Source organism: Marinobacter sp. C7 (genome assembly GCF_022343555.1).
Lineage (GTDB): Bacteria > Pseudomonadota > Gammaproteobacteria > Pseudomonadales > Oleiphilaceae > Marinobacter.
The window spans coordinates 1,986,164-2,043,834 of record NZ_JAKQZH010000001.1 but is presented as its reverse complement, the minus strand read 5'-3'; the positions used below and the strand labels follow the sequence as shown (position 1 = coordinate 2,043,834).

51 protein-coding genes and 2 tRNA genes (1 of these 53 cut by a window edge) are annotated in these 57,671 nt (G+C 58.3%); 38 read left to right on the top strand and 15 right to left on the bottom strand.

Translation table 11 applies throughout. The features are described from left to right. Window positions 1-91: 91 nt before the first annotated feature. The 9 genes from MD273_RS09410 to MD273_RS09370 all read left to right on the top strand — a co-directional run bounded on the left by MD273_RS09410 (window position 92) and on the right by MD273_RS09370 (window position 6,571). Entirely contained in the window at window positions 92-1,186 is a 1,095-nt protein-coding gene (locus MD273_RS09410; RefSeq protein ID WP_239037476.1) for a DUF4238 domain-containing protein, read from the top strand. Window positions 1,187-1,283: 97 nt separating this feature from the next. Beyond that, on the top strand, window positions 1,284-1,634 hold the full coding sequence (locus MD273_RS09405) for a hypothetical protein (protein ID WP_239037475.1): 351 nt from the start codon (window positions 1,284-1,286) through the stop codon (window positions 1,632-1,634). Between the two features lie 59 nt (window positions 1,635-1,693). Next, on the top strand, window positions 1,694-2,395 hold the full coding sequence (locus MD273_RS09400) for an NAD(P)-dependent oxidoreductase (RefSeq protein WP_239037474.1): 702 nt from the start codon (window positions 1,694-1,696) through the stop codon (window positions 2,393-2,395). Between the two features lie 188 nt (window positions 2,396-2,583). Next, window positions 2,584-3,141 (top strand): GNAT family N-acetyltransferase, encoded by a 558-nt coding sequence (locus tag MD273_RS09395; protein ID WP_239037473.1) that lies wholly within the window; start codon window positions 2,584-2,586, stop codon window positions 3,139-3,141. A gap of 68 nt (window positions 3,142-3,209) precedes the next feature. Beyond that, window positions 3,210-3,914, top strand: a complete 705-nt coding sequence (locus MD273_RS09390) for a class I SAM-dependent methyltransferase (protein WP_239037472.1) — start codon at window positions 3,210-3,212, stop codon at window positions 3,912-3,914. 19 nt (window positions 3,915-3,933) lie between these two features. Continuing rightward, entirely contained in the window at window positions 3,934-4,893 is a 960-nt protein-coding gene (locus MD273_RS09385; RefSeq protein WP_239037471.1) for a M23 family metallopeptidase, read from the top strand. Between the two features lie 70 nt (window positions 4,894-4,963). Next, complete coding sequence (locus tag MD273_RS09380; protein WP_239037470.1) at window positions 4,964-5,395, top strand: acyl-CoA thioesterase; 432 nt, start codon at window positions 4,964-4,966, stop codon at window positions 5,393-5,395. A gap of 125 nt (window positions 5,396-5,520) precedes the next feature. After that, the gene (locus tag MD273_RS09375; protein ID WP_239037469.1) at window positions 5,521-6,168 is read left to right on the top strand and encodes a hypothetical protein; all 648 of its coding nucleotides are present in this window, start codon (window positions 5,521-5,523) and stop codon (window positions 6,166-6,168) included. 13 nt (window positions 6,169-6,181) lie between these two features. Beyond that, entirely contained in the window at window positions 6,182-6,571 is a 390-nt protein-coding gene (locus MD273_RS09370) for a septal ring lytic transglycosylase RlpA family protein (protein WP_239037468.1), read from the top strand. A 62-nt stretch (window positions 6,572-6,633) separates the two neighbouring features. Here MD273_RS09370 and MD273_RS09365 read toward each other — a convergent pair whose 3' ends face one another. After that, on the bottom strand, window positions 6,634-7,710 hold the full coding sequence (locus MD273_RS09365) for a TauD/TfdA dioxygenase family protein (RefSeq protein WP_239037467.1): 1,077 nt from the start codon (window positions 7,708-7,710) through the stop codon (window positions 6,634-6,636). 151 nt (window positions 7,711-7,861) lie between these two features. Here MD273_RS09365 and MD273_RS09360 point away from each other — a divergent pair, with 151 nt between their 5' ends. The 4 genes from MD273_RS09360 (at window position 7,862) to MD273_RS09345 (ending at window position 11,554) form a co-directional block, all read left to right on the top strand. Beyond that, window positions 7,862-8,581 (top strand): methyltransferase family protein, encoded by a 720-nt coding sequence (locus tag MD273_RS09360; RefSeq protein WP_239037466.1) that lies wholly within the window; start codon window positions 7,862-7,864, stop codon window positions 8,579-8,581. 13 nt (window positions 8,582-8,594) lie between these two features. Further along, window positions 8,595-10,244 carry a sulfatase-like hydrolase/transferase gene (locus MD273_RS09355; protein WP_239037465.1) on the top strand — a complete coding sequence of 550 codons (1,650 nt, stop codon included), beginning with the start codon at window positions 8,595-8,597 and terminating at the stop codon, window positions 10,242-10,244. Window positions 10,245-10,303: 59 nt separating this feature from the next. Next, the gene (locus tag MD273_RS09350; protein ID WP_239037464.1) at window positions 10,304-11,098 is read left to right on the top strand and encodes an alpha/beta fold hydrolase; all 795 of its coding nucleotides are present in this window, start codon (window positions 10,304-10,306) and stop codon (window positions 11,096-11,098) included. 72 nt (window positions 11,099-11,170) lie between these two features. Then, complete coding sequence (locus MD273_RS09345; RefSeq protein WP_239037463.1) at window positions 11,171-11,554, top strand: cupin domain-containing protein; 384 nt, start codon at window positions 11,171-11,173, stop codon at window positions 11,552-11,554. A 73-nt stretch (window positions 11,555-11,627) separates the two neighbouring features. Here MD273_RS09345 and MD273_RS09340 read toward each other — a convergent pair whose 3' ends face one another. Continuing rightward, window positions 11,628-13,730, bottom strand: a complete 2,103-nt coding sequence (locus tag MD273_RS09340; RefSeq protein WP_239037462.1) for a molybdopterin-dependent oxidoreductase — start codon at window positions 13,728-13,730, stop codon at window positions 11,628-11,630. A 178-nt stretch (window positions 13,731-13,908) separates the two neighbouring features. On the opposite strand from MD273_RS09340, the gene MD273_RS09335 reads away from it, so the two are divergent. The 3 genes from MD273_RS09335 (at window position 13,909) to yghU (ending at window position 17,137) form a co-directional block, all read left to right on the top strand. After that, a complete protein-coding gene (locus MD273_RS09335; protein WP_239037461.1) occupies window positions 13,909-15,009 on the top strand; it encodes a mandelate racemase/muconate lactonizing enzyme family protein in 1,101 nt (366 codons plus the stop codon). Window positions 15,010-15,051: 42 nt separating this feature from the next. Further along, window positions 15,052-16,167: a Glu/Leu/Phe/Val family dehydrogenase gene (locus MD273_RS09330; RefSeq protein WP_239037460.1), complete on the top strand. Its 1,116-nt coding sequence runs from the start codon at window positions 15,052-15,054 to the stop codon at window positions 16,165-16,167. Between the two features lie 91 nt (window positions 16,168-16,258). Then, entirely contained in the window at window positions 16,259-17,137 is an 879-nt protein-coding gene (gene yghU, locus MD273_RS09325; RefSeq protein WP_239037459.1) for a glutathione-dependent disulfide-bond oxidoreductase, read from the top strand. Window positions 17,138-17,207: 70 nt separating this feature from the next. Here yghU and MD273_RS09320 read toward each other — a convergent pair whose 3' ends face one another. Continuing rightward, a complete protein-coding gene (locus tag MD273_RS09320; protein WP_239037458.1) occupies window positions 17,208-17,894 on the bottom strand; it encodes a DUF2202 domain-containing protein in 687 nt (228 codons plus the stop codon). A gap of 288 nt (window positions 17,895-18,182) precedes the next feature. Here MD273_RS09320 and MD273_RS09315 point away from each other — a divergent pair, with 288 nt between their 5' ends. From MD273_RS09315 to MD273_RS09305, 3 genes are read left to right on the top strand one after another with little or no spacing between them, the layout of a single operon-like run. Continuing rightward, window positions 18,183-20,588 (top strand): AAA family ATPase, encoded by a 2,406-nt coding sequence (locus MD273_RS09315; RefSeq protein ID WP_239037457.1) that lies wholly within the window; start codon window positions 18,183-18,185, stop codon window positions 20,586-20,588. Further along, window positions 20,581-21,444: a universal stress protein gene (locus MD273_RS09310; protein WP_239037456.1), complete on the top strand. Its 864-nt coding sequence runs from the start codon at window positions 20,581-20,583 to the stop codon at window positions 21,442-21,444. Before MD273_RS09315 ends, MD273_RS09310 begins: the two co-directional genes overlap by 8 nt. Window positions 21,445-21,476: 32 nt before the next feature. Beyond that, window positions 21,477-22,202: a ZIP family metal transporter gene (locus MD273_RS09305; RefSeq protein WP_239037455.1), complete on the top strand. Its 726-nt coding sequence runs from the start codon at window positions 21,477-21,479 to the stop codon at window positions 22,200-22,202. Window positions 22,203-22,211: 9 nt separating this feature from the next. Here the strand turns inward: MD273_RS09305 and ftsH are convergent, their stop codons facing one another. Genes ftsH through ggt form a run of 3 tightly spaced genes read right to left on the bottom strand, consistent with a single transcriptional unit; the run spans window position 22,212 to window position 26,111 of the window. Continuing rightward, a complete protein-coding gene (gene ftsH, locus MD273_RS09300) occupies window positions 22,212-24,119 on the bottom strand; it encodes an ATP-dependent zinc metalloprotease FtsH (RefSeq protein ID WP_239037454.1) in 1,908 nt (635 codons plus the stop codon). After that, window positions 24,116-24,364, bottom strand: coding sequence for a YkoF family thiamine/hydroxymethylpyrimidine-binding protein (locus tag MD273_RS09295; protein WP_239037453.1), 249 nt, complete (start codon window positions 24,362-24,364; stop codon window positions 24,116-24,118). Before MD273_RS09295 ends, ftsH begins: the two co-directional genes overlap by 4 nt. Before the next feature lie 43 nt (window positions 24,365-24,407). Next, window positions 24,408-26,111, bottom strand: a complete 1,704-nt coding sequence (ggt, locus tag MD273_RS09290) for a gamma-glutamyltransferase (RefSeq protein WP_239037452.1) — start codon at window positions 26,109-26,111, stop codon at window positions 24,408-24,410. A 144-nt stretch (window positions 26,112-26,255) separates the two neighbouring features. Here ggt and purU point away from each other — a divergent pair, with 144 nt between their 5' ends. The 12 genes from purU to pyrF all read left to right on the top strand — a co-directional run bounded on the left by purU (window position 26,256) and on the right by pyrF (window position 40,552). Continuing rightward, on the top strand, window positions 26,256-27,110 hold the full coding sequence (purU, locus tag MD273_RS09285) for a formyltetrahydrofolate deformylase (RefSeq protein WP_239037451.1): 855 nt from the start codon (window positions 26,256-26,258) through the stop codon (window positions 27,108-27,110). 125 nt (window positions 27,111-27,235) lie between these two features. Then, the gene (gene gyrA / locus MD273_RS09280; protein ID WP_239037450.1) at window positions 27,236-29,803 is read left to right on the top strand and encodes a DNA gyrase subunit A; all 2,568 of its coding nucleotides are present in this window, start codon (window positions 27,236-27,238) and stop codon (window positions 29,801-29,803) included. Further along, window positions 29,800-30,882, top strand: coding sequence for a 3-phosphoserine/phosphohydroxythreonine transaminase (serC, locus tag MD273_RS09275; RefSeq protein WP_239037449.1), 1,083 nt, complete (start codon window positions 29,800-29,802; stop codon window positions 30,880-30,882). Before gyrA ends, serC begins: the two co-directional genes overlap by 4 nt. Window positions 30,883-30,884: 2 nt before the next feature. Continuing rightward, window positions 30,885-31,982: a prephenate dehydratase gene (gene pheA, locus MD273_RS09270; RefSeq protein WP_239037448.1), complete on the top strand. Its 1,098-nt coding sequence runs from the start codon at window positions 30,885-30,887 to the stop codon at window positions 31,980-31,982. Window positions 31,983-31,995: 13 nt separating this feature from the next. Next, window positions 31,996-33,120 carry a histidinol-phosphate transaminase gene (gene hisC / locus MD273_RS09265; protein WP_239037447.1) on the top strand — a complete coding sequence of 375 codons (1,125 nt, stop codon included), beginning with the start codon at window positions 31,996-31,998 and terminating at the stop codon, window positions 33,118-33,120. 1 nt (window position 33,121) lies between these two features. Continuing rightward, a complete protein-coding gene (locus MD273_RS09260; RefSeq protein WP_239037446.1) occupies window positions 33,122-35,350 on the top strand; it encodes a bifunctional prephenate dehydrogenase/3-phosphoshikimate 1-carboxyvinyltransferase in 2,229 nt (742 codons plus the stop codon). Beyond that, window positions 35,350-36,030 carry a (d)CMP kinase gene (cmk, locus tag MD273_RS09255; protein WP_239037637.1) on the top strand — a complete coding sequence of 227 codons (681 nt, stop codon included), beginning with the start codon at window positions 35,350-35,352 and terminating at the stop codon, window positions 36,028-36,030. The genes MD273_RS09260 and cmk overlap by 1 nt, the downstream gene beginning before the upstream one ends. A 130-nt stretch (window positions 36,031-36,160) precedes the next feature. Further along, the gene (gene rpsA, locus MD273_RS09250) at window positions 36,161-37,852 is read left to right on the top strand and encodes a 30S ribosomal protein S1 (RefSeq protein WP_239037445.1); all 1,692 of its coding nucleotides are present in this window, start codon (window positions 36,161-36,163) and stop codon (window positions 37,850-37,852) included. A 130-nt stretch (window positions 37,853-37,982) separates the two neighbouring features. Further along, the gene (locus tag MD273_RS09245) at window positions 37,983-38,279 is read left to right on the top strand and encodes an integration host factor subunit beta (protein WP_008938050.1); all 297 of its coding nucleotides are present in this window, start codon (window positions 37,983-37,985) and stop codon (window positions 38,277-38,279) included. A 58-nt stretch (window positions 38,280-38,337) separates the two neighbouring features. Beyond that, window positions 38,338-38,640, top strand: a complete 303-nt coding sequence (locus tag MD273_RS09240; protein WP_239037444.1) for a LapA family protein — start codon at window positions 38,338-38,340, stop codon at window positions 38,638-38,640. Further along, a complete protein-coding gene (lapB, locus tag MD273_RS09235) occupies window positions 38,640-39,809 on the top strand; it encodes a lipopolysaccharide assembly protein LapB (protein WP_239037443.1) in 1,170 nt (389 codons plus the stop codon). The genes MD273_RS09240 and lapB overlap by 1 nt, the downstream gene beginning before the upstream one ends. Window positions 39,810-39,841: 32 nt before the next feature. After that, complete coding sequence (gene pyrF / locus MD273_RS09230; protein WP_239037442.1) at window positions 39,842-40,552, top strand: orotidine-5'-phosphate decarboxylase; 711 nt, start codon at window positions 39,842-39,844, stop codon at window positions 40,550-40,552. Window positions 40,553-41,051: 499 nt separating this feature from the next. Here the strand turns inward: pyrF and MD273_RS09225 are convergent. Further along, window positions 41,052-41,127, bottom strand: a tRNA-Asn gene (locus tag MD273_RS09225). Window positions 41,128-41,197: 70 nt separating this feature from the next. Then, a complete protein-coding gene (locus tag MD273_RS09220; RefSeq protein ID WP_239037441.1) occupies window positions 41,198-42,382 on the bottom strand; it encodes a pyridoxal phosphate-dependent aminotransferase in 1,185 nt (394 codons plus the stop codon). A gap of 187 nt (window positions 42,383-42,569) precedes the next feature. On the opposite strand from MD273_RS09220, the gene uvrB reads away from it, so the two are divergent. Next, a complete protein-coding gene (gene uvrB, locus MD273_RS09215) occupies window positions 42,570-44,627 on the top strand; it encodes an excinuclease ABC subunit UvrB (protein WP_239037440.1) in 2,058 nt (685 codons plus the stop codon). Here uvrB and rimI read toward each other — a convergent pair whose 3' ends face one another. Beyond that, entirely contained in the window at window positions 44,628-45,746 is a 1,119-nt protein-coding gene (gene rimI, locus MD273_RS09210; RefSeq protein WP_239037439.1) for a ribosomal protein S18-alanine N-acetyltransferase, read from the bottom strand. Window positions 45,747-45,945: 199 nt separating this feature from the next. Here rimI and MD273_RS09205 point away from each other — a divergent pair, with 199 nt between their 5' ends. Beyond that, the gene (locus tag MD273_RS09205) at window positions 45,946-47,445 is read left to right on the top strand and encodes a RimK family ATP-grasp domain-containing protein (protein WP_239037438.1); all 1,500 of its coding nucleotides are present in this window, start codon (window positions 45,946-45,948) and stop codon (window positions 47,443-47,445) included. A 15-nt stretch (window positions 47,446-47,460) separates the two neighbouring features. Here the strand turns inward: MD273_RS09205 and MD273_RS09200 are convergent, their stop codons facing one another. Continuing rightward, on the bottom strand, window positions 47,461-48,621 hold the full coding sequence (locus MD273_RS09200; RefSeq protein ID WP_239037437.1) for a cation diffusion facilitator family transporter: 1,161 nt from the start codon (window positions 48,619-48,621) through the stop codon (window positions 47,461-47,463). Between the two features lie 408 nt (window positions 48,622-49,029). Here MD273_RS09200 and MD273_RS09195 point away from each other — a divergent pair, with 408 nt between their 5' ends. After that, window positions 49,030-50,058, top strand: a complete 1,029-nt coding sequence (locus MD273_RS09195) for a quinone-dependent dihydroorotate dehydrogenase (protein WP_239037436.1) — start codon at window positions 49,030-49,032, stop codon at window positions 50,056-50,058. Between the two features lie 161 nt (window positions 50,059-50,219). On the opposite strand, the gene rmf is transcribed toward MD273_RS09195, so the two are convergent. Further along, complete coding sequence (gene rmf, locus MD273_RS09190; protein ID WP_239037435.1) at window positions 50,220-50,432, bottom strand: ribosome modulation factor; 213 nt, start codon at window positions 50,430-50,432, stop codon at window positions 50,220-50,222. 320 nt (window positions 50,433-50,752) lie between these two features. Between rmf and rlmKL the strand changes: the two genes are divergently transcribed. Next, window positions 50,753-52,927: a bifunctional 23S rRNA (guanine(2069)-N(7))-methyltransferase RlmK/23S rRNA (guanine(2445)-N(2))-methyltransferase RlmL gene (gene rlmKL / locus MD273_RS09185; protein WP_239037434.1), complete on the top strand. Its 2,175-nt coding sequence runs from the start codon at window positions 50,753-50,755 to the stop codon at window positions 52,925-52,927. A 13-nt stretch (window positions 52,928-52,940) separates the two neighbouring features. Here the strand turns inward: rlmKL and MD273_RS09180 are convergent, their stop codons facing one another. Both MD273_RS09180 and MD273_RS09175 read right to left on the bottom strand, forming a co-directional pair. Further along, window positions 52,941-53,558, bottom strand: coding sequence for an outer membrane beta-barrel protein (locus tag MD273_RS09180; RefSeq protein ID WP_239037433.1), 618 nt, complete (start codon window positions 53,556-53,558; stop codon window positions 52,941-52,943). Window positions 53,559-53,764: 206 nt separating this feature from the next. Continuing rightward, window positions 53,765-54,247 carry a hypothetical protein gene (locus MD273_RS09175; RefSeq protein ID WP_239037432.1) on the bottom strand — a complete coding sequence of 161 codons (483 nt, stop codon included), beginning with the start codon at window positions 54,245-54,247 and terminating at the stop codon, window positions 53,765-53,767. Between the two features lie 116 nt (window positions 54,248-54,363). On the opposite strand from MD273_RS09175, the gene MD273_RS09170 reads away from it, so the two are divergent. After that, window positions 54,364-55,653, top strand: coding sequence for a M18 family aminopeptidase (locus MD273_RS09170; RefSeq protein ID WP_239037431.1), 1,290 nt, complete (start codon window positions 54,364-54,366; stop codon window positions 55,651-55,653). 51 nt (window positions 55,654-55,704) lie between these two features. Here the strand turns inward: MD273_RS09170 and MD273_RS09165 are convergent. Beyond that, a tRNA-Asn gene (locus MD273_RS09165) sits at window positions 55,705-55,780 on the bottom strand. Between the two features lie 169 nt (window positions 55,781-55,949). On the opposite strand from MD273_RS09165, the gene MD273_RS09160 reads away from it, so the two are divergent. Further along, a complete protein-coding gene (locus tag MD273_RS09160) occupies window positions 55,950-56,819 on the top strand; it encodes a YheT family hydrolase (RefSeq protein ID WP_239037430.1) in 870 nt (289 codons plus the stop codon). 14 nt (window positions 56,820-56,833) lie between these two features. On the opposite strand, the gene MD273_RS09155 is transcribed toward MD273_RS09160, so the two are convergent. Beyond that, entirely contained in the window at window positions 56,834-57,490 is a 657-nt protein-coding gene (locus tag MD273_RS09155) for an arylesterase (protein ID WP_239037429.1), read from the bottom strand. 63 nt (window positions 57,491-57,553) lie between these two features. On the opposite strand from MD273_RS09155, the gene MD273_RS09150 reads away from it, so the two are divergent. After that, a protein-coding gene (locus MD273_RS09150; RefSeq protein ID WP_239037636.1) for an ABC transporter ATP-binding protein crosses the window boundary here: on the top strand, window positions 57,554-57,671 show its start. Its footprint extends 602 nt past the window's final position; the window shows 118 of its 720 coding nt (coding positions 1-118); its start codon is at window positions 57,554-57,556; the stop codon falls past the right edge of the window.

Genomic DNA, 57,671 nt, shown 5'->3' with positions numbered 1-57,671 from the left:
GACGCCCTTTCCGTGGCTCCTTCGTCGCCACTCCAAGGTCGCCGCTGTGCTTCGGCGTTAAGCATTTTTGCAGAAGTACGGGAGTCATTGTTTGCCAACAAATAAAAACCAGCATTTCGTGCCAAGATGTTACTTGAGGCCTTTTTCGCATGAGGAATCGGGCAAGGCGATCAGGATATTCAATATTGATCGTGAACAAGTAATCGAAGGTGCAGCGGTTAAGCATCAGTGCTCTGGGTCCTACTTTTATGGCGAGGATGAAAAGTTAGAAGCTGCTATCCAGTTCATTGAACAGAAATATGCGGACACTCTGCGTAGAATTCGTGAGCCTAGCTACAATAAATTAGGGGCTGATGACGAATTAATCCTTAAGCGATTTTGGCTTCTTCAATATCTTCGCACGGAAGCTGCCTCTAGGCGGGCCGTCGAGATGAATAATCAAGTAGGAAAGTTGATCGGTGCAGACTCATCTTTCAATCTCGAGATTTGTGATGCAGTCTTAATGGCGATGCATGCCTTTGCAACGGAAATGGATGTAATCGACGATCTGAGAGTCTGCTTACTGAAAAATGCTACTGAAATTCCTTTCGTTACCTCTGATGATCCTGCGATTCTAGCCAATCGATGGTTCCAGACCGATGGCCGACATCGTGGATCAACATTTGGGTTAGGTTCAGCTGGGGCATTGGCTATCTTGCCCTTATGTAAGAATTTAATGTTGATCGCATACGACTCTGATGTCTATTCCATACCCAAGAATGCCGGTATCGCGAAAACAAAAAGAGAGGGTGATGTTCAGTCACTCAATCAACTTCAATTCCTGAACTGTAAAGCGAACATCTTCCCTGGTCAGACATATGATGCTGACGCATTACGACAATCCTTTCAGGCATGCGTAGATCGCCGCCTAGAAGAAAGGCATGTGCTCCATTATTCGGTTCTGGACCAGAACAACGGCGACTATAAGCGATACCGGGTTGTAGACAGCCCCGACGATGAAGACCATCAAGAAGCATTAGTTCATTCACAAACACTTCATCCGAGTCCGCAAATATGGCCATTACTACTGCGATGGAGAAAGAAAGGTTTTGGTATGGTAAACGGCACAGGTATAGGCTGCGTCCGACGGTCGCAAGTTGACAAGCGTCGTGGCCCGCCATTTGAGAGAATGAGTACGGGGCATTGACCATCCATGCCTAACCAATGCAGGCACTGCGACGCCCATTACATTGCGCCTTCGGCTCCATTCCATGGGTGCGCATGCTGCAGGCGTTATACGTTCTATGGCTGAGAATATAATCTTTTACTCAATTTGCCTGTTCTTCTCACTGATCGCCATGGGAGCGGTGTGGAGCCATCGGTATTCCTACACCAAAGTATATTTGGCTCTGTTCTTGGGGATCCCAGCAGCATTGATAGGGATAATGGCTGCGGGTCTTGATGTGGTTAGTATCTTGGATGTCCGGGAGTTCTTTCCGTATACATTTGATGCGGACAATCAGCTTGAGGCCCGCGGTAAAGGAGTTGTTGCCGCTTTACTGATCGCTGCCGTCGTGGCGTTTTTTACATCAACTATGTGCCTTTTGATTCAGGCACGAAAACGTATAACAACTGCAGGCAAGGGGCGCTCCTGACGTCGCGCCCCTTCTGCAAACGTTATGCGACAAGAGCGATACCAACTTCGGAGTAGTCCATGGAAATTCGGAGAGTTTGTATCGTAGGGGCGTCTGGCAAGCTTGGTCAGTACATGATCCAGCATTGCCTGGATCGAGGCTATGAGGTTGTCTGCGTTTGTCGTGAGCGGAGTGTTCAAAAACTCGATAAGTTCAACGGCAAGATCTCCATCGTACCGGGTGCAACCGACGACCGTGAGGTTATCGAGAAGGCCGTCGAAGGATGTGATGGGGTGCTCACCGTGTTGGTGCCCTGGGGAGTCAGCAGCTACTCGGCGGGAACTGCGCAAGCGGTGCTTGATTTTGCTCCGTCTGATGCGCGCCTGATCTTCTCTTGCGGTTGGCATATCACCAGGGATGGAAAGGATGTTTATCCTTGGCCACTGAAAGCGTTTGTGAAGATATTCGGCTGGCTAGCGCGAAAGGCCCGATTCGCTGATCTCAACGATCAAGTGGAGGCCTGTGATCGCATATTCGCGAGTGACAAGCGGTGGACGGTGGTACGTGGGAGCGACCTTGAAGGAGGTGAAAGCCAGGGACTTCCTTTGTGGAGCCGGCATGTCGGGGATCCGGTCCTGAAAAGCAACCTTACGCGACGCGTAGACTTCGCGCTCTTCATGGTTGAGGCGCTGGTAAATGACGACCTGATCCATGAAGCCCCGGCTATTGTCGGGTGCCAGACGCCATCAGCCCTTGCGTTCAAGGCGGCCCGTCAGATCTGAGGCTGGATCGAAAAAGGTTTGGAATTTGTGTTGGCATTGTCACCCAAGAGCTAGTTTGGAATCCGGCACATAATCAGGGAAGTCCACAATCACAGGCGCGGCGACGGCTACTCCATTGCGGTTTCGCCTTCATTTCGCAGCCACCTGTACTTCAGGTGTTAGGCTTTTGAGGTAAGGCACATCCTGCTATGGCAGAGTTACTGGAATTTGAAACTGAGCGGCTACGTTTGCGCCAATGGGAGGAAAGTGATTTCGAGCCGTTCGCTGATCTAAACGCCGACCCACAGGTCATGGAGTTCTTTCCTGAACTGCTGAGTCGCCAGGCGAGTAATGAGATAGCGGAGAAAATTCGTTCACTCATCAAACAGCGCGGCTGGGGATTTTGGGCGGTAGAGGTCAAGGGTTCTGAGCCCTTTATTGGTTTTTGTGGCTTACACGTACCCTCTGCAACGCTGCCTTTCTCTCCGTGTGTCGAGATCGGTTGGCGGTTGTCGGCAGCCCACTGGGGGAAAGGCTACGCATCAGAGGCTGCTCGCGGTGCACTGGATGTTGCGTTCGAGCAGCTAAGGCTTCCTGAGATTGTCTCCTTCACCACAGTTGGCAATCAGCGGTCGCGCCGCGTCATGGAGCGCGTCGGCATGAAGTACAGCGGCGAATTTGAGCATCCTGGTTTGCCCGAGGGCAGCCCGTTGCGGCCGCATGTACTTTACCGGTTACAGCGAGAGCAGTGGGACGAAAAGGCCTGACAATCAGCTCCAGTTCGTTCTGGACTTTCCCGAAACGTCGGGCGTCATGAACCGCGGATGAACCACCCATGGTGTTAACACGATCGCAGGCCAGGACATTTTACGATCGCTTCGGAGAGAAGCAGGATGCTCAAGGTTTTTATGAGGATGCGGCGTTAGGTGATCTCATTGCCCATGCGATGTTCGAGCAGGCGGAAGGCGTTTTCGAGTTCGGGTGCGGAACGGGCCGTCTCGCGTCTCGTCTGCTGGCGAACCATCTTCCTGCTTCCGCGCGGTACCTTGGTATCGACATAAGCCAAACCATGATTGATCTGGCATATAAACGTGTTTCGCCATACGAAGAGAGAGCCCGCGTGGCACTGTCAGACGGCTCCATGTCCATTCCACTGCCAGATTGTTCAGTCGATCGGGTGGTTTCCACCTACGTCCTTGATCTTCTGTCGGAAACAGACACAGATCAGTTAGTTTCTGAGGCGCATCGGGTACTCACACCGAATGGAAAGCTCTGCCTGGTGAGCCTCACGAAGGGCAAGGGTATTGTCGCGCGGGTGGTTTCGGGGCTGTGGTCTGCGATATTCCGTTTACATGCGCCGGTTGTGGGTGGCTGTCGCCCGATCCGACTTGAGTCATTCATCAGTCCACAGTTTTGGGCCGTGGAGTATCGCAATGTCATCACTCAGTTTGGTGTGCCATCGGAAGTGCTCATTGCCAGACCGGTGTTGAACGCCCAACAGGATATTGAAATCGGGCGCGCCGGGAGGGCGCACCGGTAGGCACTTCAGGACCGGCACTGTGAGTGAAAGTCTTCCGATAGCGTTCGCGGCCTACCCACTGGTGCTTTCGGGTACTGCTCTCATTTGGCTGATGGGTCCTGGGAACAAATGCCGGCTCAGTTGGCTAGTACTGGTTTTGACGTGTGGCAGCATAATGGTGTTCGCATTTCTTGCGGGTACCTGGGCCTTCACAAGCTTTTACTTGCGGTACATTTTTCTGGGTTTATTTGCCGTTGTCGCGGGTGCCCTGTACTTCCGAACGAAGCCGGGGAGTGTTTTTACTCGGGAGCGCGGTAGCAAGATTACGGTTCTGCGTTTTTCAGTATTGCTTTTGTTTGCGGTGCTGAACGGCCTGGCAATCCGGTCGCATTACCCATCCGGAAAGATTCTTGATGTCGATTTCCCACTCAGATCAGGTACCTATTACGTGCTCCAGGGCGGGGCCAGTGCAGTCACAAACCCATTCCATGCCCTGAGTGGCAGCAAGATGGCGATAGACATAGTTAAGCTGAACCCGTTCGGCAATCGGGCAGACGGTATCGCCCCGCGAGCGTTGAGCGCCTACGAAATCTTCGGGGAGACACTTTACAGCCCGTGTGAGGGGCGCATTGAAAGGGTTCGCGACAGTCTGCCGGACAACCCTCCCGGACACCCCGACACAGAGCATTCGGAGGGCAACTACGTCGTATTGAGGTGTGCTGAAGCGAATATCTTCATGGCCCACTTAAAGAGAGGCAGCATTCAAGTCGCGCCGGGGAACGTCGTTACTGTGGGGCAACCGTTGGCAGAAATCGGCAATTCAGGAAATTCTCTTGAACCTCATCTTCACATCAGTGCGACCAAAAACAGCATGGAGATCGGGCTCCAATTTAATGGGCGGTCATTGTCGATTAACAGCGTAATAAGCCGAGGGGACGAAATGCAAAGAAGGGCGCTCCAACCGGCTGCGACACTTCCACGAGGCTCAGCGGCCGGGTAAGCTGGGCCGTTATGTTTGTCGAGTATCGAAATTGATTCGCCTGCACCCACAAAAAAAAGAGTGAGATTCCATGTCAATCAGTATCGAAACCGCACGCGGGATGATCCACACCTGGCAGTGCGATCATATGGGCCATGCGAACCTCAGAGCTTACGGAGAGCTGTTCGAACAGTCGCTTTGGCATGTGTTCGCGCATATCGGGCTCACGCCGGAGCTTCTGAGAAGCGGTGCCGTGCACATGGCCGGGGTTCAGCAGAACATCACTTACCGCCAGGAGCTCTACCCCGGTGACTGTGTTGCAGTCCGCTCTGGGCTGGTCGATGTTCAGGAACGCCGGATTACGATGCGGCATGAGCTGCTGAATACGGTCACTGGTGAGGTCTGTGCAATCTGCGAACTCACGGCCGTATGCATCGACCCATCCACACGCCGTCCCAGCAACCTTCCGGCCGAGGTGGCAGCCAGGGCAGCCGCCATGCTTGGCGATGAGAGCGAAATCTAACCCCCCGCGCATTTTTACATCCGGCAATGCTGCCCGGGACAGGGAAGTTCCAAAGTTTCAGGGCCTGCCAGAGTAAGCAGCGATGAAGGGCCGCAGGAGCACCAAACGCCAGGGAGAAGGACATTTTGGCTAATTTTCGTATTGCTTTTACGTTCAGCGTGCCCCAATCAGCTGCCATGCGGGTGTTGCTGAAGCAGTTCATTGGCTACACCGGCTATTTTATGACTGCTTTGACGGCCGCTGTCTGGATGGCTTTGGGTCTGTTTGTCGTTGCTCTGTTCTCTCAGAACGCTGTAATCGTCATTCTGGAGCTGTTGGTGGAGTGGGGCGGTGATGTTTTTGCGCCGATGAAGGAAGGTGGGCGGTTGGTTTTTGGTACCGACCAGATCCAGCGGGGCGACAACGACGTGGACGGACTGCAAGCCGCACTCTCGGTCGTGGCGAGAGCCTCCCTGGTGCTGTATGTTCTGGGTGCCGTTGTGAGAGGGATCTTCGGGAGGAAACTGTTTTTGGCCCGTTCGGTGAAGTACGCATTTGTTCGGCGAATCTCTCTCATTGTATTCGTGGCGATTCCGCTCAGTAGCGTCCTGCGGTTCGAGTCCGGTGTGGGGCCGGATTCTTTCTTTATTGCCGCATTTCTTGCGATCTTTATCGCGCCGATGCTGTTAGTCAGTGGATACTGGTCTGTTTTCTGGAATGAAATGGTGATTCAGGCAATTCATTATGTGGATGCGGGTGGAGAAAATGTACCCACGTTACAGGCGGAGCACTGAAGAGGCTCCGGTTATGGCAGTCACTCTGAAAAGTATACTGTTGGTCGCGTTCCTCAGTCTGATGGCAGGGTGTTCAACTGCCCAGCCCGGGGCCGAAGGTAGCTGGGCCGGTTTCAGTGAAACGGGGAAAGCATCGTATTACGCAGATAGCCTGCAAAACAGAAAGACTGCCAGTGGCGACATCTATAAGCACGAGTTTCATACGGCGGCCCATAAAAAGTTACCCTTCGGTTCGAAGGTAAAAGTGACAAACCTCAGTAACGGCAAGAGTATCGTTGTCGAAATCAATGATCGTGGACCATTTGTGAAAGGTCGCATCATTGATCTCTCGAAATCTGCGTTCAGCCATATTGGTGATACGTCGTTGGGCTTAATCAAAGTAAAAATCGAGGTGCTCAGGTAGCCCGACAATCACCTGTCAAAAAGGCGTTTTGTGCGCTGGAATCAACCGATAAATGTGATCGATCAGTTTTGCATGCGGATGTCGTCTTTCCACCGGAAGCCCACGCCACCGGCCTGCCAAACGCCATCCTTGTTGAACGGATGAGGGCCGGATAAGTTGATGTAGGTTGGCAAGCCAAAGTGGGGGGACAATTCCCGCCCGGCCTTGATCGTGACACGATCCATAATCCTCAGGCCTTGTTCCTCTGCCGGCATGTGCGCCTCTGGCGATGCCCGGTGAGCGACAGCCCAGTTATCGATGAAGAGCAGATCGCCATTGTCGTAGTGATAACGTATTCCGTACCCCTTCTCGAACGAAGTATTCAAAAGATCGTTATAGTCGTTGAACAGCTCCTTCATTTCGGCATCGTTCAGCAACCGGAATTTGTCAGCGGCTGCCGGAGCGTTCTGCAGCTCCTCTATGGAGAGGCCATCTTCCGGGAGTCTCTCGAGAACGGCGCCGGTCATGCCCAGATGAAGCCACACGCTTTTCCGTCCGGAAACAGGGTGCGTGTGGACCACGGGATGAGTCACGCCTGAGGCCGAATTAACAGATACGAGACGTTGCCAGAATTCCTGCTTATCCTGTGGCAGCGCATCGAAGGCTGCACCCTGGTGAGCAAAGTGCGTGCCGCCCCCGCGCTCCGGCGCGCGGGCCATGTAATAGGCTGAATGCGAGAAGGTTGCGGCCTCGAAGCTCCCATCGTTATGCCACTGCGGGCCAACCCCGAGGATGCCGTAGCGGCTGTCATTGGAGCAGCGGAAGATGTGCCGGTTCCTTCCGGGCGTTGCCGGGTGGACGCCGTGAGTGGAATGGATTTCGTGAGCTCCCCACCATTTGCTGGCATTGATAAGTTCATCGGGGGATAGGTCGGTCTGATGCTTGAACACGATGAAGCCGCGGTTCGCCATTTCCACTTCCAAAGCGTCGATGACGGCTTTCGGAAGTTCGCAACGAACATCAGCGCCATAGATCTCGACGCCCAGTGGTTCCAGTTGCTTGAGGATCAAGCCCTCCTTCTCGATCAGGGCAACACGATCGGGGTCCAGGGGAGGTAGGGTAGGTGACGCCGCGTTGGGGTTCTCGGATACGTGTACCATCGTCGTGACTTACCTTTTCGGTCAAACTATAGTCAGCCTAACGCAGTGAGTTTTACAGACAAGGGGGGCAACCCAATCGTACCGGACAGTGTCTGAATCCAGGCCGTCCACGGCGATCCCGCACGCCCGGATCCGTTTTTCGGAGAACAACATGTCGAAAATGGCCGTTAGTGAAGAAACAGCCCACACGGTATCCCCTCGCCAGTGGTTCAGATTAGCTTTGGTGTACCTCCTTGTCCCCCTGGTTCTGTTTGCGTGCGCCTGGGATCCCGGTTGGTGGCAAGCCTGGATCTATTCCCTGCTGATTTTGATCGCCGGTATTGGGGGGCGCATCTGGTCGGAACGGCGGCACCCCGGACTGACGGCCGAACGACAGAATATTGAACATTTCCAGAACGCAAAGGCGTGGGATAAAGTGCTGGCGCCGCTGATGGCGGTGAGTATCAGTTACCCTATGGTTATTGTGGCAGGTCTCGACCATCGCTTTGACTGGTCTTCCGAATTCCCGCTCTGGATCAATGTGATCGGGTTCCTGTTGATCGCGTTCGGTTATGCCTTTGCCGCATGGGCAGTGGTAGAGAACCGTTTTTTCCTCAGTGTGGTACGTGTTCTGACGGATCGAGGGCACGTGGTGTGCGACACCGGGCCGTACCGGTATGTTCGGCATCCCGGTTATGCCGGAAATATTCTTCCACTGCTCGGTATTGTTCTTGCTCTGGACTCGGCGTGGACACTGGTACCCGCGGCGGTGGCAACCATCGTTACGGTGATCAGAACAGCGCTTGAAGACCAGACGTTGAAGGAGGAGTTGCCGGGCTATCGAGACTATGCGGAACGTGTGCGCTATCGGTTGATTCCCGGCATTTACTGATCGAGATGACCACGTGAGAAAGGCTTTCGGCCTGGCGGCGGTTTCGATTCTTTTGCTCGTAGAATTCAGTCTGTTCTACGACTTTTTCTATCCGTTTCGGTTTCTGTGGCGTGAAGGCAAGGTAATCGAGCTCATCCTGTCAGTGGCGGTGTTGCTCTTGAGTTTATCAGGCGCGTTCCTGATATTTTTCAGTGGCCGCAGCCTGTTTCGTAAAATTACCCTGCCGTTTTTCGTATTCTTTTTTCTTTCCAATATCGGCTCCGTGCTTGTCTCGAGCGCGCCCATCGATTTCCAGCAGGCCGACCTGATTGTGAGTTATTTTCAATGGTGGGCCGCGGCGGTGGTTGAGAATATTGGCCTCGCTATACTGCCGCTTTTCATCATTCTTGTACCGCTTATTATTCTCGCTGAACGTTTGCCGGGCCTTTTAAAGTCGGGCATTCCCGGAAAGTTCTACGCCGTTCCAGTCAGTACCGTCGTGCTGGTCGTTATTGTCCTGATCAGTAGCGATGGGGTTTTCGATCGATATCCGTCGTTTTTCAGGGTTCCGGCACTGCTTGTGTTTGCTGCCCAGAGTGACCTTTACGATGGTCAAAGATCCGAGGTGAGTTACTCCGCTTCGATCGAACCGGAGGTTGAGAAAATAGTACTCATTGTGGATGAAAGCATCCGTGCGGACATTCTGGGAATCAATGGGTACACAAAAGACACGACCCCCTATCTCAGTTCTTTGGAAACAGGACTCACCAATTTCGGATTGTCTGCATCGGCTTCAAACTGCAGTGATTATTCCAATCTCATCCTCAGGACGGGGGTTGGAAAAGAGTCGATCCCGGACCCTGATCAAAAGAGTCTGAAGACACCCTCGATCTGGCAATTTACCAGGAAGGCAGGGTATTACAACGTATACCTGGATGCGCAGAGTGCGGAGGAATGGGTGAACTACCAGAACTTCATGAATCAGCATGAAGCCACCTTCATAGACCAGATCCTGAGACTTCGCGAGGACATTAATTATGAAAGCGACGGCGTTGCGCGTGAGAGGTTAATCGCTCTGCTCAAGCAACCCGGCAAGACCTTTATCATCCTGAACAAGTATGGGATCCACTTCCCGTACTTCAGGAGCTATCCCGAGGAGTCCAACGCCTTCACGCCTGCCCTCGGGCCAGGTGAGCCAATGAATGACAGAGCAAAATCCCTGAATTCATTCATGAATGGAATACGTTGGAGCGTCGATGACTGGTTCCAAGGCTTGTTGTCCGAAAGCGGTGAATTCAGGAACTACGTCATCGTATATACAAGCGATCATGGGCAGAACATCGTTGACGACGGCACCTTGGCCACGCACTGCAGGCCAAGAGCAAACCGGTTCGAGGGTATTGTTCCCATGATGGTTTTCTCCAACGATCCGGGCATCCTCGAACGGTTCGGGGCCGCTCAAAAGACAGGTTATAACCGAACCGGCCATTTTCAGGTATTCCCGACGCTAATCGAACTGGCGGGCTACAATGAATCCTGGGTACGAAGCCGCTATGGAGCCTCTCTCAGTGAGCCTCCCGGTACCCCACCGGAATTCTTTGTGGGAGATGCCTTTGGCCGCGGGTCGGTCAGAAAATGGGTTTCAATCCTTCCGGGAGATAATGAGGCTAACCAGCGGCCATGACTAGCGTGCATTTTGTTGCCGTGGAGGCAAGGAAGAGTCCATAGAAGCGGGTAACCAGGATGCCTTTTGTTCAGAATCAGGACGTGTCGATTTATTTCGAGGATACCGGGGAGGGGATGCCGCTGGTGCTGGGGCACAGTTTCCTGTGTTCCGGGAAAATGTGGCGTGAGCAGGTACCGGCGCTCGCAAATCACTACCGGGTTGTGAACGTTGATTTTCGGGGCCACGGCAGGTCGGGGGAGGTGAAACAACCGTTCACGCTGTATGACGCTGTCTCGGACGTGGTGGCCGTCCTGGATGAGTGCGGCATCGAGAAGGCGATATGGTGCGGTTTATCCGTCGGCGGCATGGTGGCGATGCGGGCGGCAATTACCCGCCCCGAGCGGGTAGCCGGGCTCATTCTGCTGGATACGGACGCCGGAGCCGAACACCCGTTCAGGAAGCTGAAGTATCATTTGATGGGAATGGGCGCCCGGGCTTTGGGGATTAAACCTTTTCTGTCGCCCATCAGTCGGCTTATGTTCGGAGCTTCCACCCGGCGGCAGAAAAGAGCCCTGGTGAGCGAATGGAAGGACGAGTTCGCGACGGTTCACGTGCCCTCGATTCTCAGGAGCCTGGAGGGGCTCATGCAACGGGACTCGGTCCTGGCCCGGCTCCCGGAGATCAGCGTGCCCTCCCTGGTCGTTGTGGGTGAAGAGGATCAATCCCTGCCTCCTGCTGCGTCACGGCAGATTCACGAGCGGTTGCCCAACTCGACCTTTGCAGAGATTCCCGGCGCCGGGCATTTGTCGACACTCGAACAACCCGAGGCCGTCAACAGGGCGATACTCGACTTCCTCGAAACTTCATTCTGATTTGCGCGTCAAATTACGTGCAGTGGCTATTGCGCAGCGCAGTCCGGTTCACAGTCCCCGGAGGAAGCCAAAGTGAGTTATTTCAATAACCTCAATCAGATAGTGGATTCTCTCGAAGCAGACGCATCGACCAGAAACGATCCCATCAAAAGAGCATTCGTTTTTGATGGTAAGCATTTGACCGCTAATGTCGGTGTTGTCCGAGAAAGTGGAAATGCTCTCCATACCCAAAACTACCATGACGAGTTACTGGTGATCATTGAGGGCGACGTGGACTTCAGAGTCGGTGACGAAGTCAGGAGGGTGAGCAAAGGCGATCTCGTCTTCATTCCCCAGAACACCCTCCACGGCCCGATACTCGAGCAAGGGCAGCGTTTTGCGGCACTTTCCGTATTTGCCCCCTACTTCGACAGGTCCAGAAACAATATCGTGTGGGACCGGGAGTCGCCTCAGTAGGCCCCCTTGCTATCGATCCGAGCGGCCAGTGCCTTCAGGTTCTCCGTCGGTTCCCGAACCGGATCAGTCTGATTCAGGCCGCCTGTATGGAAACCCGCGTACCGTTGAAGGCCGCGTTGCCGGTCAGCGCATCGATGCGTTGCCGGTCAGTGACGTCGTTGATGCTTTCCCCGGGTTGTGATTCCGCAATCGACATGCCGGTCTGAGGGCGGTTATGACCCCAGCCTTGCGGGATACTGACCACGCCTTCGAACATGTCGTCGTCAATTTCCACCGGGAGCTGGATGCTGCCGGTCGGGGAGGCCACCCGGGCGGTCTGGCCATCTTCCAGGCCAAGCCTTTGGGCATCGGCTGAATTAATCTTCAAGGTGCAGGGATTCTTGCCCTTGATCAGCCGGTGGGAATTCTGGGTCCACGTGTTGTGGCTGCGCGGGAGCCTGCGACTGATCATTGAGAACGGGTACTCGGTGCCCTGATCCGTTTCCGTCAGTGCGAAGGCATCCAGCCGGTTGAGATCCTCAACGAAGAGCGGCGGCGCGATGTGGATCCGGCCATCCTCGGTCTGAAGGCGCTTTTCCAGGCACGGCTGCAAGGGGCCAAGATCCAGCCCATGCGGGTTTGCTTTCAGCTTTTCGAGGCTCATGCCCTGATCGGCATAGGCGCCGTGCCTGAGACCGCCGTCCAGCATCATTTCCGGTGTCACGCCGTCGTCCTCGAGACCGGTCAGATGCAGTGCCAGCTCCTTCAGGATCTCCCAATCGTGCTTCTGATCCTCGGATTTGGCAAACAGGGGCTCCGAGAACTTGGCCGTGTTGCGCACGGCAAAGGAGTTGAAAAACACATCGAAGTGGGACACTTCCAGACCGGTCGTGGCCGGCAGGATAATGTCGGCATACCGGGTGGTTTCGTTCAGGTAGATATCCACCGACACCATGAAGTCCAGGGATTCGAAGGCTTTCTCCAGGCTGCCGCCATCCGGACTCGAGAGCACCGGATTGCCGGCAATGGTGATCATGGCTCTGATCTGGCCGTCGCCGGGGGTGAGGATCTCATCGGCCAGCGTGGCGACCGGAAACTCACCATTGAAGAACGGCAGTTTTCTGACCCGTGATTCGTAACGCCCGTAGGAGCTGGGTTTGCCTTTCTTGTTGCGCACCAGGTCAAACGCCGGCTGGGTAAACATGGCGCCGCCCCGGCTATCGAAGTTCCCGGTGAGGATATTGAGCACGTTCGTCAGCCACTGGCACAGCCCGCCAAAAGACTGGGTGGACGCTCCCATCCGGCTGTAGCAAACGGCACTGTTGGCGGCGGCCATTTCCCGCGCCAGTCCTCGCAGCGTGTCGGCGGCGATGCCGCAGGCATCGGCAACCCGTTCGGGAGAGTAGGGGCCAACGGCGTCTCCGAGCCGCTCATACCCTTCGATCAGGGGAGCGAGATGGCCAAGATCCACCAATCCCTCGTCTATCAGCGTGTGCACCATGGCCAGGAGCATCAGGGCATCGGTTTCCGGCCGGATAAAGAGATGCTGGTCCGCTTTCCTCGCGGTTTCCGTCCGGCGTGGATCCACCACCACGACTTTGCCGCCACGCTGTTGAATGGCCTTGAGCCGTTTCCCGACGCCGGGTGCGGTCATCAGGCTGCCATTGGAAACAATCGGGTTGGCACCGATGATCAGCATGAAATCGGTATGGTCAATGTCCGGGATGGGGATCAGCATCCCGGCGCCGAGCATGTAGTTCGAAGCCACGTGGTGAGGCAGCTGGTCGGCGGAGGCGGAGCTATAGCGGTTGTTGGTGCCCAGGGCCTTGAAGAATCGGGGCAGCATGATGGCATTGCCGAAGTTATGGGCATTGGGGTTGCCCAGATACACTCCGACCGCGTCTTTGCCATGGGCGTCCTGAATCCCGCGAAACCGGTTCGCTATCTCCGCGAAAGCCTCATCCCAGCTGATCGCCTGCCAGCCGTCGGTCGTGCGCCGGATCGGTGTTTTCAGGCGATCCTTGTCGTTGTAAAAGTCCTGTAGCGCCACTGCCTTGGGGCAGATATGACCTCGACTGAAAGGATCGTCCGCGTCTCCTTTGATCGAGAGAATGTTCCCGTCCTGGTGTCTGATTTCGAGGCCGCACATGGCTTCGCAAATGTTGCAGGTTCGGTAGTGGGTCTTGATTTCGCTCATTTGGACAGACTCGGCCGGTGGTGTTGGAATTGTTATCCACCTGAGTATGCCAGCAGGGACGGAAAAATTAATCAGTCATAAATGACATAATATTGGCTAATACCGCCACAGGGCGTCTCCGGCCTGCACCGGCTATGCTGAAGTAAGATTTGGCAACCTTCGGGTAAGGAGTCCTGTCGTGCGTATAGAGAGCATCGGAGTCTACACGGCTGATTTACCCTATGCCGGCAAGGCTTACGCATTTGCCGGTGGGCGGTCTCACCAGGTCTTTACCAGCACGGTTGTGGTATTGACGACAGACACGGGGCTTGAGGGTTACGGTGAAGTCTGCCCTTGTGGACCCAACTACATGGCCGCTTTTTCTGAGGGGCTCCCTTCCTGCCTGGCGTTGCTTGCCCCCAGTGTGATCGGCGAGGATCCCCGAAACACCACGCATATTGCGGAACGTATGGATCAGGCGCTGACCGGCCATGCGGTTGCCAAGGCAGCCATCGATATCGCCTGCTGGGATCTTTTGGGTAAGGCTGCGGGCCTGCCGGTCTACACACTGTTGGGCGGTCTGCTTACTCCCTCAATGCCCCTGCACAGAATTGTTCCCCTTGATGAACCCGCGGCCATGGAAGCGTCGTTACGCCGTTACCGGTCCGACGGGTTCCGGCATATCCAGATCAAGCTGGGTCATTCCGTGGAAGAGGATATCGAGCTGGTCAGGGCGCTCAGCAGAATGAAACAGCCGGATGAGATCTGGATCGGAGACATCAACGCCGCCTGGCGGCGGGACCAGGCCATGCGATTTTCGAGGGCGACCGAGGATCTGGACATCTATCTCGAACAGCCCTGTGCCGGTTACGAGGAGTGCCTGTCCGTGCGTCGGCGAACCCGGCATCCGGTCAAGCTGGACGAGAGTCTGAATACCCTTGCCGACCTGCAACGTGCGCTGCGTGATGACGCCATGGACGCCATTGCCCTGAAAATCAGCAAATTCGGTGGGCTGACCCCGTCGCGGGTCATTCGCGACGTATGCGTTGCAGCGGGTATTTCCATGACCATTGAGGACGCCTGGGGCAGTGGAATTGCGACCGCTGCCTACGCACACCTTGCGGCCAGCACCCCGACCAGGGCTTTGCTTAATACCACCGATCTGCATAACTACAACACGGTCCAGTTGGCGCACGGGGCGCCTGAGGCATCCGGTGGCCGAATGACGCTGAGCGACCGGCCCGGGCTTGGAGTCACTCCGGATTTTGACCAGTTGGCGTTGCACGATGTGTTTGAGTAGTGATCGATAATGAATGGACAACCAGGAGATAAGGAGGCTTTCATGCGTGATGTTTTTGACCTTGCCGATGAACTCGGACCGGCCAAAGTCCTCCATATTCACGTGCCCCGGGTGGGCCTCAAGGCGATTCTCGTCGTCGATAATGTGGCTGCCGGCCCTTCCATTGGTGGTGTCCGGATGGCCCCGGATGTGTCGCTGACGGAGTGTGCGCGGCTGGCCCGGGCCATGACGCTGAAAAACGCCATGGCGGGGTTACCCCACGGTGGTGGCAAGTCGGTTATTTTTGCCGATCCGAAAATGCCGGCCGCGGAAAAAGAAGAGCTGGTGCGGGCCTTCGCCGGTGCCCTGAGGCACGAAGTCCAGTACATCGCGGGGCCGGATATGGGCACCAACGAGCAGTGTATGGCCTGGGTGCACGATGAAATTGGCCGATCTGTGGGCCTTCCCAGGGAGCTGGGTGGCATTCCCCTGGACCAGCTGGGTGCGACGGGGTGGGGGCTTGCGCACGCCGTTAAAGCCGCGCTGCCGTTTTGTGATCTGGACCTCAAGGGTGCGCGGGTTGCCGTTCAGGGGTTTGGCTCGGTGGGCTACCATGCCGCGCGTTTTCTGGCCGCCGAGGGTGCGGTGATTGTAGGGGCGTCGGACTCCAGGGGAACCGTCTACCGGGAGAAAGGGCTGGACGTGGCGGCGTTGTCGCAATTGAAATCCGAGGGCCGGCCTGTCACCGATTACCGGCAGGGTGAAGCATCCGGGCCGGACGACATCATCGATGTCGAGTGCGATATCTGGATTCCGGCGGCGCGGCCGGATGTGATCACCGAACAGAACGCGGAGCACCTGCAAACCCGCCTGGTTGCCCAGGGGGCCAATATCCCGCTGACGAGCGGGGCCGAGGAACTTCTTCATCAACGCGGTGTGCTCGCGCTGCCCGATTTCGTCGCCAATGCCGGTGGCGTGATCTGTGCTGCAATGGAGTACCACGGTGCTACCCAGACTGCGGCATTCGACGCCATCGCCGAAAAGCTGACCCACAACACCACGCAGGTTCTGAAGGCTGCGACGGAGGAGCGGATACCGCCGCGCGCCGCTGCGGTCAGGATTGCACGGGAGCGGGTTCGCAAGGCCATGGCGACACGTCGTTGGGGTGGTATGGTCTAGATAGAGTTTTTGTCGTAAGCCTTCACCGTCAAAGTGATTTTCCGGTAAAGTCGGAAAATTCTATCCACGCATCAAACGGAGACGTCCCCTGATGAGCGATCCAACGTACACCCCGCCCAGAGTCTGGAAATGGGACCCGGGCAATGGTGGTCGGTTTGCCAACATCAACCGCCCGGTTGCCGGCCCGACCCATGAGCAGGAGCTGCCGGTTGGTGAGCATCCCATCCAGCTGTATTCCCTGGCAACGCCGAACGGGGTCAAGGCCACGGTCATGCTTGAGGAGCTGCTTGAGAAGGGGCACAAGGGGGCGGAGTACGATGCCTGGCTGGTTCGTATCACCGAGGGCGATCAGTTCAGCAGCGGGTTTGTGAAGGTAAACCCCAACTCCAAGATCCCGGCCATGATGGATCACAGTGTGGATCCCGCCATCCGGGTCTTCGAGTCCGGTTCCATCCTGCTTTACCTGGCGGAGAAGTTCGGTGAGTTCCTGCCCCGGGACCTCGCCAAGCGCACCGAGACCTTGAACTGGCTGTTCTGGCAGATGGGCAGCGCGCCGTTCCTCGGGGGTGGTTTCGGGCATTTCTACGCCTATGCACCGGAAAAATACGAGTACCCGATCAACCGCTACACGATGGAGGTGAAGCGTCAGCTGGATGTGCTGGATCGCCAGCTGGCGGACAACCGGTTCATCGCCGGTGACGAGTACACGATTGCCGACATGTCGATCTGGCCCTGGTATGGCGCGCTGGTGAAGAACATGGTGTACGAGGCGGCGGAGTTCCTGGAGGCCCACACCTATACCAACGTGGTTCGCTGGACCAACGAAGTGGCGCAGCGCCCGGCAGTAAAGCGTGGCCGGATGGTCAACAAGACCTGGGGTGATCCATCCTCACAGCTTCACGAGCGCCACGACGCCAGTGATTTTGAGCTGAAGACGCAGGACAAGCTGGAAGGCGCGGCAGGCGAGTAAGTCTCAACGTTCGTGCCGGAAAGCAAAAGGGCAGCCATCTGGCTGCCCTTGTTCGTTTCAGGGATGGGCTTTAATCCTCGTCGACGGAGCTTTCATCCTCAAGGATCAGCTCCACTTCCTCGGAATCGAGAATCTGGGCCTCATAGGTCAGGCCCTGGCCTTCAATCACGCTCACGAAAGCCCGAAGATGGCTCTTTGAGCCGTCCAGCAGGTTGGAATAGGCCAGGATGATCGGGCGTTCATCGGTCTGGTTGATGGCTGCCAGGATATCCCGCATGTCCTTTTCTTCGATCAGGGCGCCAACATAGAGGGCGTTGATGAAGGAGGTCTTGCCCCTGGCCACGAGCTCGTCGTAAAGCGCCTGGAGGTCCTCATTGGTGAATACGCCGATGGTGTCGTTCACCACCGGATCTTCCACATCGAATTTTTCCAGCAGGAAATCAACGGTCGTGGTGTGATCTTCCTCGGACAGTGCGATTTTGGCGAAGACCTGGGTTTGCTGGCCCCAGTGCTGGTCCATGGTCAGGTACACATCCCGGGCCAGCTTTTCTTCCTCACGCATGTATCTGAGATCATCGGTCTCGATGTCGGTGAGCCTGCTGTCGTCCGAATCGGTGGTATCGCTCGCTGACGTTTCTGTAGCTGAATCCAGCACCACCTCCTGTTTGCCGTAACCGGGCCCTCCGGCAGCCAGGGCAACGCTGCCCGCGAACAGGGAGCCGATCAGGGTGGCGGTGATAAAGGGTTTCGTGTTCATAGCTAACCTCTCTCGAACAGGTAATGGGAAAACCCGAATTCACTGTTTAAGACGCTGCTCTCCCAGAAAAGTTCTCTCTAAAAGTTCTTTTTGTGTAGGTAAATGTATCTATCGTCGCCGAAAAGTGCGACAAAATGTCGCATATTGAGTGTGTGGGCAGTCCCGGTCCCTTTCGGTTTTCATTTCGATTCTGTTTCCCCGTCACTGACCATCGTTTTCCCGTGGTCTATCCTTTCAGTCACCCATCATTCCGTATTGCCAAGTGCGTCCCCTCTGAAGGAGTAGTCGATGACAGTACCCGCACCACTGAACATTGATCAGGTTTACCATCGTTGCCCGCTGGAAAAGCTGGATTTCGAGACCACGGAGACTCTGGAGGATCTCGAGCTGCCCTGCGGTCAGGAACGGGTGCTGAGGGCACTGGAGTTCGGCGCCAGTATGCAGGCGAAGGGGTTCAACCTGTTTGTCCTCGGGCCGTCGGGCGCCGGGAAGCAAGAGCTGGTGGAGCGGTTTCTGAGCAAGCATTCCGGTGAAAAGGAAGTGCCGCCGGACTGGTGCCATGTCTATAACTTCAAGAACTCGGACCGCCCGAAGGCACTGCGCTTTCCTGCCGGTCAGGGGCGTGAATTCCGCACGGACATGGCGGGTTTTGCAGACGAGCTGCGTACGGCCGTCCCGGCCACGTTCGAGAGCGAAGAGTACCAGTCCAGAATCCAGGAATTGCAGGAGGAGATGGCCAAGCGCCAGCACCAGGGGTTGTTCGATATCCAGGAAGAGGCCAACCGTAACAACATAGCCATGATCACCACGCCGGCCGGTTTCACCTTTGCCCCCATGCGCGACGGTGAGGTGATCGATCCCGAGGAATACAAGAAGTTCTCCGATGAAGAAAAACAGCTGGTCGAATCGAAGGTGGAGGAGTTGCAGAAGAAGCTCCAGCAGACCATCCAGCAGATTCCCAAGCTACGAAAGGAGGTGCGCGAGCGGGTGCATGCCCTGAATGAAGAGATGGTGCAGATTACGTTGGGCGGCCCGATAGGCGAACTGCGCGAGAAGTGGTCACACCTCCCCGATGTGGTGGCGCACCTGGATGCTGTCCGGGAGGATGTGGTCGAACATGCCGAAGCCTTCCAGGACGGCGAGAGCGGTCCGCCGGCCGGCTTGCTGGTTCGCTACAAGGTCAACCTGCTGGTGGACAACGCCGAGACGCAGGGCGCTCCGGTGATTTATGAAGATTTGCCCAACCACCAGCACCTGACTGGCCAGATCGAGCACCGGGCGCGCCAGGGTACGCTGTATACGGATTTCACCCTGATCAAGGGGGGAGCCATGCACCGGGCCAGCGGCGGGTACCTGATCCTTGATGCCCGCCGTGTCCTGACTCAGCCCATGGCCTGGGAGAGCCTCAAACGAATCCTGTTCTCGGGTGAAATCCGCATCGAATCCCTTGAGCGGCTCTACGGCCTGGTCAGCACCACCAGTCTGCAGCCGGAACCCATTCCGGTGTCGGTCAAGGTGGTTATTCTTGGTGACCGAACGCTCTACTACCTCCTATCCCATTACGACCCTGACTTCCTGGACCTGTTCAAGGTGGAAGCGGATTTCGAGGATGACCTTGATCGCGACGCGGACTGCTACAGCCTCTATGCCCGCATGATCGCCACCATGGCCAGGGGCGTTAAAGCGCGACCGTTGACGCGGGATGGTGTGGCCCGGCTGATCGAGCATGCCAGCCGGCTGGCCAGTGACCAGCGCAAGCTCACCGCCCATGACCGCGTGCTCAGGGATCTGATGAGCGAGGCGGACTACTGGGCCGGACAGGCAGGGACAGAGCTCATCGCAGCTGACCATATCCAGCATGCGATCGATGAACGTGAGTATCGGGCCAGCCGGGTTCGTGAGCGCAGCATGGAGCAAATCACCCGGGGCATTGTGAAGATCGCCACCAGCGGCGAGGAAGTGGGGCAGGTGAACGGTTTATCCGTACTTCGGCTGGGTGCCTCCATGTTCGGCCAGCCCACCCGGATTACCGCGACTGCCCGGCCGGGCAAGGGCCAGGTGGTGGATATCGAGCGGGAAGCCAAGTTGGGTGGCCCGATCCATAGCAAGGCAGTGATGATCCTGTCCCGGTTCCTGGCCAGCCGCTATGCCGGAGATGAGGAGTTATCGCTCTCGGCCAGTCTGGCGTTTGAACAATCCTATGGCGGTGTAGAAGGCGATTCGGCGTCCATTGCGGAAACCTGTGTCCTGCTGTCCGCTATCGCCGGGGTGCCGCTGAAGCAGAGTTTTGCTGTAACCGGTTCCATGAACCAGCACGGCGAGGTTCAGGCCGTGGGCGGAGTCAACGAGAAAATCGAGGGCTTTTTCAATGTCTGCCGGGATTCCGGTGGCCTGGGTAGCCAGGGCGTCCTGCTGCCGGAGAGCAACGTAGAGCATTTGATGCTCAGAGCGGATGTCAGGGACGCCATGGCGGAGGGCCGGTTCACGATCTATCCGATCTCGGACATCAATGAAGCAATCGAGTTGCTCACTGGCATGGAAGCCGGCGTTGCTGATGAAAATGGCGACTACCCCGAGGGCAGCTTCAACCGGAAAGTGCAGGATCGCCTCGCCGCCTTTGCAGAGGTGGGCAAGAAGCGGAACGGTGACAAGGACAACGGTAACGGAGAGGGAGGCAAGGATAGCGATGACTGATCAGCCCCAATCTGTTCCGGATGAATCCGGTCCCGGTCGCGTACTGGTGCTTCTGGACGGCTCCCGACTCAGTCTGGCCGCACTGGAGGCCGCGGCTGACATTGCCGCGCTGCGGGGGAATGACATCCTTGGCGTGTTTGTGGAGGAAGTGAATCTGCTGCGTTGTTCGGGCTTTGACTTTGCCCGTGAGATTGGCGCAAGTTCGGGCGCCGCGCGTCCACTGGATTCGGCCATGCTCGAAATGCGGATGCGCGCGCTTCAGGAGCAGGCGCGCAGATCGTTGCAGCGCGCGGTGGCCAGTCGGGGCCTGCGCCAGGCATTGAAGTTGTGCCGGGGGCGCGTGATTGAGGAGGTTCTCAGTCTGGCTGGCCCCGAGGATCTGGTGGTGATGGGGCGCGTCGGTTGGTCGGCTGCGCCCGGATCCCGCCTCGGATCGACGGCCAGGGGGCTTATTCGCCGGGCGCCGGGTGATGTCTTGCTCTGGGCGGAGCTTCAGCGCCGGCCCGGACACGGCGTGGTTGTTCTTCTCAACGACGACCAGGGCGCCAATCACAGGGCGCTGGCTGTCGGTATCGAACAGGCCAGGCGTCGTCACCAGCCCCTGACGGTGTTGGTGCGCAGTAACCGGGACAATGGTCCGGAGGTGGTCAAGGCGATCGAGGAGCAGCTGATCGCCCGGGGTGCCGGTGCGCGGGTCCGGCTCATTCCCCGAGCCAGTGCGGCAGAGGTGGCCAGGATACTCCGCCGGGAAGCCCCGGCTGAACTCGTTGTCAGCCGCCAGTGCAGTGTTTTCGACGAACAGGGTGCCGATCGGTTACTGGTGGAACTGAACCTGCCGGTCACTGTGACGCCCTGACTCACTCATTCTTTTAGAATCGTTGGTTCCGGATGTTTCTGGATGTTGTCTATATCGTTGTACTGACGGCCGCCGCAGGTGCCTGTATTCCCGCCGGTGGGCTGCTGGCCAGCTTTGAACACATCAGGCCAAACTGGCTTGAACAGGAGTTTCGTCACTTCCTGATTGCCTTTGGTGGAGGCATTCTGCTGGGAGCGGTCGCTGTGGTGCTGGTGCCGGAGGGGCGTGCCAGCATGCAGGATTCGTTATGGAGTATTCCCGTTATCCTGTTGGGCGGGCTGTCGTTTTTTGCCGTTGAGCGGGTGCTGGGCCTCAGGCGCCGCGAGGCTCCGCAGCTAACCGGATTGATGCTCGACTACATTCCCGAAGCGACGGCTCTCGGCGGCCTGATTGTCGTCAGCCCCGGCATGGCGGCTCTCCTTGCGGCACTGATTGCCCTGCAGAATCTGCCGGAGGGCTTCAACGCCTATCGTGAACTCTGCAATCAGCCGGGCTATACCTCGCGGAAGACGCTTGGGTTCATGAGTTCTCTGATCGTGACGGGCCCCGTGGCCGGTCTGCTTGGCTACTTTGTGCTGTCCGATCAGCAGGCAATCCTGGGGGCGATCATGCTCTTCGCTTCCGGTGGGATCCTGTACCTGATCTTTCAGGATATTGCGCCCCAGTCCCGGCTGGACCGGCACTGGGGGCCGCCACTCGGCGCCGTGCTCGGATTCTGTCTTGCCCTGTTCAGCGAGATGCTGGTCGCGCACGCCTGAGGGTGAACCTCAGGCGATCTTGCGGGCGCCTTCCTTGTTGAGGATTTTCTCGATTTCCCCGGCGGACAGGGTTTCTTTCTTGAGCAGGGCCTTGGCCAGGGCCTCCAGGTGGTTCCGGTGTTCGGTCAGGAAATCCACCGTGGCTTTTTCCAGCGCCAGGAGCTGGGTCTGGATTTCGCCGTCAATCAGCTCCGCCATCTTTTCGCTGAATTCCCGTGGTGCGCCCATCTCCCGGCCCAGGAAAACGTGCTCCTCACCGATGCTCAGGCCCAGAGGTCCGAGCTTCTCGCTCATACCCCATTGACCGATCATCTTGCGCAACAGTTTGGTGGCTTCCTTGAGATCGTTCTGGGCGCCGGTACTGACCTCGCCGTAGACAATTTTTTCCGCCGAGCGGCCGCCAAGCATGACCTTGATGCGATCTTTCAGATAGCTCTCTGTGAAGGTGTAGCGGTCTTCCTTCGGGGTCTGTTCGGTCACACCCATGGCCATGCCGTGGGGAATGATGGTGATCTTGGTGAGCGGGTCCGCCTTCGGCATGAAGTAGGCCATGATGGCATGGCCGCTTTCGTGGTACGCGACGGCCTGCTTTTCCTCCGGGGTCAGCTGGGCGTCCCGTTCCTCCCCGAGGATAAGGCGGTCCCGGGCCTCGTCGAAGCACTGGGCGTCGATCTTGTCCTTGTTTTCGCGGACTGCGGTCAGGGCAGCCTCGTTTACGAGGTTCTTGAGGTCGGCGCCGGAGAAACCGATGGTCCGCGCGGCGACTTCGGCCAGGTTCACATCGTCTGCCAGCGGAACCTTGCGGACATGCACGCTCAGAATGGCTTCCCGCGCATCCTTGTGGGGGCGATCGAGGGTAATCGTGCGGTCGAAGCGCCCGGGGCGGAGCAGGGCGGTGTCCAGTACGTCCGGCCGGTTGGTGGCGGCCAGTACCAGAATGTTCTCATGCTCCTCGAACCCGTCCATTTCGGTCAGGATCTGATTAAGGGTCTGCTCCCGTTCATCATGGCCGCCGCCGAGGCCAGTGCCACGGGAGCGGCCGACTGCGTCCAGTTCATCAATGAAGATCAGCGCGGGCGCCTCTTTGCGGGCTGTCTGGAACATGTCGCGGACCCGTGCCGCGCCCACGCCCACAAACATTTCGATGAATTCCGAGGCGCTGATGCTGAAGAAGGGCACATCTGCTTCTCCGGCAATGGCCCGGGCCAGCAGGGTTTTGCCTGTGCCCGGCGGGCCAACCAGCAGTATGCCCTTGGGCATTACCGCCCCGAGCCGACGGAACCGTTCCGGGGCCTTCAGGAAATCGATAATCTCGGTGATCTCCCGTTTGGCCGATTCGATGCCGGCCACGTCGTCCAGGGTGGTGCGGGACGTTTCAGGGCGGGCCCGACGCGCCTTGGATTTGGCGTAATCAAACAGGCCGCCGCCCTGGGTCATCCGCCGCTGGGCGGCGCCCCAGAACCAGAACATCAGGGCCAGCAGGAGAATCCATGGCAGGAATGCCTGGATCAGTTGTTGCCACCACGGAAGCTCCGAACTGGTGGCCCGGATGGTGACGTTGTTTTGCTCAAGGAGGGGCAGCAGTTCCGGGTCTTCCATGGGAGGGCGGACCGTATGGAAGCCGGTCGTCGGTTGGGGGCCCGGGCTTTCACTGCTGAAGTCGGTCATGCCCTGATCGTTGAATAGGCCAACGATCGCCTCTGATTTCAGGGTGACTTCAGCAACCTGGCGTTCGGCCACCGCGGTCTTGAACTCGGAGTAGGCAAGCTCCTGCTGGCGTGGTTGGTCCCCGCCCTGTAACCACAGCACCATCAGGAAGATGGCCGCGCTTAACCAGAGAAAGGCAAACTGGTTGGGAATCGCGGGCTGCTGGTTGTTGTCCGGTTTTTGCTGGTCCGGTCCCTGTGGTGCTGTCATCTGGGCCTCCGGTCGCCCTCCATGATTTTTGCGACGAACACAGACTTGCCGTAGGTCTCGAATGACCACTTCATGGTATCCGAGAGCACTTTCATGACTTCGTCGTATTCGCCAAAAATTTCTGTACTCATACGTCCGGGATACACCTCCAGCCCGGATTGTTCAAGTCGGGCGATGAGATCCCAGATCGGTTGTTTGTAGTCATCCTTGAGCGGATAGCAGCTCAGTTGTACTGAAAGATACATGGTACCTCCTCTCGGATCAGTGACCCGGATCAATCGGTTTCGTTCAATACCCCATGGCCGATGAGGTGCTCCGGCGCGGATCAGCGCCTCCATAGAGCGTACCATCCGGCCCGATCAGGATGCTCTGAATGGCGCCCATGGCGGATTTGGCCACCACCGTGTGGCCCTTGTCCTCAAGCCGCCGAACGGTGTCGGGGCTGACGCCCTGTTCAATGCGGATCTCGTCCGGCAGCCATTGATGGTGTACCCGGGGCACGCTGACCGCTGTCTGTATGTTCATATTATGGTCGATCACGTTCATTACCACCTGCAACGTCGTGGTAATGATCCTGGAGCCGCCGGGGCTGCCGGTGACCAGGAAGTTCCTGCCGTCCCTGCGGACGATGGTGGGCGACATGGAGCTGAGCATGCGTTTGCCCGCTTCCACCTTGTTGGCTTCGCCGCCAATCAGGCCGTAGGCGTTGGGCACGCCGGGCTTGGCGCTGAAGTCGTCCATCTCGTTGTTGAGCAGAAACCCGGCGCCGGCCACGGTAATCCCCGAGCCGTAGCTGAAATTGATGGTGTAGGTGTTGGAGACCGCATTGCCCCAGCGATCGACCACCGAGAAGTGGGTGGTCTCGGGGCTTTCGTAGGCAGCGGGCTCGCCGGGGGCAATTTCGCTGGCGGGGCGGGCCTGATCCGGCTTGATCGTCTCTCGCAAGCCCTCTGCGTAAGCCTTGCTGGTCAGGCCGTCGAGTGGTACGTCTACGTAGTCGGTGTCCCCGAGGTATTGCGAACGGTCGGCGTAGGCCAGTTTCATGGCTTCGGCCATGTGGTGGATGGTGCTGGCAGAGTTGTGGCCCCAGTCCGAAATCGGGTAGCCCTCGAGAATGTTGAGGATCTGGACGATGTGGGTGCCGCCGGAGGAGGGCGGCGACATGGAATAGATGTCATGGCCGCGATAGGTGCCGTGCACTGGCTCGCGGATGGCTGGCTCATAATCCCGGAGGTCCTGCTCGGTGATCAGGCCTCCGTTTCGTTCCATTTCTTCGGCAATGAGGCGGGCGGTTTCACCCTCGTAGAAGCCCCTGACGCCGTTATCGGCAATCCGCTGCAGGGTGGCGGCCAGCTCGGGCTGACGGAAACGCTCTCCTGGCTGCCAGGCGGAGCCGTCTTCCTTGTAGAAGGTTTCCAGCGTCGCGGGCCAGCGCTGCAGCCGGTCCTTTGCCTGCTCCAGTCCTTCGGTGAACCGGTGGGGCACTATAAAGCCCTCCCGGGCCAGCCGGATCGCTGGTGCCAGGGCCTCTTCAAGGCTGATCGTGCCATGGCGTTCCAGCGCCAGTGCCAGGCCGGCCACGGTACCCGGCACGCCGGCGGCGAGGTGGGTAAACCGGCTGCGGTTGGTGACCACGTTGCCATTCTCATCCTGGAACATGGTTTCGCTGGCGGCCGCCGGCGCCTTCTCGCGGTAGTCGATAGCCTCGGGGGCACTGCCGTCGCCCGGAGAGAAAAGCATAAAACCGCCACCGCCGATGTTGCCTGAGCGGGGCTGAGTGACGGCTAGCGCAAAGCCCGCCGTGACCGCGGCATCGACGGCATTGCCGCCATTCCTGAGTACCTCCAGCGCCACTTCCGTGGCGAGGGTGTGACTGGTGGCGACCATGCCGTGTTGGCCCTGGACCGGGTGAAACCGCTCGCCTTCGATAATGGCCTGTGCCCAGGCGCTGGGCAGGCAACTCATCAGCACTAAAAACACGATCGTCCGCATGCGTCCATTCCTCGTTTTAGGCGTTCAGATAGGCTATGATAGCCGGTCATTTTTGATGGTGCGTACCGATTGCCCGCCTTGTGTTTTTCCGCCGGGGTCCCCGTCGCACCAGCTTTCCCGGATTCAAGTTAAGGAAAGGCTTTCATGGAGCATACCTATCGTCTTGTGATTTCCTGCCCGGACCGGGTCGGAATCGTTGCCAAGGTGAGTAATTTCCTGTCCACCTACAATGGCTGGATTACCGAGGCGAGCCACCATTCGGATACTCATACCGGCTGGTTCTTCATGCGTCACGAGATCAAGGCCGAGTCCATCCCGTTCGGACTGGACCAGTTCCGTGCCGCATTCGAGCCCATTGCCCGCGAGTTCAACATGAACTGGCACATCGCCGATTCCGCGCGACCAAAGCGGGTGATCCTCATGTGCAGCAAGGAATCCCACTGCCTGGCGGATCTTCTGCACCGTTGGCACAGCAAGGAGCTGAACGCCGAGATCGTCGCGGTCATTTCCAACCATGATGATTTGCGCCGCATGGTGGAATGGCATGAAATCCCGTATCACCACGTGCCGGTGAGCAAGGAGAACAAGGCCGAGGCATTCGCCCACATCGAGGAACTGTTCGAGAAGTACGAAACCGATGTGGTGGTCCTGGCCCGCTATATGCAAATCCTCCCGGCCGAGTTGTGTGAGAAATACGCCGGCAAGGTGATCAATATCCACCACAGCTTCCTGCCGTCCTTCGCGGGTGCCCGTCCGTACCACCAGGCGTACAGTCGCGGTGTGAAGCTGATTGGCGCCACCTGCCACTACGTGACCCAGGACCTCGACGAGGGCCCGATCATCGAGCAGGACGTCATCCGCATCAACCACAGCGATTCCATCGAAGACATGGTTCGCCTGGGCAAGGATGTGGAGAAGAACGTGTTGGCCCGGGGCCTGCGGGCGCATGTCGAGGACCGGGTGATTACCTACGAAAACAAGACCGTGGTGTTTGATTAAGGCTGCACCACGTTGGCCCGGGAGCGGGCGGACTGTGGTATGCTTGGCGGCTTGTTGAAGAATAAATACGGGGCCCGGAAACGGCTCCCGCACGACTTCCAGATAACGCAAAGGAACCTTTCTCGATGGGTGAGTTAGCCAAAGAGATCCTGCCGGTAAACATTGAAGACGAGTTGAAGCAGTCCTACCTCGATTACGCCATGAGCGTCATCGTCGGCCGGGCCCTGCCGGATGTGCGCGACGGCCTCAAGCCGGTGCACCGCCGGGTGTTGTTCGCCATGTCCGAGTTGGGCAATGACTGGAACAAGGCCTACAAGAAGTCTGCCCGTGTGGTAGGTGATGTTATCGGTAAATACCACCCCCACGGTGACTCTGCGGTATACGACACCATCGTGCGTATGGCCCAGCCGTTCTCCCTGCGCTACCCGCTGGTAGATGGCCAGGGCAACTTCGGTTCCATTGACGGCGATAACGCGGCAGCCATGCGTTACACCGAGATTCGCATGGAGAAGATCGCCCACTCCCTGCTGGCGGATCTGGACAAGGAGACCGTTGATTACGTCGACAACTACGACGGCACCGAGCGGATTCCCGATGTGCTGCCGACCCGGGTGCCGAACCTGCTGGTGAACGGCTCCTCCGGCATTGCCGTGGGCATGGCCACCAACATCCCGCCCCACAACCTGACCGAGGTGGTCAACGGCTGTCTGGCGCTGATCGACAATTCAGACCTGACCGTGGATGAGCTCATGGAGTACATCCCGGGTCCTGATTTCCCGACCCAGGGCATCATCAACGGCCGTGCCGGTATCGTCGAGGCCTACCGCACGGGTCGTGGTCGAATCTATATCCGTGCCCGTCACGAGATCGAGGTGGACAAGAAGACCGGCCGCGAGACCATCGTGATCACCGAGCTGCCGTACCAGCTGAACAAGGCCCGCCTGATCGAGAAAATCGCCGAACTGGTGAAGGAAAAGCGGGTCGAGGGCATTTCCGAGCTGCGGGACGAGTCCAACAAGGAAGGTATCCGGGTTGTGATCGAACTGCGCCGTGGCGAGAACGCGGACGTGGTGATCAACAACCTGTTCGCCCACACCCAGCTGGAAACCGTGTTCGGTATCAACATGGTCGCCCTGATCAATGGCGAGCCGAAGACCCTGAACCTGAAAGAAATGCTGGATGCGTTCCTGCGCCACCGCCGTGAGGTGGTAACCCGCCGGACCATCTACGAGCTGCGCAAGGCCCGCGAGCGTGGCCATATCCTCGAAGGCCTGACCGTTGCGCTGGCTAACATCGACGAGATCATCGAGCTGATCAAGCAGTCCCCGACTGCAGCCGAAGCCAAAGAAATGCTGATGGACAAGGGCTGGGCGCCGGGCGATGTGCTGGCCATGCTCGAGCGTGCCGGCGAAGATGCCTGCCGTCCGGACGACCTGCCGGAGATCTACGGTCTGCGTGAAGGCCTGTATCATCTCTCGCCGGAACAGGCCCAGGCCATCCTGGACCTCCGTCTGCACCGTCTGACTGGCCTGGAAACCGAGAAGCTGCAGAACGAGTACAAGGAAATCCTCGAGAAGATCGCCGATCTGCTCGACATCCTGGGCGATCCGGAGCGCCTGCTGCAGGTGATCCGTGAAGAGCTGGAAGCGATCGTGAACGATTACGGTGACGAGCGCCGTACCGAGATCACCAGCTCCCGCCGCGACCTGACCATCGCCGACCTGATCGACGAAGAGGATCTGGTGGTCACTATCTCCCACGGTGGTTATGCCAAGACCCAGGCCGTCGAGGATTACCAGGCCCAGCGCCGTGGCGGCCGGGGCAAGGCTGCGACCTCCATGAAAGATGAAGACTTCATCGAGAAGCTGCTGGTGGCGAACTCCCACGACACCATCCTGTGTTTCTCCAACCGGGGCAAGGTGTACTGGCTGCGGGTGTTCGAGATTCCCCGGGGCAGCCGTGGTTCCCGTGGCCGGCCGATGGTCAATATCCTGCCGCTGGACGAGGGTGAGCGTATTACCACCTTCCTGCCGGTGAGGGATTACCCGGAAGACCAGTTTGTGCTGATGGCCACCTCCAACGGTGTGGTCAAGAAGACCCCGCTGCCGAACTTCTCCCGTCCGCGCAGCAGCGGCCTGATTGCCCTGAACCTCGACGAGGGCGATACCCTGGTTGGCGCCGCCATTACCAAGGGCGATGCGGAAGTGATGCTGTTCTCAACCGCCGGCAAGGCGGTGCGCTTCACCGAGGACCAGGTGCGGCCCATGAGCCGGACGGCCCGCGGTGTACGCGGCATCCGGATGCCGGAAGGCCAGCATGTGGTATCCCTGATTATTCCGGAAGAGGGCGGTGTGATCCTGACCGCCAGTGAGCACGGCTACGGCAAGCGGACCGCGATTGAGGAATTTCCCACCTACAGCCGGGGCAGCCAGGGCGTTATCGCCATGCAGTGTTCCGAGCGTAACGGTGATCTGGTGACCGCCCTCCAGCTGTTCGATGGCGACGAAATGATGCTGATTTCCGACAAGGGCACGCTGGTGCGGACCCGCACCGATGAGGTTTCCATCCTGAGCCGGAATACCCAGGGTGTTCGCCTGATCCGTCTGGCCCAGGAAGACGAGCGCCTGGTCGGTGTTGAGCGGATTGCAGAATCCGATGATGAAGAGATAGAAGGCGAGGAAAGCGAAGAATGAGCAGGGCGTTCAACTTTTGCGCGGGGCCGGCTACCTTGCCGGAGCCCGTGCTGAAACAGGCCCGGGATGAAATGCTGGACTGGCGTGGTACCGGCATGTCGGTGATGGAAATGAGTCACCGCAGCGACGAGTTTGTGGCCATTGCCGAAACGGCCGAAAAAGATCTGCGTGAATTGGCCGGAATTTCAGACGATTACGCCGTACTCTTCATGCAGGGTGGAGCTTCCAGTCAATTCTCTACCATCCCTCTGAACCTGCTCGGCGATAAGAGCTCTGCGGATTATGTGAACACCGGAATCTGGTCCAGGAAGGCAATTGCCGAAGCGAAACGCTACGGTGATGTGAACGTGGTCGCCAGTTCCGAGGATAGCGGTTTTACCACGGTACCGGAGCAGTCCACCTGGGATACCCGCCCGGATGCCGCTTATCTGCATTACACCCCGAACGAGACCATTGGCGGGCTGGAGTTCGACTTTATCCCGGACAGTGGTGATGTGCCTCTTGTTGCGGACATGTCCTCCACCATGTTGTCCCGCCCGCTGGATGTGTCCCGGTTCGGACTGATCTACGCCGGCGCCCAGAAGAATATCGGCCCGTCCGGCCTGGTGGTGGTCATCATTCGCAAGGATCTGCTCGGCAAGGCCCGCAGGGAAACTCCGACGATGATGAACTACCAGGTCATCGCGGACAACGGCTCCATGTACAACACCCCGGCTACCTATTCCTGGTACCTGGCAGGGCTGGTCTTCAAGTGGCTGAAAGAGCAGGGCGGCGTCAAAGCCATGGGCGAGATCAATCACCGCAAGGCAAAGAAGTTGTATGACTTCATCGATACCAACGATTTCTACGCCAACCCGATTGACCCGCGTTTCCGCTCCTGGATGAATGTTCCGTTCACCCTGGCAGACGATGCCCTGAACGGTGACTTTCTCAAGGGCGCGGACGCCCGTGGCCTGCTAAACCTCAAGGGTCACCGCTCTGTTGGCGGTATGCGCGCGAGCATATACAACGCCATGCCCGAAGCGGGCGTTGATGCGCTGATTCAATACATGGCGGAATTTGCTAAGGAGCGTGGCTGATCATGACGGACGAGAAGACCCGTCTGGGCGAACTCCGGGATGAAATCGACAGCATTGACCAGCAGATCATGGATCTCATCAGTGCCCGGGCCCGCTGTGCCCAGGAAGTGGCCCATGTGAAGATGGCAGCCAACCCGGACGAGGACGTGTTTTTCTACCGTCCCGAGCGCGAGGCCCAGGTGTTACGGCGCATCAAGGACCATAATCCCGGGCCGTTGCCGGCGGAAGAGATGGCGCGGCTGTTCCGCGAAATCATGTCTGCCTGCCTGGCGCTGGAAAAGCCAATGCACATTGCTTTCCTGGGACCGATCGGCACCTTTACCCAGGCGGCGGCACTGAAGCACTTCGGCCATTCCGTAATCAGTGTTCCGTTACCGGCTATCGATGCTGTCTTCCGTGAGGTGGAGTCCGGCGCGGCCCATTACGGCGTGGTGCCGGTGGAGAATTCCACCGAAGGCATGATCAATCACACCCTGGACATGTTCATGTCCTCGCCGCTTAAGATTTGCGGCGAGGTGCAGCTCCGGATTCACCACCACTTGCTGGTGTCTCCGAAGCACAAGGATCAGGAAATTACCCGCATTTATTCCCATCAGCAGTCTTTTGCCCAGTGCCGGCAGTGGCTCGATACCCACCGCTATGGCATTGAGCGGGTGACGGTATCCAGTAACGCTGAAGCTGCCCGCCGGGCCGCCGAAGAGCCCGGTACCGCGGCGATCGCCGGGGATATGGCCGCTGAGCTCTATGGCCTGGAGAAGCTGGCCAACAGCATCGAGGATCGCCCGGACAACACCACCCGGTTCCTGATCATCGGTCGGGAAGAGGTTCCGGCAAGTGGTCAGGACAAGTCTTCAATCCTGGTGTCCATGCGCAACAAACCCGGTGCCCTTTATCAGTTGCTGGAGCCGTTCCACCGCCATGGCATCAGCCTGACCCGGATCGAAACGCGGCCGTCGCCCAGTGGTACCTGGGCCTATGTGTTCTATATCGACTTCGAGGGGCACATGGAGGACGAGACCGTTCGCAAGGTGCTGGCCGAAGTGGACGAAGAGGCGGTAGAGCTCAAGCGGCTTGGATCCTACCCCATAGGCGTTTTGTAACAGGAGGCTTCGAATGGCAGTCGATTACCAGAGTCTTGCGGTCAAAGGTGTCCGTGCCCTGTCTCCCTACCAGCCCGGCAAGCCCATCGAGGAGCTGGCCCGGGAACTGGGTTTGAAGCCCTCCGAAATCATCAAGCTGGCCAGTAACGAGAACCCGCTGGGCCCCAGCGAAAAGGCGCTCGCTGCCGCCCGGGGCGCGCTGTCAGAGTTGTGCCTGTATCCGGATGGCAATGGTTTTGACCTCAAGCAGAGACTGTCCGAGCGGTTTGGCGTACGGATGGACCAGATCACGCTGGGCAATGGCTCGAACGATGTTCTGGAAGTGATTGCCCGCTGTTTTGCGGATCAAGATTCCGAAGTCGTGTTTTCGCAATATGCCTTTGCGGTTTACCCGCTGGTGACCCAGGCCATTGGCGCCAAAGGAGTATCAGTTCCGGCAAAGGACTGGGGGCATGATCTCGACGCCATGGCGGACGCCGTGACTGAGCGCACCCGGCTGGTTTTCGTTGCCAATCCGAATAATCCGACAGGTACCGTGCACACCGCCGATGCGATCGAGGGCTTCCTGGCGAAGATCCCCGAAAACGTGCTGGTGGTTCTGGATGAGGCGTACTGTGAATACCTCACCGGAACCGAGTATCCGGATGGTCTCGAACTGCTTGAGCGTTTCCCCAACCTGATCGTATGCCGAACCTTCTCAAAGGCCTGGGGCCTGGCTGCCCTTCGGGTGGGGTACAGTATCAGCTCGCCCGAGATCGCGGATATCCTCAACCGGGTCCGTCAGCCGTTCAACGTGGACACGGTTGCGCTGGCTGCGGCGACAGCGGTATTGGGCGATGAGGATTATCTCAAGCGGTCCCGTGAAGTGAACGCTGCCGGCCTGAAACAGCTGGCGGACGGCTTTGATCGCATGGGGTTACCCTATATTCCTTCGGCCGGCAATTTTATCGCGGTAGAGGTCGGGGAGCAGGCCCAGGCGATCTACCATGCGTTGCTTGAGCACGGTGTGATTGTCCGCCCGATTGCCGGTTACGGTATGCCGGAACACCTGCGCGTGTCTGTGGGCCTTCCCAGGGAAAATGAGCGGTTCCTCGATGCGCTGGCCGAGGCACTCAGTGGTGCCGGGGAAGGGGGCTGAAGTGGGCGACGGCGAGCCACTTTTCAACCGTGTAGCCATTATCGGCCTGGGGCTCATCGGCGGGTCCCTGGCCAGTGCCATCAGACAGCATCGACTGGCCGGGCAGGTGGTCGGCTATGACCGGCGGGCCGAAGAGCTGGCCTTGGGCGAAGAGCTGGGTGTTATAGATCTGGCAGCCGATTCGCTGGAGCACGCAGTTCGTGGCAGCGACCTGGTGGTGCTGGCGGTTCCGGTGCGGGCAACCCGCACCGTGCTGGCAGAGCTAAAGCCGTTTCTTGACAGGAATGCCGTGTTGTCAGACGTTGGCAGCACCAAGTCCAGTTTTGTGGCGGATGTCGAGGCCGTTTTCGGCGAACTTTCTCCCCACGTCATCCCTGGCCACCCGATTGCCGGTTCCGAGAAAAGCGGTATCCGGGCAGCCAATCCCGAGCTCTTTGCCAATCACAAGGTTATTCTGACCCCCGCCGATAACGCCCACCAGCCTGATCTCAGGCGACTCAGGGCCCTGTGGGAAGGTTGTGGGGCCACCGTGCTGACCATGTCCGTGGCCTATCATGACGAAGTGCTGGCAGCGACCAGCCATCTGCCACACCTCATTGCCTTTTCCCTCGTGGACACTCTGGCCGGTGAAGACGAAAATATGGATATCTTCCGGTATGCGGCTGGCGGATTCCGGGATTTTACGCGGATCGCGGCCAGCGATCCGGTGATGTGGCATGACATTTTCCTGTCGAACCGGGATGCCGTGCTCCGGGTTATTGACCACTTTGCCCATGATCTGGACCAGCTTCGCGCTGCCATCGCCGCTGGCGATGGCGCAACACTGCTCCGGGTCTTCAGTCGCGCCAAGGCGGCGCGTGAACATTTCACCAAGATGCTTTCAGGACAGGCGTACGTGACTAACAACAGCGAAAAGCAGGTAACCTTCCGGCTCAAGCCCGGTGGCTCCATCCGGGGTGACATACGGGTTCCGGGTGACAAATCCATGTCCCACCGCTCCATCATGCTGGGTGCCCTGGCAGAGGGGATTACTGAGGTGAAAGGGTTTCTCGAAGGCGAAGACAGCCTGGCGACCCTTCAGGCGTTCCGTGACATGGGTGTGACCATCGAAGGTCCGGAAGATGGCTTCGTGCGCATTCATGGAGTCGGCATGCATGGCCTGCAGGCACCCCGGGGACCGCTCTATCTGGGTAATTCCGGAACGGCCATGCGTCTGTTTGCGGGTCTGCTGGCGGCACAGCCGTTTGATTCGGAATTGACCGGTGACGCCAGCCTGTCCAAGCGGCCCATGGGACGTGTGGCTGATCCACTCCGCGCCATGGGTGCCGTGATCGATACCGCCGAGGGTGGCCGCCCGCCGTTGAAGATCCGGGGTGGTCACAAGCTGACCGGCATCCATTACGAAATGCCGGTGGCCAGTGCCCAGGTGAAATCCTGTCTGTTGTTGGCCGGGCTTTACGCTGAGGGCGTGACTTCGGTCACCGAGCCTGCGCCCACCCGGGATCACACCGAGCGCATGCTGGCGGGCTTCGGGTACCACGTTCATCGTGATGGTGCGACTGCAAGCGTTACCGGTGGCGGCAAGTTGACCGCGTCTGCCATCGACGTACCCGCCGATATTTCTTCCGCGGCCTTTTTCCTGGTGGCAGCGAGCATTGCACCGGGTTCCGAGCTGGTGCTGCGCCATGTCGGTATGAATCCGACCCGGGTGGGTGTTATCAACATCCTTCGCCAGATGGGGGCTGACATCCAGATCCTCGAGGAGCGGGAGATCGGTGGTGAGCCGGTGGCGGACCTGCTTGTGCGCTCTGCCGACCTCAAGGGTATCGATATTCCGGAAGATCAGGTGCCCCTGGCCATTGACGAATTCCCGGTGTTGTTTGTCGCCGCTGCCTGCGCAGAGGGACGGACCGTACTCCGGGGTGCTGAAGAACTCCGTGTCAAAGAAAGTGATCGCATCCAGGTCATGGCCGACGGCCTCGAAGCACTGGGCGTCGAAACGACAGTGACTCCGGACGGCATCGTCATCGATGGCGGCCAGGAAATCGGTGGCGGGACGGTGAACAGTCATGGCGATCACCGCATTGCCATGTCCTTTGCGGTGGCATCCCTGCGGGCGACCGGCCCCATCGAAATCACCGACTGCGCCAACGTTGCCACGTCTTTCCCGAGTTTCGTGGAACTGGCGTTGCAGACCGGAATCCAGATCAGCTCGGAAGGTGGTGAATGATGGCAGACAGCAATGCCCCCGTCATTGCGGTCGATGGCCCCGGCGGTTCGGGAAAAGGCACCATCACGCAGATGCTGGCGCAGAAGCTGGGCTGGCACCTGCTGGACAGCGGCGCCCTGTACCGGCTGACAGCGCTGGCGGCGACACGACAGGGCGTTTCGCTTGACGATGAGAGTGGCCTGGTCAGGGTGGCCGCCTCGCTGGATGTGACGTTCGAGCCGACCCCTGCCGGACAGCCGGCGAAAGTGTTGCTGGCGGGGGAGGATGTGACCTCCGAGATCCGTACCGAGTCCTGCGGCGACAATGCCTCCAGGGTGGCGGTCAAGCAGCCGGTCCGGGATGCTCTGCTGCAGCGGCAGCGGGACTTCCGGCAAGCCCCCGGTCTGGTCGCCGATGGCCGCGATATGGGCACTGTGGTTTTCCCCGACGCGCCGGTGAAAATCTTCCTGACGGCCAGTGCGGAAGAACGGGCCCGGCGACGTTTTAACCAGTTGAAGGACGCGGGTGTCGATGTTAATATTGATGCCCTTTTAGAGGAGATACGGGTTCGTGATGAACGGGATATGAACCGTTCCGCAGCCCCCCTCAAGCCCGCGGATGATGCGCAAGTCATTGATTCTACGGGGTTGAGTATAGAAGAGGTGTTGGACAGGTGTATGGCCGCAGCAGGTCAGGCCTGACTACACCTTTTTGTCGTTGGAATGCCGGAAACAGCGTTATTTGCCAGCCGCTGGCTGATTCCGGAAATCGTTAACAGACCGTGTTGCTGGTGGCACGGAGTACACTTGCGTTGATCACATAGGACACATAATGAGCGAGAGCTTTGCGGATCTTTTTGAAGAAAGCCTGAAAGAAATTGACATGCAACCGGGTTCCATCGTCCAGGGAACCGTAGTTGACGTCGACAACGACTGGGTCACCGTTAACGCCGGACTGAAGTCCGAGGGCGTTATCCCCGCCTCCCAGTTCCTTAACGAAAAAGGCGAGTTGGAAGTAGCTGTCGGCGATGTTGTCGATGTGGCTCTCGATGCTGTTGAAGATGGCTTCGGTGAAACCCGTCTTTCCCGCGAGAAGGCCAAGCGTGCCGAAGCGTGGAAAGTTCTGGAGAAGTCCTTCGAGGCTGAAGAAGTTGTTAAGGGCGTGATCAATGGCAAGGTCAAGGGCGGTTTCACCGTCGACCTGTCTGGCATTCGTGCCTTCCTGCCGGGTTCCCTGGTAGACGTTCGTCCGGTTCGCGACACTGCGCACCTGGAGAACAAGGAACTGGAATTCAAGGTTATCAAGCTGGACCAGAAGCGTAACAACGTGGTGGTTTCCCGCCGCGCCGTTCTGGAAGCTGAGAACAGCGAGCAGCGTGAAGCTCTGCTGGAAACCCTGACCGAAGGTCTGGAAATCAAGGGTATCGTCAAGAACCTGACCGACTACGGCGCGTTCGTAGATCTGGGTGGTGTTGACGGCCTGCTGCACATCACCGATATGGCCTGGAAGCGCATCAAGCATCCGAGCGAAATCGTGAATGTGGGCGACGAAATCAATGTTAAGGTCCTGAAGTTCGACCGTGAGCGCAACCGCGTTTCTCTGGGCCTGAAGCAGCTGGGCGAAGATCCCTGGGTCGATATCAAGGGTCGTTACCCGGAAGGCTCCAAGGTTACTGCACGCGTAACCAACCTGACCGACTACGGCTGCTTTGCCGAGCTGGAAGAGGGTGTTGAAGGTCTGGTTCACGTATCCGAAATGGATTGGACCAACAAGAACATCCACCCGTCCAAGGTTGTTCAGGTAGGTGACGAAGTTGAAGTGATGATCCTGGATATCGACGAAGAGCGTCGTCGTATCTCCCTGGGCATCAAGCAGTGTGTTGCCAACCCGTGGGAAGAGTTCTCCAGCAACTTCAACAAGGGCGACCGCATCTCCGGTAAGATCAAGTCCATTACTGACTTCGGTATCTTCATCGGTCTGGATGGCGGCATCGACGGCCTGGTTCACCTGTCCGACATCAGCTGGAACGAGACTGGCGAAGAAGCCGTTCGCGAGTACAAGAAGGGCGACGAAGTCGAAACCGTTATCCTGTCTGTTGACCCTGAGCGCGAGCGCATCTCCCTGGGTATCAAGCAGCTGGAAAGCGATCCGTTCGCCGAGTTCGTACAGCTGAACGACAAGGGCTCCATCGTCAAGGGCACTGTTTCTTCTGTTGACGCCAAAGGCGCAACCGTTGCCCTGAACGACGAGGTTGAGGCGGTACTGAAGGCTTCTGAAATCAGCCGTGACCGTGTTGAAGACGCACGCAACGCGCTGAAAGAAGGCGAAGAAGTCGAAGCGAAGATCATCAGCATCGATCGCAAGAACCGCGTAATCAACCTGTCCATCAAGTCGAAGGACGTTGAAGACGACAAGCAGGCGCTGGAAAGCGTCCGCAGCAAGGCCGCTGAATCTTCTGGTGCGACCACCATCGGTGATCTCATCAAGGAACAGATGCAGCAGCAGAACGCCAACAAGGACTAAGTTTCCTTCAGGTGTGAAAAAAACGGGCTCTAAGAGCCCGTTTTTTTTGTGTTTTTTTCTGGTTTGACTAAACTAGGACAAAGAATCGCGGTATTAGGCTGCCGAATAATAAAGAAGAGGGAAGCGCCTCATGACGAAGTCCGAACTGGTCGAACTGATTGCCTCCAAGCAGACTCAGCTGTCTGTGAAGGATGTCGAACTTGCAGTGAAAACTATCATCGAGCATATGTCCCAGTCACTCGCAGATGGTCAGAGAATCGAAATCCGGGGATTTGGCAGTTTTTCCCTTCACCACCGGGCCGCGCGGGTAGGGCGTAATCCGAAGACTGGCGAGGCTGTGAACCTGCCGGCGAAGTACGTACCTCATTTCAAACCGGGAAAGGAACTCCGGGAACAGGTTAACGACAGCCTGAAAAAAGGATTCTAAGGGTCTCGGCAAAGAATTGAAGCTTTGGGCCTGTTGAGCCCTACGGAGTGCTTACGTTATGGCAGGATTGCAGAAAATCCTCATTATTCTGTTGGTACTGGTCCTGATTTTATTGGCACTCGTCTTTTCGCTGAATAACCAGATGGCGGTCTCTCTCAATTTCCTCCTGTTCGAGACCCAGCCCCACGGAGTGGCCGTCTGGATTATCATGGCGTTTGTCATAGGTGCATTGTTCGGTGTGCTGATGACCATGCTGGCGACCGTCCGGACATCCGTGTCGCGGCGAACCCTCAGGAAACGACTTGATCGTGCCGAACAGGCATTGGAGAAATCCAGGGCTCAGAACGACCGGACTCTTTAATGGATATAGTGCTTCAGTGGCTGCTGCTCACTGCGGCGGTCGCGGCCGGCTGGATGGCCGGCCGGCTTGGCAGTAACTCCCGCAGTTCCAGAACCGCCATCTCTGACGAAGACTCGGTCCGCGATCGTCTCCAGTTCCTGTTTACCAACTACTCCGATCAGGCGGTCGAGAACTTTGTGCAGTCCCTCGCGGTCAACAAGGACACCGTCAGCCTGCATCTTTCCATTGGCAGTCATTTCCGTAACAAGGGTGAGACCGACCGCGCAATCCTGATCCACCAGAACCTGCTCGCCCGCCCGGAATTGCCCGGTCGTTTTTCGCCACAGGTCACGATGGAGCTTGCCCTGGACTACCTGAATGCCGGATTGCTGGATCGCGCGGAGGCGCTGTTTCATCAGATTTTGGGAGACAGGGAATACGGCCGACAGGCGGCTCTTCAGCTTATCGAGCTGTACCAGCAGGAACGGGAGTGGAGCAAGGCGGCGGATGTCGCGCGAACGCTCGCCAAGGGTGACTCGGATCTGGCATTGTTCAAAACGCTGGCTTACATCACCTGTGAGCTGTCCGAGCAGGCGCTCAAGCATGATGATCGCTGGACAGCCCAGAAGCTCGCGAAAGAGGCTCTTGAATACGATCGCTCCTGTGTTCGCGCCACGCTTATTCTGATGAGCCTGCTGGTTCGCCAGGGCAGCTTCCGGGAAGCCGGCAAGGAAAGCCTCAAGGTGTTTGACCAGAACCCGGAATTCGGCCCGGAAGCGATTGACCGCCTGATGAAGCTCGAGCGTGAGCACGGTGACGTCGGCCGGCTGTTCAAGAAGCTCCGCAAGCTTTACGAGCAATATCCCAGCACGAGTCTGTTGCTGGCTCTGGTAGAATCGATGGAGCGGTCCTCCGGCCGACCGGCGGCGATTGACCTGCTGCGCCAGGAACTGGAAAGCCGTCCTTCGGTGCGCGGCCTGCTGCGGCTGGTTGAGATGGCAGGTTACGAGAAGGGCATGACGACGGACGAAGGTCGTCTGGTCAGCCGGATCGGTCATCTGTTGCTGTCCAACCGCCCGATCTATCGTTGCGTAAGCTGTGGCTTTTCCGGTCAGCAGTTACACTGGCTGTGCCCGAGCTGCAAGCAGTGGGAAACCATCCGCCCGATCCAGGGCGTGGAAGCTGAATAAATCCGTTACGAATTACCCCCAGGAACCGAACCGTGCAAAACCCTTCTGACCCCAAGATCATCGTTGCTCTCGACTTTCCGTCCCAGGACCCGGCACTGGCCCTGGTCGATCAACTGGACCCGGCGAAATGCCGCCTGAAAGTCGGCAAGGAGCTGTTCACCCGTTCTGGGCCGCAACTGGTAAAGGCGCTGCAAGGGAAGGGTTTCGATGTGTTCCTGGATCTGAAATTCCATGACATCCCCAACACTACCTCTGCCGCCGTTGCCGCTGCGGCCGACCTCGGCGTCTGGATGGTGAACGTTCACGCCTCCGGCGGCGAGAAGATGATGGTCGCCTGCCGCGAGCGCCTGGAAGCCTTCGGTACCGACAAGCCCCTGCTGATCGCGGTCACGGTTCTCACCAGCATGGGCCCGGAAGACCTGGCCGGCATCGGCATCACTGACTCTCCGGAAGCCCAGGTCTCACGCCTGGCCACCCTGACCAGAAATTGCGGGCTCGACGGCGTCGTCTGCTCTGCGCAGGAAGCTCCGAAGCTCAAAGCGGAGCAGGGCGCCGACTTCAGGCTGATTACCCCGGGAATCCGACCGCTGACCGCCGACAAAGGCGACCAACAACGTATCATGACTCCCACGGACGCCCTCAAGGCCGGTTCCGATTACCTCGTGATTGGTCGGCCAATCACTCAGGCGCCGGATCCTCTGGCTGCTCTGGAGGCTATTCATTCTGAGGTGATTGGCCTCTAACCTGGTCGCTGTCCTTTAACCCCGAACTAGCCTGCTGCCTTGGCGGGCTGGTGGTGTGGGGCCGCCCTCCCAAAAACCGCTACGAGCACGTCCATGTGCGCTTGTTTCAGGCCATCCCTGGCCTTCAACATTTTTGGGAGGGCGGCCCCACACCACCGGTCCTGGCATCGGGGGTATCGCAAATGATTTATAAGAGTGAATTTTCGAGTCGGTTGATGGGCGATGCACCCCGCGCGCTCGTAAAGGCGGATATCTCCTGGATTCCAAGGGGCGATGGGTACCTGCTCCCAAAAATGTGCGGAGCCATGGATGGCGGAGCCAAGCGCACATGGATGTGCTCGTAGCGGTTTTTGGGAGCAGGTACCCATTGCCCCCTGCACCAGAACTTGAAGGCTAGGGCAGGGCTAAGTTAACAACAAAGCTTCGAGAAGGAGCTGACAAAAATAAACAAGCACAAAAAAGCCCGCTAACTCATAGAATTAGCGGGCTTTTGAAATATTGGCTCCCCGAGCTGGGCTCGAACCAGCGACAAACGGATTAACAGTCCGTTGCTCTACCAACTGAGCTATCGGGGAACGTCGTCGTGTGACGAGGCGCGTATATTAAGGTGGCTATACCGCCCCGTCAACCCCTGGCAAAAACTTTTTAGCCGAGTGCCTTTTGCAGACGCTCAACCGCTTTTTCCAGGTTTTCCATGCTGGTCGCGAAGCTCAGGCGCATGTGGCCCGGAGCGCCGAAGGCGGAGCCCGGAACGATCGCTACGCCGGCGTCAGTCAGCAGCTTCTCGGCGAACTCCACGTCCGTGCTGACACTGTCATCGGCATCGATGGCGCCCTGGAAGCTGGGGAACACATAGAAGGTGCCGTCGCCGTTGAGGCATTCAACACCCGGCAACTTGTTCAGGGCGTCGACCAGCCAGTCGTGACGCTCCTTGAACGCCTTGACCATCTCGCCCACACAGGCCTGATCGCCGTCCAGGGCAGCGGTAGCAGCGGCCTGGGAGATGGAGCAGGGGTTGGAGGTGCTCTGGGACTGGATCTTCTTCATGGCACCGATGATCTTGGCCGGGCCTGCGGCGTAGCCGATACGCCAGCCGGTCATGGAGTAAGCCTTGGACACACCGTTCAGCACAAAGGTACGGTCATACAGCTCCGGGCAGGCGTTCACGATGTTGCAGAACGGCTTGCCGGTCCACAGGATCGGCTCGTACATGTCGTCGGTGGCGATCATGATGTTCGGGTGCTTCTTGAGTACTTCACCGATCGCCTTCAGCTCTTCCATGGAGTAGGCCATGCCACTCGGGTTGGACGGGCTGTTGATCACGAACAGGCGGGTGCGCTCGGTGATGGCGTTTTCCAGCTGTTCCGGGGTGATCTTGAAGCGGGTGTCCGCGCTGGTCTCGATGATGACCGGCTTGCCTTCGGCCACCAGCACCATGTCCGGGTAGGAAACCCAGTAAGGGGCCGGGATGATGGCTTCATCACCCTTGTTCAGTGTGGCAAGTGCCAGGTTGAAAAAGCTTTGTTTGCCACCACTGCTTACCAGTATCTGGTTGGCTTCGTATTCCAGGCCGTTGTCCCGTTTGAACTTCGCAATAATCGCTTTCTTCAGGGCCGGCGTACCATCCACGGCGGTGTACTTGGTCTGGCCGTTGTTGATGGCTTCAATGGCCGCCTGCTTGATGTGCTCGGGGGTGTCGAAGTCCGGCTCGCCTGCACCCAGGCCGATGATGTCCTGGCCCGCTGCGCGGAGTTCGGCGGCCTTGTTGGTGACTGCGAGGGTGGGAGAGGGCTTGATAGCCTGTACTCGGCTGGAAAGTTGAAGGTCCAAACTTGAGCTCCTTAAAGCTGCGTCTTATTGGGCTGCGATCGGCCGGGGAGGCGCCACTGCTGGCTGAATTTCGCCCAGCCGTCGATCGCACTGATGGTATCATGAAGCCAGCGTAACGCTAAATTTCTCGATGGTATACGTCCGCCCGGGGCGGGCACCGCGAAAATCCGGAGGTTTTCCGCCACTTATGGCAACGAAAGAAACCAGTAACGCCCAGAACGGAGCGTTCAGAGTCGATTCTCCCTACCAGCCCGCCGGTGATCAGCCCAAGGCGATCGAGGGGCTGGTGGATGGTATCCAGTCCGGCCTGGCGCACCAGACCCTGCTCGGGGTGACCGGCTCGGGGAAGACGTTCACCGTCGCCAATGTGATCGAGCAGGTGCAGCGGCCCACCATCATCATGGCGCACAACAAGACCCTGGCGGCGCAGCTGTACGGCGAGTTCCGGGAGTTCTTTCCGGACAACGCGGTGGAGTACTTTGTCTCCTACTACGACTACTACCAGCCGGAAGCCTACGTGCCGTCGTCGGACACCTTCATCGAGAAGGACGCCTCCATCAACGAGCACATCGAGCAGATGCGGTTGTCCGCCACCAAGGCCCTGCTGGAACGGCCCGATGCGATCATTGTGGCCACGGTGTCGTCTATCTACGGTCTGGGTGATCCCCAGTCCTACCTGAAGATGATGCTGCACCTCGACCGCGGCGACCAGATCGATCAGCGTTTTATCCTGCGCCGGCTCGCGGAGCTCCAGTACACCCGCAATGACGTCGAGTTCCACCGGGCCAATTACCGGGTCCGCGGGGATGTCATTGATGTCTTTCCGGCAGAATCCGAAAAAGAAGCCATCCGGATCGAACTGTTCGATGACGAGGTGGAGAATCTCAGCTACTTCGATCCCCTGACCGGTGAGGTGTTGCGTCGGGTGCCCCGGGTCACGATTTATCCGAAGTCCCACTACGTCACCCCGCGCCAGACGGTGCTGGATGCGGTGGAGCAGATCAAGGTGGAGCTGGATGAGCGCCTGCAGGTGCTGCGCGACAACAATCGGCTGGTGGAAGCCCAGCGCCTCGAGGAGCGTACCCGCTACGACATCGAGATGATGCTGGAGCTGGGCTATTGTAACGGCATCGAGAACTACTCCCGTTACCTGTCCGGGCGCAGACCGGGGGAGGCGCCGCCGACCCTGTTTGATTATCTTCCGCCCAACGCTCTCTTGGTGGTGGACGAATCCCACGTGACCATTCCGCAGATCGGCGCCATGTACAAGGGGGACCGGTCGCGCAAGGAAACGCTGGTGGAATACGGGTTCCGATTGCCTTCGGCGCTGGATAACCGCCCCATGAGGTTCGAGGAGTGGGAGCGTATTGCGCCCCAGATGATTTTTGTCTCGGCGACTCCGGGACCCTACGAAGGCGATCACGCCGGTCAGGTGGTGGAACAGGTGGTTCGTCCCACCGGCCTGCTGGACCCGGAAATCGAGGTGCGTCCCGCGTCCACCCAGGTGGATGACCTGCTGTCCGAGATCCGGGCCCGGGTGAAGGTTCAGGAGCGGGTGCTGGTCACCACCCTGACCAAGCGCATGGCGGAAGACCTGACCGACTTCCTGATGGAACACGACATCAAGGTCCGGTACCTGCATTCGGACATCGACACCGTCGAACGGGTGGAAATCATCCGGGATCTTCGCCGTGGCGAGTTCGATGTGCTGGTGGGGATCAACCTGTTGCGGGAAGGCCTGGACATGCCAGAGGTATCCCTCGTCGCGATCCTGGATGCGGACAAGGAAGGCTTCCTGCGTAGTGAGCGGTCCCTGATACAGACCATCGGCCGTGCCGCTCGTAACGTCCACGGCAAGGCGATTCTCTATGGTGACAACATCACCGGCTCCATGCAGCGGGCCATTGATGAAACCCAGCGCCGCCGGGAAAAACAGACAGCGTTCAATGAAGAGCACGGCATCACACCGACCGGCCTGAACAAGAAGATTGCCGATATCATGGAAGGTGCGGCCGGTGGTGGCCGTGGCCGCCGAAAGGCCGAGCGGCCGGGTCAGAAGGCTGCAGAGGAAGCGGAGCAGTACCGGGCCAAGGCCGGAAACCGTTCGCCGGAGGAAGTGCTCAAGGAGGTGGCGCGGCTCGAAGATGACATGTACAAGGCCGCCTCGGACCTGGATTTCGAAACCGCAGCGCGGCTGCGCGACGAGATTGCCGAACTCAAGGAAGCGGCCCTGCGAACCGGCTGATTATCCGGCCCGTTTCGGGCCGACAATCACGGCAGCCTGCAACGGCTGGTTCCGGCCGTAGCTGGACATCCGGGTGAAAACCCGCTTGTCCACCGGCAGGTACTGTTTGTCTGCCACGGTTTCGCCTGCCTGTACGTCGATTTCCGGGTCGTGCAGGTATACAAATTGATTGTCGATGGCACAGACCGTGACCCAGTGGGGCACCCGGCTCCGGTTCAGTTGCCAGGTGCTGATCAGGATGACCGGTATGCGGCCCTCGTGCAGGGCGTTCTCCATCCCCTCAAGGGTTAACGGGTCGTGGTGGAGCTCGATGCCGGTGGCGCCAATGTCGTGCAGGAATCCCTCGTGAACCAGTTCCAGCACCCGCTTCTTGTCTTCATTGCGGACGGTGTCCTTGAACAGCGCACCCTCCTGACTGATCCAGGCACTGGCTTCAAAACCACGGTTCCAGCAAGACAGGGCCAAGCCGTGTGGCCCACAGCCCCCGTGGCCGGCGAGCATGAAAATGGTGGTCGCTTCACGCCAGATTTTCAGCTCCTCCAGGGTGTTGAGTGGTTGTCTCTCGTCCAGGGCGGCCATGGCCATGATGAGGGCGGCCGGCCCGCAGGTGAACTCGGTGGTCTGGGGGTAGTAGGGAACCGGCAGAAACTCTCTGGTCGGCTCGTAATACAGAATCCGCCGCTCGAACCGCAGGGCAGTGCCGTGGTCTTCGTAATAATCGCGATAGGTACCGAATTGCCGGTAACCAAGGCGCTTGTAGAGGTTGATGGCACCCGGATTATCCTCCCTGACTTCCAGGCGCATGATGATGCGGTCGGCCTCGGCCGCTTCTTTCTCTGCCTCGCGAATCAATCGTTCACCGATACCCTGGCCCCGCACAGCGGGCGAAACGGCCACGGAGTAAATCCGGGCCAGGCGGGTGGCTGCGTTCATCAATACCAGGCAATAGCCCACCAGCTCGCCGGCCTGGTCCGCCACGATCAGCCGATCCCGGGGCACCTCCAGAGATCGCCGGAAACTCCGCCGGGAAAGCCGGTCGTCGCTGAAACAACGGTTCTCCAGCTGAACCAGGTTGTCCAGGTCTGTGTTGACGGCGTGGCGAAGGATGACATCGGGCATGGCGTTACTGGCCTTATGGCGGTATGCAGGGCGTGCTGGCGGGCTTCCCTCTGGCGGCTATTATGGTAGAGCGTGGCCGGTACGCAAGCCCCGCCGGCATGCGTAAAAGCACGCACGTTCGGGCGATTGTGTAACTCCGGGGCCGGGCGTATTGTTGCGCAAATCCAGGCGGCCAAACCTTCAGGGAGGAATGCCACCGATGTCCCGTTTGCTCATTGTTGTTGACCGCGCAAAAGACTGGGCCCCTTATTATCCCAGTGAAGACGTTCTTACCTTCGACCAATACCTCCAGTATACCTCGCCCTCCAGCGGCCGGGTCAGGGTTATCAACCTGTGCCAGAGCGCGAAATACCTGAGCAAGGGCTATTACTGTTCGCTTCTGGCCGAAGCCCGGGGCCACCACGTGGTGCCCTCGGTAATGACTCTCAACGATCTCAGCCGCAAGGGCCTGTTTTCGCTGGAGCTGGAAGAGCTGGATCCCAGTGTGCTCAGCTGGCTGGATGCGGCCGGTTCCGAAATCGAGCCTGCGAACCAGGAGAAGGACGCAACCCATGAGGTCAGGATCCGCACTTACTTCGGGCAGGCGGAGCACCCGGACCTGAAGCCGGTTGCCCGGGCGCTGTTCGAGAGCTTTCCGTGCCCCATCCTGGAAATCGTCTTCAAGCGCGGCAAGACATGGCAGATTGCCTCAATGCGGCCTGCGGCGCCTGCGGACCTGTCGGATCAGGAACAGGACCTGTTTGCGGCCGCGCTTGACCGCTTCAGCACCATGGTTTGGCGCAAACCCCGGACCCGCCGCCGCTATCGCTTTGATCTGGCCATGTTGGTAAACCCGGACGAAGCGATACCACCGAGCGATGAGGCCGCGCTCAAGCGCTTCGAGAAAGCGGGCCGTAAACTGGGTATCAATGTGGAGCGGATCACCCGCCGGGACTACATGCGGCTGCCGGAATACGATGGCCTGTTCATCCGGGAGACCACCGCGATTGACCATCATACCTATCGGTTTGCCCGTAAAGCGGAAGCCGAGGGAATGGTGGTCATTGATGACCCCGTTTCCATCCTGCGTTGCACCAACAAGGTTTTCCTGGCCGACTTGCTGAGGAACAACAAGGTGCCCACGCCTAAGACCCTGATCCTGTCCCGTGACCAGAAAGACGCTATGGAGCAGGTCGTCGGCACCCTGGGGTTCCCGGTGGTCATCAAGATCCCGGATGGGGCGTTCTCCCGTGGCGTGACCAAGGCCCGGGATGAAGAGGAGCTGCGGGCAGGGCTCAGGGAGCTGTTCCGGCAATCAGCCCTGGTGCTGGCCCAGGAATACCTGTACACAGACTACGACTGGCGGATAGGTGTGTTGGGCGGGCGTGCGATTTATGCCTGCAAGTACATGATGGTCAAGGGCCACTGGCAGATCTACCAGCACGGTGATTCGAAGGTCGAGAGCGGTGACTTTGAAACTCTGCCCACCTATGAGGTGCCCAGAGGAGTAATCCAGGCGGCGTTGAACGCCACGCGGCTGATTGGTGATGGCCTCTACGGGGTGGATATCAAGCAGTCTGGCAACCGGGTGGCGGTCATCGAGGTGAACGACAACCCCAGCGTCGATTCCGGTGTCGAGGACAAGTTCCTGGGTGGCGAGCTTTACACTCTGATCATGCAGGAATTTCTCTCTCGCATGGAGGCCAAGCGCCGGGGTTGAGCCGGCTGGGCGCGGTTACGCCTCGCCCAGCCAGATTCTTACGCTGCCGAACCAGGGAAAATCCCCGAGTGCCTCACGAACCTTGTCATTGGTGATGCCGCCGGATTTGTCCGGGTTGTCGAAGAACAGTTCCAGATGCACCTTGTTCTTCAAATAATGGAGTCGGAGCCGGCTGTTGGCGGGCAACTCGCCAATCCGGTCTTCCAGTGTGTGGCGTATTTCCTGCCTCGAGGGCAGTCGCTCGGATGTGGGGAGCTGCTCTTCGTCGTTTTCCGCGTCAATATGGAAATTGATGTCGCGGATGTTGTCCAGGGCATCCCGCATGCCCGAAACCACCTGCATGCCAATCTGGTGACCCTCGGAGACGCTGATATCCGGTCTTACCACCAGGTGAATGTCCAGCAGGATGTCGTGGCCCATACGGCGGCTTCGCAGCTCATGGACATTGCGCACGCCGTCGGTGTCTCGGGCAATGGCTTTCAGTGTTTCTGTGTCTTCCCTGGAGAGACCGGTATCCACCAGTTCCTTGACGCTGTCCCAGGTGAATTTCCAGCCGATGTGGATGATGATCAGGGCAATGACCACCGCCGCCAGAACGTCGAGCCATTCCCAGCCCATCATGGCGCCAATGGTGGAGAACAGCACCACGACCGAAGAGAACGCATCGGTGCGGCTGTGCCACGCGTTGGCGATGATCAGGTCCGAGCGGATCGCCTTGCCCACGTGGCGGGTGTAGTGATAGATCCACTCCTTGCCAGCAACGGAAAGTGCCGCTGCCACCAGAACCGGCCAGCCCGGCACGTCGCTGATCCCACCCGCAAGGAGCCGAAGCACGTTTTCCCACGCGAGGGCAGCGCCCACGGCAATTAGGATGCTGCCGAGCAGGAGGGTGCCGAAGGTTTCAATTCGCTGGTGGCCATAGGGATGGTTCTCGTCGGGCTCCTGCCGTGAGATACGCATGACCCCGAGTACCACCAGGTCAGAGGCCACGTCCGTAAAGGAATGAATGCCGTCGACAAGCAGGGCCTGTGAGTTGAAAAGTGCACCGCCGATGACTTTTATGAAACCCAGAACCGCATCAAGAATCATTCCGATTATGGTGACCCGCGAGGCTGCCTTCATTTCCCTGTTCAGTGCCTCCTGGGCCGGGGAGGCTGTGGAAACGGTCTCTTGCATTCGGAACAACTCCGGCGGGTGAATCAGTCAGAAAGTATAGCGTTTATATCGTTTTTTGGGGAAACATACCTGACCGCCGCCAACGTGGGATTTATGCACATGGTTGCATTTCAGTGACGGTGTAAAGAATCTCGATCATATGTAGTCATAGATGTCTTGGGATTCATAACTATATGAAAAATATAAGAAAATAAACTGGTTAAAAAATGATCAATCTGTAGACTGGCGCAGTTATCAAGGGGTCTGAAAGTTTGCCCCTCGATTTTCAACAGGGTTATCCACAGATTCCGTGGAAAAGCTCACGAGGTGTTACAAAGACAAGCAGTTAGAGGTGATTCGGCCAGCGGACGGGATGCTGTGGAAAACTTCCGGTATACTCCCGCCCACTGACATTCAGGGAGTTATCTGATGTACGGCGTTATCCGCAACCTGTTATTTCGTTTTCCGCCCGAACAAGCTCACAATATGGCGCTTGGCAGTCTTGATGTCGCCCAGAAACTGGGATTGTTGAGTGCTTTTTCGCCAAAAATAGATGCATTGCCCGTCAATGTTATGGGGTTGGATTTCCCCAATCCGGTGGGGCTGGCGGCGGGCCTCGATAAGAATGCAGACCATCTGGATGCTCTGGGCGCGTTGGGTTTCGGGTTTATCGAGGTTGGTACGGTCACGCCGAGGGCGCAACCGGGCAACCCGAAGCCCCGGATGTTCCGGTTGCCGGAACACCAGGCGATCATTAATCGGATGGGCTTCAACAATGAGGGCCTGGAGCATTTGATTGACCGGGTGGATCACCGGCATTACCGGGGAATCCTCGGAATCAATGTCGGGAAGAACAAGGATACCCCGAACGAGGAGTCCGAGTCCGATTATCGTAAGGGAATTGCGGCGGTATATTCCCGGGCTGATTACATCACGGTGAACGTGTCTTCTCCCAATACCCCGGGGCTCAGGGACCTGCAGTTCGGCGATTCCCTGAAAGGTCTGTTGGAGGCTATCAAGGACGAGCAGCGCCGTTGCGAACAGGAGACCGGAAAATACGTGCCGATTGCGGTAAAGATCGCGCCGGATATGGATGACACCGGTATCCGGTTTGTTGCCGATGCTCTGCTGAACACCGGTCTGGATGGGGTCATTGCCACCAACACCACCATCAGTCGCGATGCGGTGGCTGGCCATCGCCACGCGGAAGAGGCAGGTGGCCTCAGTGGAGCCCCGGTCCGTGAGGCATCTCTGAGGGTTATCCAGGGGCTGTATGCAGAGCTTGGTGACCGGTTACCCATTATCGGCGTGGGCGGCATTACCGATGGCGAGAGTGCCGCAGAGAAGGTCCGGGCTGGCGCAAAACTGGTGCAGGTATACACAGGCTTTATCTACCGGGGTCCGGCATTGATCAAAGAGGCGGTCGAAGCCATTCGGCGGGAAACGTCAGGGGGCTGAAAAGAAATGGGCCCGCTTAGCGGGCCCGTGCGGGGAATAAACCCCGTTGCGCTTCTTCGCATGGTACGGGGCGGGAGGCCCCGTTTGGGTTACTCTGGGTACTGCATCAAATTGTGTAGAAAAAGATCAGATCAAGATTCGGGGTTGCTGGTGAATGTCCGTCACGCTGATGTGACATTGGCAAGCTTGTGGATACCGGAGACGCCGGTCATGCCCTCCCAGTTATCTGTGCGACCTTCGCGCCACCCGTTCAGCCATTCCTGGCGAACTTCCGTTTGTTCAATCGGGCAGCTGTCTTTCGGTTTTCCGGACACTCCGGCTAGATAACCCCTTTTGTATGCACGGGCGTACATGTCTCTTTTCTGTCTTTTCATGCCGTTCCTCACTGATGGATTAACAGAACAAGCGTGTACACTTCTGCAGTGGCCATGGCGATCCGGGTTTCCCTCCGGGACAACCCACTATTGCCAGCTTTGACCAGAGCAGTCAGGATCCTGTTAACGGGGGTTTTTCGGACCCCCGGAACGACGCGTCAGTTACAAGGTAGAACGAACCTTGAGCACGTGTACACTAATTATTTCATCTATGTGACCGTTTTCTTATATTTTTATGAACTAAAAATGGCGTGGTTGATTTGGAATTGCCGCGAAAAACGGAAACTTACCCGGATTGTTTTTTTACCCAGGAGTTCGTCTTGTCTAAATGTGTCTTTTTTGTAACCTGCCCGAAAGGTGTTGAGTACCTGCTGGGGGACGAGCTCCGGACGTTCGGGCTGGACACGGTTCGCAACGCGCCAGCCGGCGTGTGGGTTGAGGGAGAGTTGGAAGCGGGTTATCGGGCCTGCCTCTGGTCGCGCCTGGCCAACCGCGTCATTCTCAATATCGCCGAGGTGGATGCGGGGAACGGGGACGCCATGTACGAGGGCGTGCTCGGTGTCGACTGGGCGCAGCATATTCCGGAGAAGGGCAGCTTTCGGGTGACCTTTCTCGGCCAGAACCAGGCAATCCGCAATACCCAGTTCGGGGCGCAGCGGGTCAAGGATGGCATCGTGGATGCTTTCCGCGCCAAGGGCGCGGCACGGCCGGCGGTGGATGCAAAGAATCCGGACGTGATTGTCTCTGCCCGCCTCAATCGCAACCGGCTTTCGATTGGTGTGGACCTGAGCGGCCATAGTCTGCACATGCGTGGCTACCGTACCGACAAGGGGATTGCGCCCCTGAAGGAGAATCTGGCGGCGGCGCTGTTGATGCGGTCCGGCTGGCCGGAAATTGCCGGAAAGGGCGGTGATTTTGTCGACCCCATGTGTGGCTCCGGCACGCTGCTGATCGAGGCCGCGATGATGGCACTCGACATCGCGCCCGGGCGTCGCCAGGAACGCTTCGGTTTCGAGAAGTGGCCGGGTCACCAGCCCGAAATCTGGCTCGCGCTCCGGCAGGAGGCCGAACGTCGCGCCCATGAGGGCAAGCAGGGCCGGATTCCCCGGTTTGCCGGATTCGATCAGGATTCCCGGGTTATCGCTACAGCCTGGAGGAACATTCAGCGTGCCGGCCTGGAGGGCGTGGTGCACGTGGAAGCCCGGTCTGTGCAGGAGCTCAGTCTGGAGGGGCAGTGGTCGGAACGGGGCCTGGTGCTGACCAATCCTCCTTATGGCGAGCGACTGAGCGAACGTAAGGAACTGGCGGGGCTCTATCAGGCGCTCGGAGAGGCAGTGAAACAGGCCGTACCGGGTTGGCGCCTTGGCGTCTTTACCGGCGCACCGGAATTTGGCAAATCCGTAGGGCTGCGCAGTTTCAAGCAGTACAAGCTTTTTAATGGCAAGCTACCGGCCCAACTGCTGCTGTTCGAGGTGGCCGAGGATAATGCCATGACGCCCCGGGAACCGGACGTGCCCGGGGAAATCCGGCCGCGCATCGCCAATGAAGAACGCGCGGCCATGCTGCGCAACCGCTTGAAAAAGAACCTGAAAACCATCGGTCAGTGGGCCCGGAAGCAGGGTATCGGCTGTTACCGGCTATACGATGCAGACATGCCGGAATATGCCCTGGCCATTGATATCTACGAGGGGCGGGTGCACGTGCAGGAATATGCCGCACCCAAGTCTGTCGACGAGCGTGCGGCCCGGGAGCGTCTGGCCGAAGCCCTGTCGGTGATTCCGGACGTGCTGGGAATTGAGCGCTCAGAACTGGTATGCAAGCAGCGCCAGCGCCAGACCGGCACCCAGCAGTATGAGAAACAGGCGGCCAGTGGCGAGTTCTTTACCGTTCATGAGCACGGCTGTCTGCTGAAGGTGAACCTGAAGGACTATCTCGATACCGGACTGTTCCTGGACCATCGTCCGGTGCGGCACTGGATCCAGCAGAATGCCCGGGGCATGCGCTTCCTGAACCTGTTCTGCTACACCGGCGCAGCTTCGGCGCATGCGGTCGTGGGGGGTGCCAGTCGCTCCCTGAGCCTGGACATGTCCAGAACCTACGTAAACTGGGCCCGGGAAAACCTGGAACTGAACCACGCCAATCCTGAAAAGCACCTGGTGGAGCAGGCAGACTGCCTCGCCTGGCTGGCGGCAAAGCCGACGCCAGATCAGCGTTTCGACCTGATCTTCATGGATCCGCCGACATTTTCCAATTCCGCCCGGATGGCAGGAGTGCTGGATATCCAGCGGGATCACGCGACTCTGGTGCGCCAGGCTATGGCGCGGCTGACGTCTGACGGTTTGCTGATCTTTTCCAATAATTTCCGCCGCTTCCGGCTGGATGAAGGGCTCGAGGAGGAGTTTGCCGTCGAGGAAGTCTCACGCCATACCCTGGACAAGGATTTCCAGCGCAATCCTCGCATTCACCGGTGCTGGCACATCCGTCACAAGATCTGAGGCAGGAGAGGGGTCAGAATTCGTACCTGACGCCTCCGGAGAACTGGAAGCTGTTCACTTCACTGCCGGTGTCCTCGAACAGCTTGCCGCCCTCGAACACCAGGAAGGTGTCTTCGATGACTTCGAAATCGAGGCCGGCCAACCAGCTGGTACTGAAACCGCTGTCCGGGAATTCGTCACCGAAATTCCGATAGAAGACATTACGGTCCGCGTCCCGGTTCGACAGGGTGGCCTCACCGTGGATGTAGGAAAAACCGAACTGGCCGTAGATGTTGGCGTATTCGCCGAGCGGGTAGTGCATCCCGATGTACCAGCTGGCGAAGTAGTCCACCGCCAGGGTGAAGTCGCTGTCCGGGACCTTCGCATCCTTGTAGCCGCCACCGGCGCGCAATTCGGCGTGGAACAGATCGGTGATGTGGCCGCCGACCACCAGGGTAGCGGCGCTGCCCCAGGCGCGCTCTGCGGCGGGCCCGATGGTACGGTGGTTGATGGCCGTCGCCAGCAGGCCGACGTAGTGTTTGTCTGCCCTTGGAGTGGTTTCCTGGGCGTTTGCCTGGGGGCTGAGCAGCAAGGCGCAGAGGCAGAATGGAGCGAGGGGGGATTGAAGGGCAGTACGTACAACCTTTGTCATTGTTATCGGGCGTCCTGACGGGTGAAAGGTTGGCCCGATTCTGCCTTGTGTAACGGTTTGTTACGTCGACCCGTGTCACACTTCCCCTGTCTGGTCTCGGGAGGGCGGGTTTAGACTTGGGGTCTGAAGAAAGCTTTCTTCAGACCCCGGCTGTTGCTCCGGGGTCAGATGAACGCTTTCATCTGACCCCATCTTCATGCCGAGCCTCAGTCGTCCAGGTAACCCTCTTCCCGCGCCAACAGCAGCAATGCATACACGCCATTCTCCGGCAACTGCGGCTCCAGCCCCTCCTCGATCAGCAGCTGATGGCGGCGATCTTCCAGAGTTTCAACGTCCAGCCCGGTGATCAGCTCACTGATCGGCGCGATCTCGAAGGGCGGCTCGTGGCCGACGGCACTGAAGATCAGGTCCACCAGAACTTCGTCCGGATCCAGGCCGTCCACATACACTGTCTGGTCGGGCAGGTCTTCGTGCAGCTCGCGGACCAGCTCGATGAGTGGCACGCCCTGTTCCATCAGGTAGCGGATATCGGTATCACCCGGGTCGCCGTCGTCAGGAAGCCAGCTCTCATCCGGGGCAATGACTACGGTTTTCATCTGCCCGTCAGCGAGGGACCAGGCGATTGCTGTCGGAAACAGGACATCGTCGGTCTGGCAGTATTCGATATCGAGAAATCTGGGTAGAGGCAAGTCAGTCTCCGCTCCGCCGTATGCGTGGATATAAGGAATGTCACTATGGCCTGTAGGAGCTGAAATCGCTTCATGCCATACTGTTGGAACGCAATTATCAGTCAATCAGGGACATCATGGAACACGTTGAATTTAACAAAGATTTGATTGAATTTCTTAACGACTCGCCAACGCCCTGGCACGCGGTTTCAACCATGAAGAGCCGGCTTGATGCCGCCGGGTTCGAACAGCTGGACGAGCGCGAGGACTGGTCCCTCGACCGTAACCGTGGATATTACGTTATCCGCAACGGCTCCTCCATCGTGGCCTTCCGCACCGGCACGAATGATGTCTCCACTGGCGGTATCCGTATGGTCGGGGCTCACACCGACAGCCCTTGCCTGAAGGTCAAACCCAATCCGGAGCTGCGCCGGAAGGGGTATTTCCAGTTGGGCGTCGAGGTCTACGGGGGCGTGTTGCTCAATCCCTGGTTTGATCGGGACCTGTCCCTTGCCGGGCGTGTCACCCTGCTGAACGAAGCCGGCGAAGTTCAGGATGTCCTGGTGGATTTCCGCAAGCCCGTTGCGTTCATTCCGAGCCTGGCAATCCACCTGGACCGGGAAGCCAACAGCAACCGCTCCATCAATGCCCAAACCGACCTTCCGCCCGTGCTCATGCAGGTGCCCGAGGAGGATACCACCAGCTTTGCCGAACTGCTGAGTCAACAGGTAGCGGCAGAGACCGGCATCAAGGCCCGCAAGGTTCTGGGTTACGAGCTGAGTTTTTACGACGCCCAGCGCGCGGAATTTGTGGGGCTGCGCAATGAGTTCATTGCTTCTGCCCGCATGGACAATCTGCTGAGCTGCTATATCGGCCTGCAATCCCTGATTCATGCCACCGGCGACGAGGCAGCCCTGCTGGTCTGCAATGATCATGAGGAAGTGGGCAGCATGTCCGCCGAAGGGGCGCAGGGGCCTTTCCTGACGGCAGTCCTGGACCGCTGGTGCGGCGACGGGAAGGCCAGGGCGATTGCTCATTCCATGATGATATCCGCCGACAACGCCCACGGTGTTCATCCCAACTTCCTCGACAAACACGACGAGAATCACGGCCCGCTCCTGAACCAGGGGCCGGTGATCAAGGTGAATCACAACCAGCGTTACGCGACCAACAGTCGATCCGCAGCATTGTATCGGCATATCAGCGATGAGCTCGGATTGCCGCACCAGACGTTCGTGGTCCGCAGCGACATGGGCTGTGGCAGCACCATCGGGCCATTGACCGCAGGAAACCTGGGGGTGACCACCCTGGACATCGGTGTGCCCCAGTTCGGCATGCATTCGATCCGTGAGCTGATCGGGGCTGAAGATGGCTTTACGCTGTTCCGCGTACTGGCGGAGTTCATGCAGAGGGAAAAAGTGTTCTAGGATAGAAATGAAAAGGCCGCTGATCGGAAATCAGCGGCCTTTCGGAATAAGTGGCTCCCCGAGCTGGGCTCGAACCAGCGACAAACGGATTAACAGTCCGTTGCTCTACCAACTGAGCTATCGGGGAACAATGTCGAAGTGGCGCGCATATTAAGCGCTTTGGTTTGTGGCGTCAACCCCCTGAATTGAAAGGTTAAAAATTGTACGGAAGCAAGACGTTACGGTACCGGCCGCCGGTATGGCTGCGAAATGGCCACGTGCAATCGGTTTGGCCAACCCTGTTCCGGTCGGTGCCGATGCAGGAGCCGAGTCGGGAGGTTCTGCCCACCCTGGATGAGGATGAACTGCAGCTGGACTGGTACCGGCAGGGCAGCGATCGCCTGGCCATTATCTCCCACGGCCTCGAAGGACACAGTCGACGTCCTTATGTGCTCGGTCTGGCCAGGGCATTGCTGGCGGAGGGCTGGGACGTGCTGGCCTGGAACTACCGTTCGTGCGGCGGGGTGATGAATCTCCAGCCCCGGTTTTATCACAGCGGCGCCACGGAGGACCTGACCCATGTGGTCAATCATGTGCTCGCCGGCGATTACAAATCCCTGTTCCTGTCAGGGTTCAGCATGGGGGGCAACCTGACGCTGCTTTACCTGGGGCAGCAGGGCGAGAGGGTGGACAGCCGCATTTGTGGTGCCGTGACCTATTCTGTGCCATGCGATCTCGCCGGCAGTGCCGAGGTGCTTGCGCTTCCGAGTCGACGGATCTATATGCAGAGGTTTTTGAAAGACCTGCACGTGAAAATGCAGGAAAAGTCGAGAAGATTCCCGGATCTTATTGATACTAAAGGCTTTGAGTTGATCCGGAATTTCCGGGAATTCGATGACCGCTACACGGCACCGCTACACGGGTTCCGGGACGCTGAGGATTACTGGGCCCAGTGCTCAGCCTTGTCGCGTCTGCGCGACATCCGGGTTCCGGCGCTGATGATCAATGCCTCCGACGACCCGTTCCTGTCTGCCAGGTGTTTTCCGGAGTCGCGGAAGCTTCTGGGTTCCCATGTGCGTCTGGAATCACCCCGATGGGGCGGCCATGTCGGTTTTGTCGAGCATGCCCGTGACGGTTTCTACTGGTCCGAACGCCGGGCGCTGGGCTTCCTCAGTCATCTGTCCTGAGCCGCAGGCCCCCGTCATGAACCGTTAGAGGCTGTACGCTCTTCTTGCAGCATTGGCTCGAGTATTGGCCAGACTTTGTCCAGAAGCTTCGGTTGCGCCTGTTCCGTGGGATGAATGCCGTCCGCCTGCATCATGTTGTCGTGGTTATAGATTCCGTCCAGAAAGAAAGGAACCAGTTCGGTGTTGTAGCGGTCTGAAAGAGTCGGATACAGCTCTGCAAACATCCGGGTGTACCGGGGGCCATAGTTTGGCGGCATCTGCATACCCACGAGCAGGGCCTGCGCCCCGGAGTTCTGGGTCGCTTCGATCATGGTCGCCAGATTGGACTCGATTACGTTTGGCGGGAAGCCGCGAAGCCCGTCATTGCCGCCGAGTTCGATGATAACGACGTCAGGGCCGTGCTTCTCAATCAGTTCGGGCAGCCGCCGGGCGCCTCCGTCCGCGGTTTCGCCACTGATGCTGGCATTGATGACCTCCCAATGGCTCAGGCCGTTGCGCTCCAGGCGTTGGCGCAGCAGTTGCACCCAACCGGCTTCCGAACGCACGCCGTAAGCGGCACTGAGGCTGTCCCCCATGATCAGGATGGTATTCTGGCTGGCCAGTGTCGGAGCTGCCAGGGTAGTGAACAGCACCAGAAGGATTGATCTGGCGTGCAGCAATAGCGTATCCATAGAAAATTCGATTACCTTGATTAAACGTATTAAACCATTGAGCCGGGAGCACCCGTGAATCAGATGACCAACCCGACGGCCGAAAACCAGCCACCGATGTTACGAGCGCAGGATCTGACCCATCGGGTCCGCCTGGAAACCGATACGTTGACGATCTTGCAAGGGGTCAACCTGGAAATCA

What these genes read in the sequence shown, in the direction of transcription:
- serC (WP_239037449.1), top strand. Translation starts at nt 29,800, where the DNA reads ATGAGCAGGGCGTTCAACTTTTGCGCGGGGCCGGCTACCTTGCCGGAG.
- MD273_RS09315 (WP_239037457.1), top strand. Translation starts at nt 18,183, where the DNA reads ATGACAGTACCCGCACCACTGAACATTGATCAGGTTTACCATCGTTGC.
- MD273_RS09180 (WP_239037433.1), bottom strand. Translation starts at nt 53,558, where the DNA reads ATGACAAAGGTTGTACGTACTGCCCTTCAATCCCCCCTCGCTCCATTC.
- MD273_RS09350 (WP_239037464.1), top strand. Translation starts at nt 10,304, where the DNA reads ATGCCTTTTGTTCAGAATCAGGACGTGTCGATTTATTTCGAGGATACC.
- MD273_RS09360 (WP_239037466.1), top strand. Translation starts at nt 7,862, where the DNA reads ATGTCGAAAATGGCCGTTAGTGAAGAAACAGCCCACACGGTATCCCCT.
- rpsA (WP_239037445.1), top strand. Translation starts at nt 36,161, where the DNA reads ATGAGCGAGAGCTTTGCGGATCTTTTTGAAGAAAGCCTGAAAGAAATT.
- MD273_RS09160 (WP_239037430.1), top strand. Translation starts at nt 55,950, where the DNA reads ATGCAGGAGCCGAGTCGGGAGGTTCTGCCCACCCTGGATGAGGATGAA.
- MD273_RS09380 (WP_239037470.1), top strand. Translation starts at nt 4,964, where the DNA reads ATGTCAATCAGTATCGAAACCGCACGCGGGATGATCCACACCTGGCAG.
- MD273_RS09310 (WP_239037456.1), top strand. Translation starts at nt 20,581, where the DNA reads ATGACTGATCAGCCCCAATCTGTTCCGGATGAATCCGGTCCCGGTCGC.
- cmk (WP_239037637.1), top strand. Translation starts at nt 35,350, where the DNA reads ATGGCAGACAGCAATGCCCCCGTCATTGCGGTCGATGGCCCCGGCGGT.
- MD273_RS09390 (WP_239037472.1), top strand. Translation starts at nt 3,210, where the DNA reads ATGGTGTTAACACGATCGCAGGCCAGGACATTTTACGATCGCTTCGGA.
- MD273_RS09305 (WP_239037455.1), top strand. Translation starts at nt 21,477, where the DNA reads ATGTTTCTGGATGTTGTCTATATCGTTGTACTGACGGCCGCCGCAGGT.
- MD273_RS09405 (WP_239037475.1), top strand. Translation starts at nt 1,284, where the DNA reads ATGGCTGAGAATATAATCTTTTACTCAATTTGCCTGTTCTTCTCACTG.
- MD273_RS09365 (WP_239037467.1), bottom strand. Translation starts at nt 7,710, where the DNA reads ATGGTACACGTATCCGAGAACCCCAACGCGGCGTCACCTACCCTACCT.
- MD273_RS09245 (WP_008938050.1), top strand. Translation starts at nt 37,983, where the DNA reads ATGACGAAGTCCGAACTGGTCGAACTGATTGCCTCCAAGCAGACTCAG.
- purU (WP_239037451.1), top strand. Translation starts at nt 26,256, where the DNA reads ATGGAGCATACCTATCGTCTTGTGATTTCCTGCCCGGACCGGGTCGGA.
- MD273_RS09195 (WP_239037436.1), top strand. Translation starts at nt 49,030, where the DNA reads ATGTACGGCGTTATCCGCAACCTGTTATTTCGTTTTCCGCCCGAACAA.
- rimI (WP_239037439.1), bottom strand. Translation starts at nt 45,746, where the DNA reads ATGCCCGATGTCATCCTTCGCCACGCCGTCAACACAGACCTGGACAAC.
- MD273_RS09240 (WP_239037444.1), top strand. Translation starts at nt 38,338, where the DNA reads ATGGCAGGATTGCAGAAAATCCTCATTATTCTGTTGGTACTGGTCCTG.
- MD273_RS09205 (WP_239037438.1), top strand. Translation starts at nt 45,946, where the DNA reads ATGTCCCGTTTGCTCATTGTTGTTGACCGCGCAAAAGACTGGGCCCCT.
- pheA (WP_239037448.1), top strand. Translation starts at nt 30,885, where the DNA reads ATGACGGACGAGAAGACCCGTCTGGGCGAACTCCGGGATGAAATCGAC.
- gyrA (WP_239037450.1), top strand. Translation starts at nt 27,236, where the DNA reads ATGGGTGAGTTAGCCAAAGAGATCCTGCCGGTAAACATTGAAGACGAG.
- MD273_RS09340 (WP_239037462.1), bottom strand. Translation starts at nt 13,730, where the DNA reads ATGAGCGAAATCAAGACCCACTACCGAACCTGCAACATTTGCGAAGCC.
- ftsH (WP_239037454.1), bottom strand. Translation starts at nt 24,119, where the DNA reads ATGACAGCACCACAGGGACCGGACCAGCAAAAACCGGACAACAACCAG.
- MD273_RS09395 (WP_239037473.1), top strand. Translation starts at nt 2,584, where the DNA reads ATGGCAGAGTTACTGGAATTTGAAACTGAGCGGCTACGTTTGCGCCAA.
- uvrB (WP_239037440.1), top strand. Translation starts at nt 42,570, where the DNA reads ATGGCAACGAAAGAAACCAGTAACGCCCAGAACGGAGCGTTCAGAGTC.
- ggt (WP_239037452.1), bottom strand. Translation starts at nt 26,111, where the DNA reads ATGCGGACGATCGTGTTTTTAGTGCTGATGAGTTGCCTGCCCAGCGCC.
- MD273_RS09200 (WP_239037437.1), bottom strand. Translation starts at nt 48,621, where the DNA reads ATGCAAGAGACCGTTTCCACAGCCTCCCCGGCCCAGGAGGCACTGAAC.
- MD273_RS09295 (WP_239037453.1), bottom strand. Translation starts at nt 24,364, where the DNA reads ATGTATCTTTCAGTACAACTGAGCTGCTATCCGCTCAAGGATGACTAC.
- MD273_RS09330 (WP_239037460.1), top strand. Translation starts at nt 15,052, where the DNA reads ATGCGTGATGTTTTTGACCTTGCCGATGAACTCGGACCGGCCAAAGTC.
- MD273_RS09170 (WP_239037431.1), top strand. Translation starts at nt 54,364, where the DNA reads ATGGAACACGTTGAATTTAACAAAGATTTGATTGAATTTCTTAACGAC.
- lapB (WP_239037443.1), top strand. Translation starts at nt 38,640, where the DNA reads ATGGATATAGTGCTTCAGTGGCTGCTGCTCACTGCGGCGGTCGCGGCC.
- yghU (WP_239037459.1), top strand. Translation starts at nt 16,259, where the DNA reads ATGAGCGATCCAACGTACACCCCGCCCAGAGTCTGGAAATGGGACCCG.
- MD273_RS09400 (WP_239037474.1), top strand. Translation starts at nt 1,694, where the DNA reads ATGGAAATTCGGAGAGTTTGTATCGTAGGGGCGTCTGGCAAGCTTGGT.
- MD273_RS09370 (WP_239037468.1), top strand. Translation starts at nt 6,182, where the DNA reads ATGGCAGTCACTCTGAAAAGTATACTGTTGGTCGCGTTCCTCAGTCTG.
- rmf (WP_239037435.1), bottom strand. Translation starts at nt 50,432, where the DNA reads ATGAAAAGACAGAAAAGAGACATGTACGCCCGTGCATACAAAAGGGGT.
- MD273_RS09155 (WP_239037429.1), bottom strand. Translation starts at nt 57,490, where the DNA reads ATGGATACGCTATTGCTGCACGCCAGATCAATCCTTCTGGTGCTGTTC.
- hisC (WP_239037447.1), top strand. Translation starts at nt 31,996, where the DNA reads ATGGCAGTCGATTACCAGAGTCTTGCGGTCAAAGGTGTCCGTGCCCTG.
- MD273_RS09320 (WP_239037458.1), bottom strand. Translation starts at nt 17,894, where the DNA reads ATGAACACGAAACCCTTTATCACCGCCACCCTGATCGGCTCCCTGTTC.